General features: G+C 71.4%; 48 protein-coding genes (1 of these 48 running past the window's edge). 21 read left to right on the top strand and 27 right to left on the bottom strand.

The window, feature by feature from the left end:
* The coding region (locus ABZ887_RS06060; RefSeq protein WP_361283331.1) for an SPFH domain-containing protein at positions 1-931 on the bottom strand (931 nt) is incomplete at its 3' end.
* Between the two features lie 76 nt (positions 932-1,007).
* Positions 1,008-1,886, bottom strand: coding sequence for an AraC family transcriptional regulator (locus tag ABZ887_RS06055; RefSeq protein WP_361283330.1), 879 nt, complete (start codon positions 1,884-1,886; stop codon positions 1,008-1,010).
* 87 nt (positions 1,887-1,973) lie between these two features.
* Here ABZ887_RS06055 and ABZ887_RS06050 point away from each other — a divergent pair, with 87 nt between their 5' ends.
* The 4 genes from ABZ887_RS06050 (at position 1,974) to ABZ887_RS06035 (ending at position 6,932) form a co-directional block, all read left to right on the top strand.
* Positions 1,974-2,987 (top strand): aldo/keto reductase, encoded by a 1,014-nt coding sequence (locus tag ABZ887_RS06050; RefSeq protein WP_361283329.1) that lies wholly within the window; start codon positions 1,974-1,976, stop codon positions 2,985-2,987.
* Positions 2,988-3,081: 94 nt separating this feature from the next.
* A complete protein-coding gene (locus tag ABZ887_RS06045) occupies positions 3,082-3,783 on the top strand; it encodes a TetR/AcrR family transcriptional regulator C-terminal domain-containing protein (RefSeq protein ID WP_361283327.1) in 702 nt (233 codons plus the stop codon).
* 101 nt (positions 3,784-3,884) lie between these two features.
* On the top strand, positions 3,885-4,883 hold the full coding sequence (locus tag ABZ887_RS06040) for an NAD(P)-dependent alcohol dehydrogenase (RefSeq protein ID WP_361283325.1): 999 nt from the start codon (positions 3,885-3,887) through the stop codon (positions 4,881-4,883).
* Positions 4,884-5,084: 201 nt separating this feature from the next.
* Positions 5,085-6,932 carry a CocE/NonD family hydrolase C-terminal non-catalytic domain-containing protein gene (locus ABZ887_RS06035; protein WP_361283323.1) on the top strand — a complete coding sequence of 616 codons (1,848 nt, stop codon included), beginning with the start codon at positions 5,085-5,087 and terminating at the stop codon, positions 6,930-6,932.
* Between the two features lie 54 nt (positions 6,933-6,986).
* Here ABZ887_RS06035 and ABZ887_RS06030 read toward each other — a convergent pair whose 3' ends face one another.
* The 4 genes from ABZ887_RS06030 to ABZ887_RS06015 form a co-directional block, all read right to left on the bottom strand.
* A complete protein-coding gene (locus tag ABZ887_RS06030) occupies positions 6,987-8,126 on the bottom strand; it encodes a hypothetical protein (protein ID WP_361283321.1) in 1,140 nt (379 codons plus the stop codon).
* A gap of 38 nt (positions 8,127-8,164) precedes the next feature.
* Complete coding sequence (locus tag ABZ887_RS06025) at positions 8,165-9,100, bottom strand: N-acetylneuraminate synthase family protein (RefSeq protein WP_217554169.1); 936 nt, start codon at positions 9,098-9,100, stop codon at positions 8,165-8,167.
* A 15-nt stretch (positions 9,101-9,115) separates the two neighbouring features.
* Positions 9,116-10,366: an acylneuraminate cytidylyltransferase gene (locus tag ABZ887_RS06020; protein ID WP_361283319.1), complete on the bottom strand. Its 1,251-nt coding sequence runs from the start codon at positions 10,364-10,366 to the stop codon at positions 9,116-9,118.
* Between the two features lie 68 nt (positions 10,367-10,434).
* A complete protein-coding gene (locus ABZ887_RS06015; RefSeq protein ID WP_361283317.1) occupies positions 10,435-11,757 on the bottom strand; it encodes a DUF6716 putative glycosyltransferase in 1,323 nt (440 codons plus the stop codon).
* Positions 11,758-11,955: 198 nt separating this feature from the next.
* On the opposite strand from ABZ887_RS06015, the gene ABZ887_RS06010 reads away from it, so the two are divergent.
* A complete protein-coding gene (locus tag ABZ887_RS06010) occupies positions 11,956-12,933 on the top strand; it encodes a glycosyltransferase family 2 protein (RefSeq protein ID WP_361283315.1) in 978 nt (325 codons plus the stop codon).
* Complete coding sequence (locus ABZ887_RS06005) at positions 12,930-14,264, top strand: polysialyltransferase family glycosyltransferase (protein WP_361283313.1); 1,335 nt, start codon at positions 12,930-12,932, stop codon at positions 14,262-14,264. The genes ABZ887_RS06010 and ABZ887_RS06005 overlap by 4 nt, the downstream gene beginning before the upstream one ends.
* Positions 14,265-14,412: 148 nt before the next feature.
* Here ABZ887_RS06005 and ABZ887_RS06000 read toward each other — a convergent pair whose 3' ends face one another.
* Positions 14,413-16,731, bottom strand: a complete 2,319-nt coding sequence (locus ABZ887_RS06000; RefSeq protein WP_361283311.1) for a glycosyltransferase — start codon at positions 16,729-16,731, stop codon at positions 14,413-14,415.
* On the bottom strand, positions 16,728-18,188 hold the full coding sequence (locus tag ABZ887_RS05995) for a hypothetical protein (RefSeq protein WP_361283309.1): 1,461 nt from the start codon (positions 18,186-18,188) through the stop codon (positions 16,728-16,730). The genes ABZ887_RS06000 and ABZ887_RS05995 overlap by 4 nt, the downstream gene beginning before the upstream one ends.
* A gap of 262 nt (positions 18,189-18,450) precedes the next feature.
* On the opposite strand from ABZ887_RS05995, the gene ABZ887_RS05990 reads away from it, so the two are divergent.
* Positions 18,451-19,563: an acyltransferase gene (locus ABZ887_RS05990; protein WP_361283307.1), complete on the top strand. Its 1,113-nt coding sequence runs from the start codon at positions 18,451-18,453 to the stop codon at positions 19,561-19,563.
* 172 nt (positions 19,564-19,735) lie between these two features.
* Positions 19,736-20,653, top strand: a complete 918-nt coding sequence (locus tag ABZ887_RS05985) for a class I SAM-dependent methyltransferase (protein WP_361283305.1) — start codon at positions 19,736-19,738, stop codon at positions 20,651-20,653.
* A 96-nt stretch (positions 20,654-20,749) separates the two neighbouring features.
* On the opposite strand, the gene ABZ887_RS05980 is transcribed toward ABZ887_RS05985, so the two are convergent.
* Positions 20,750-21,400, bottom strand: a complete 651-nt coding sequence (locus ABZ887_RS05980; protein WP_361283303.1) for a TetR/AcrR family transcriptional regulator C-terminal domain-containing protein — start codon at positions 21,398-21,400, stop codon at positions 20,750-20,752.
* Positions 21,401-21,471: 71 nt separating this feature from the next.
* Between ABZ887_RS05980 and ABZ887_RS05975 the strand changes: the two genes are divergently transcribed.
* Positions 21,472-22,872: an FAD-dependent monooxygenase gene (locus tag ABZ887_RS05975; protein WP_361283301.1), complete on the top strand. Its 1,401-nt coding sequence runs from the start codon at positions 21,472-21,474 to the stop codon at positions 22,870-22,872.
* Between the two features lie 85 nt (positions 22,873-22,957).
* Here the strand turns inward: ABZ887_RS05975 and ABZ887_RS05970 are convergent, their stop codons facing one another.
* A complete protein-coding gene (locus tag ABZ887_RS05970; RefSeq protein ID WP_361283299.1) occupies positions 22,958-23,674 on the bottom strand; it encodes a TMEM175 family protein in 717 nt (238 codons plus the stop codon).
* 81 nt (positions 23,675-23,755) lie between these two features.
* The gene (locus ABZ887_RS05965) at positions 23,756-24,307 is read right to left on the bottom strand and encodes a hypothetical protein (RefSeq protein ID WP_361283297.1); all 552 of its coding nucleotides are present in this window, start codon (positions 24,305-24,307) and stop codon (positions 23,756-23,758) included.
* A 115-nt stretch (positions 24,308-24,422) separates the two neighbouring features.
* On the opposite strand from ABZ887_RS05965, the gene ABZ887_RS05960 reads away from it, so the two are divergent.
* Positions 24,423-24,944: a PadR family transcriptional regulator gene (locus ABZ887_RS05960; RefSeq protein ID WP_361283295.1), complete on the top strand. Its 522-nt coding sequence runs from the start codon at positions 24,423-24,425 to the stop codon at positions 24,942-24,944.
* A gap of 45 nt (positions 24,945-24,989) precedes the next feature.
* Here the strand turns inward: ABZ887_RS05960 and leuE are convergent, their stop codons facing one another.
* Positions 24,990-25,643: a leucine efflux protein LeuE gene (gene leuE, locus ABZ887_RS05955; protein ID WP_361283293.1), complete on the bottom strand. Its 654-nt coding sequence runs from the start codon at positions 25,641-25,643 to the stop codon at positions 24,990-24,992.
* A 45-nt stretch (positions 25,644-25,688) separates the two neighbouring features.
* Complete coding sequence (locus ABZ887_RS05950; RefSeq protein WP_361283291.1) at positions 25,689-27,269, bottom strand: methylmalonyl-CoA mutase family protein; 1,581 nt, start codon at positions 27,267-27,269, stop codon at positions 25,689-25,691.
* A 108-nt stretch (positions 27,270-27,377) separates the two neighbouring features.
* Here ABZ887_RS05950 and ABZ887_RS05945 point away from each other — a divergent pair, with 108 nt between their 5' ends.
* Positions 27,378-28,214, top strand: a complete 837-nt coding sequence (locus tag ABZ887_RS05945) for a L,D-transpeptidase family protein (RefSeq protein WP_361283289.1) — start codon at positions 27,378-27,380, stop codon at positions 28,212-28,214.
* Positions 28,215-28,439: 225 nt separating this feature from the next.
* Here the strand turns inward: ABZ887_RS05945 and ABZ887_RS05940 are convergent, their stop codons facing one another.
* From ABZ887_RS05940 to ABZ887_RS05895, 10 genes are all read right to left on the bottom strand, one after another.
* Complete coding sequence (locus ABZ887_RS05940; protein ID WP_361283287.1) at positions 28,440-29,543, bottom strand: hypothetical protein; 1,104 nt, start codon at positions 29,541-29,543, stop codon at positions 28,440-28,442.
* Entirely contained in the window at positions 29,543-30,205 is a 663-nt protein-coding gene (locus ABZ887_RS05935; protein WP_361283285.1) for an RNA polymerase sigma factor, read from the bottom strand. Before ABZ887_RS05935 ends, ABZ887_RS05940 begins: the two co-directional genes overlap by 1 nt.
* Before the next feature lie 542 nt (positions 30,206-30,747).
* Entirely contained in the window at positions 30,748-30,993 is a 246-nt protein-coding gene (locus tag ABZ887_RS05930; protein ID WP_361283283.1) for a hypothetical protein, read from the bottom strand.
* 68 nt (positions 30,994-31,061) lie between these two features.
* Positions 31,062-31,682 carry an RNA polymerase sigma factor gene (locus tag ABZ887_RS05925; protein WP_361283281.1) on the bottom strand — a complete coding sequence of 207 codons (621 nt, stop codon included), beginning with the start codon at positions 31,680-31,682 and terminating at the stop codon, positions 31,062-31,064.
* Between the two features lie 200 nt (positions 31,683-31,882).
* Entirely contained in the window at positions 31,883-33,355 is a 1,473-nt protein-coding gene (locus ABZ887_RS05920) for a DHA2 family efflux MFS transporter permease subunit (RefSeq protein WP_361283279.1), read from the bottom strand.
* Positions 33,356-33,447: 92 nt separating this feature from the next.
* Complete coding sequence (locus ABZ887_RS05915) at positions 33,448-33,843, bottom strand: hypothetical protein (RefSeq protein ID WP_361283277.1); 396 nt, start codon at positions 33,841-33,843, stop codon at positions 33,448-33,450.
* Positions 33,844-33,953: 110 nt separating this feature from the next.
* Positions 33,954-34,523, bottom strand: a complete 570-nt coding sequence (locus ABZ887_RS05910; RefSeq protein ID WP_361283275.1) for a hypothetical protein — start codon at positions 34,521-34,523, stop codon at positions 33,954-33,956.
* An 87-nt stretch (positions 34,524-34,610) separates the two neighbouring features.
* Positions 34,611-35,096, bottom strand: coding sequence for a hypothetical protein (locus tag ABZ887_RS05905; RefSeq protein ID WP_361283273.1), 486 nt, complete (start codon positions 35,094-35,096; stop codon positions 34,611-34,613).
* 124 nt (positions 35,097-35,220) lie between these two features.
* Entirely contained in the window at positions 35,221-35,988 is a 768-nt protein-coding gene (locus ABZ887_RS05900) for a DUF4328 domain-containing protein (RefSeq protein WP_361283271.1), read from the bottom strand.
* A gap of 150 nt (positions 35,989-36,138) precedes the next feature.
* Positions 36,139-37,758 (bottom strand): glycoside hydrolase family 20 protein, encoded by a 1,620-nt coding sequence (locus tag ABZ887_RS05895; RefSeq protein ID WP_361283269.1) that lies wholly within the window; start codon positions 37,756-37,758, stop codon positions 36,139-36,141.
* 209 nt (positions 37,759-37,967) lie between these two features.
* Between ABZ887_RS05895 and ABZ887_RS05890 the strand changes: the two genes are divergently transcribed.
* The 5 genes from ABZ887_RS05890 to ABZ887_RS05870 all read left to right on the top strand — a co-directional run bounded on the left by ABZ887_RS05890 (position 37,968) and on the right by ABZ887_RS05870 (position 42,120).
* The gene (locus ABZ887_RS05890; protein WP_361283267.1) at positions 37,968-38,516 is read left to right on the top strand and encodes a 2-oxo-4-hydroxy-4-carboxy-5-ureidoimidazoline decarboxylase; all 549 of its coding nucleotides are present in this window, start codon (positions 37,968-37,970) and stop codon (positions 38,514-38,516) included.
* A 192-nt stretch (positions 38,517-38,708) separates the two neighbouring features.
* Complete coding sequence (gene sdhC, locus ABZ887_RS05885) at positions 38,709-39,089, top strand: succinate dehydrogenase, cytochrome b556 subunit (protein WP_071659649.1); 381 nt, start codon at positions 38,709-38,711, stop codon at positions 39,087-39,089.
* A 5-nt stretch (positions 39,090-39,094) separates the two neighbouring features.
* Positions 39,095-39,577 carry a succinate dehydrogenase hydrophobic membrane anchor subunit gene (locus ABZ887_RS05880; RefSeq protein ID WP_217554202.1) on the top strand — a complete coding sequence of 161 codons (483 nt, stop codon included), beginning with the start codon at positions 39,095-39,097 and terminating at the stop codon, positions 39,575-39,577.
* A gap of 24 nt (positions 39,578-39,601) precedes the next feature.
* Positions 39,602-41,356: a succinate dehydrogenase flavoprotein subunit gene (gene sdhA / locus ABZ887_RS05875; RefSeq protein WP_361283264.1), complete on the top strand. Its 1,755-nt coding sequence runs from the start codon at positions 39,602-39,604 to the stop codon at positions 41,354-41,356.
* Entirely contained in the window at positions 41,356-42,120 is a 765-nt protein-coding gene (locus tag ABZ887_RS05870; RefSeq protein WP_361283262.1) for a succinate dehydrogenase iron-sulfur subunit, read from the top strand. Before sdhA ends, ABZ887_RS05870 begins: the two co-directional genes overlap by 1 nt.
* A gap of 79 nt (positions 42,121-42,199) precedes the next feature.
* Here the strand turns inward: ABZ887_RS05870 and ABZ887_RS05865 are convergent, their stop codons facing one another.
* Positions 42,200-42,853, bottom strand: coding sequence for a response regulator transcription factor (locus tag ABZ887_RS05865; RefSeq protein WP_361283260.1), 654 nt, complete (start codon positions 42,851-42,853; stop codon positions 42,200-42,202).
* Positions 42,850-44,010, bottom strand: coding sequence for a sensor histidine kinase (locus ABZ887_RS05860; RefSeq protein WP_361283258.1), 1,161 nt, complete (start codon positions 44,008-44,010; stop codon positions 42,850-42,852). Before ABZ887_RS05860 ends, ABZ887_RS05865 begins: the two co-directional genes overlap by 4 nt.
* A 238-nt stretch (positions 44,011-44,248) precedes the next feature.
* Here ABZ887_RS05860 and ABZ887_RS05855 point away from each other — a divergent pair, with 238 nt between their 5' ends.
* Positions 44,249-45,034 carry a hypothetical protein gene (locus ABZ887_RS05855; protein WP_361283256.1) on the top strand — a complete coding sequence of 262 codons (786 nt, stop codon included), beginning with the start codon at positions 44,249-44,251 and terminating at the stop codon, positions 45,032-45,034.
* A gap of 18 nt (positions 45,035-45,052) precedes the next feature.
* Here the strand turns inward: ABZ887_RS05855 and ABZ887_RS05850 are convergent, their stop codons facing one another.
* The gene (locus tag ABZ887_RS05850) at positions 45,053-45,493 is read right to left on the bottom strand and encodes a hypothetical protein (protein WP_361283254.1); all 441 of its coding nucleotides are present in this window, start codon (positions 45,491-45,493) and stop codon (positions 45,053-45,055) included.
* Between the two features lie 131 nt (positions 45,494-45,624).
* Between ABZ887_RS05850 and ABZ887_RS05845 the strand changes: the two genes are divergently transcribed.
* The 4 genes from ABZ887_RS05845 to ABZ887_RS05830 all read left to right on the top strand — a co-directional run bounded on the left by ABZ887_RS05845 (position 45,625) and on the right by ABZ887_RS05830 (position 47,784).
* Positions 45,625-46,035: a VOC family protein gene (locus ABZ887_RS05845; RefSeq protein ID WP_361283252.1), complete on the top strand. Its 411-nt coding sequence runs from the start codon at positions 45,625-45,627 to the stop codon at positions 46,033-46,035.
* A gap of 94 nt (positions 46,036-46,129) precedes the next feature.
* On the top strand, positions 46,130-46,537 hold the full coding sequence (locus ABZ887_RS05840; RefSeq protein ID WP_361283250.1) for a hypothetical protein: 408 nt from the start codon (positions 46,130-46,132) through the stop codon (positions 46,535-46,537).
* Positions 46,534-47,028 carry a DCC1-like thiol-disulfide oxidoreductase family protein gene (locus ABZ887_RS05835; protein ID WP_361283248.1) on the top strand — a complete coding sequence of 165 codons (495 nt, stop codon included), beginning with the start codon at positions 46,534-46,536 and terminating at the stop codon, positions 47,026-47,028. Before ABZ887_RS05840 ends, ABZ887_RS05835 begins: the two co-directional genes overlap by 4 nt.
* 9 nt (positions 47,029-47,037) lie before the next feature.
* A complete protein-coding gene (locus tag ABZ887_RS05830) occupies positions 47,038-47,784 on the top strand; it encodes a TetR family transcriptional regulator (protein ID WP_361283246.1) in 747 nt (248 codons plus the stop codon).
* On the opposite strand, the gene ABZ887_RS05825 is transcribed toward ABZ887_RS05830, so the two are convergent.
* Positions 47,777-50,054 carry the 3' portion of an MMPL family transporter gene (locus tag ABZ887_RS05825; RefSeq protein ID WP_361283381.1) on the bottom strand. The gene runs 131 nt beyond the window's last position, so 2,278 of the gene's 2,409 nt are visible here — the last part of the coding sequence; the start codon falls outside the window, past its right edge — the gene reads right to left on this strand; the stop codon is at positions 47,777-47,779. The two genes, ABZ887_RS05830 and ABZ887_RS05825, sit on opposite strands and share 8 nt — an antisense overlap.

The following is a 50,054-nucleotide window of genomic DNA, read 5'->3' as shown; positions in this document are numbered from 1 at the left end:
GGGCGGGGGCGGGGGCGGGGGCGGGCGCGGGGGCGGGCGCGGGCGCGGGCGCGGGCGCGGGCTGCGGCGGGACCGCGGCAGCGGCCGCACCGGACGTGCTCTGCACGATCCGCTGGCCCAGCGCCATGCCCACGCCCAGCCCGAGGGCGTCGCCGCCGGTGCCGGGGTTGGCGGCGGCGATCGGGATCGCGTCGGCCGCCTGGAGCTTGGCATAGTCGTCCAGGTTGCCGGTGATCGACATCCGGGAGCGGGCGTCGATCGCCGCCTCGACCTCCGGCGGGACGCTGATGTTCTCGATGTGGAACCGGGGGATGGCGATGCCGGTGGCGGACAGCTCCAGGGTCAGTGCCTTGGCCAGCTGCTGCCCGATGCCGTCCTGCCGGGCGGCGAGGTCAAGGAGGGGCACGCCGGCCGCGCCCAAGGCCGAGCCCAGCTTGGAGACGATCAGCTGCCGCAGGTGCTCGCCGACCTCCTCGGTGCGGAACTGCGGGTCGGTGCCGACGAGTTCGCGCAGCAGGGCGGCGGCGTCCACGACCTGGGCGGCGAAGGTGCCGAAGGCACGGACCCGGATCATGCCGAACTCGGCGTCCCGCAGGATCACCGGGTTCTGGGTGCCCCACTTGAAGTCGGTGAACTGGCGGGTGGTGACGAAGTAGACCTCGGCCTTGAAGGGCGACTCGAAGCCGTGTTTCCAGCCCTTCAGCGTGGACAGGACCGGCATGTTCTGGGTCGAGAGGGTGTACGTGCCGGGCTGGTAGACGTCGGCCAGCCGGCCCTCGTTGACGAAGACGGCCACCTGCGACTCGCGCACCACGAGCCGGGCGCCCATCTTGATCTCGTTGCCGTAGCGCGGAAAGCGCCACACGATGGTGTCCCGGCCGTCGTCGGTCCACTCGACGATGTCGATGAACTCACCGCGGATGCGGTCCATCAGCCCCACGACAACCCCCCACTCCGCACGGCGGTCAAACGAACAGCCGACAGTATGCCCAACGAGGTCAATGCGGCTACGGACCGGTCCGGGCCAGTCCCGCGCGCAGGCGGGCCGCGTCCTGGATCGGCGGGAGGCCGTAGGCGGTGCGGTACTCGCGGTTGAACTGGGTGGGGCTGACGTAGCCGACGGCCTGGGCGATCTGGGCGGCCGTGGCGTCGCCGACGGCCAGGCGGCGCCGGGCCTCCTGGAGGCGCAGGTGCTTTTGGTACCTGAGCGGGCTCATGCCGGTGGCCGCCTTGAAGTGCCGGTGCAGGCCGGCCGCGCTCATGTGTGCCACCGCGGCGATCTCGTCGATGGTGAGCGGCTCCGCGTACCGGGCACGGATCCAGCGGGCCACCTCGCGCACCCGGGTCGTGGTGGAGTCGGCCAGCGACCACTGGCGCAGGACGGGGCCGAGCGAGCTGCGCAGCAGCCGGTAGAGGATCTCGCTCTCGATGCGGCCGGCGAGGGGACGGATGTCGTCGGGGGTGTCGAGGAGCTGGACCCAGCGGGTGACCGCGTCGGCGAGTTCGGGGGGCATCGGCGCGGCGACGTGCGCGGAGGTGGGCGCCGGGGCGGGGCGGGCCGCCTCGTCCAGCTCCACCAGCAGTTCGGTGAACGCCTCGCTGTCGAGACGCAGGGACGCGGACCGGTACGGCACCTGCTCCAGGTCGGCGGTGACGGGCAGGTCGATGGTGGTGAGCAGCATCTCGCCGGGGCGGGCGACCCGGACCAGCTCGCCGGCGGTGGTGCGTTTCGTGCCGTCGGCGACGAAGCAGATCGCCGGTTCGTAGAGGAGGTGCGCGGGCTCCACGGGCTCGTCGACCGCGGCGAGGGAGAGCCGGGGAACCTCGGTGTCCGTGCCCGACGCGACACAGTGCCGGTCGATGGCGGCGACGAGTCGGTCCAGCACAGCACGCTCCGTCCCTGAGAGGATCAGGCAATTCTATGCGAGTGACGGCCCATGCTTCCCGGGCCGCTCGTCCCTAGCGTGGGCGGCATGACAGAGCACACCTCACACCTTCCCCGGCGCACCCTCGGCACCCAGGGCCTCACGGCCGGGGCGGTCGGTCTCGGCACCATGGGCATGACGATGGCGTACGGCACCCCGGACGAGCGGAGCAGCATCGCCACCCTCCACCGGGCCCATGAACTCGGGGTCACCCTCTTCGACACGGCCGAGCTGTACGGCCTCGGTACCGGCAGCAACGAGCAGCTGCTGGGGCGCGCGGTGAAGGGCTTCCGCGACGAGATCCTGATCGCGACCAAGTTCGGCTTCGACCTCTCCGATCCGGCGCGGATCGGGCACGCGCTGGACAGCCGTCCCGAGCACATCCGGGAGGTGACCGAGAACAGCCTCCGGCACCTGGGCACGGACCGCATCGACGTGCTGTACCAGCACCGCGTGGACCCCGACGTCCCCATCGAGGAGGTGGCGGGTACGGTCCGCGAGCTGATCGCCGAAGGCAAGGTCCGCTACTTCGGGCTGAGCGAGGCCGGGCCCGAGACCATCCGCCGCGCCCACGCCGTCCACCCCGTCTCGGTGCTCCAGACCGAGTACTCGGTGTTCGAACGGGCCGTGGAGGCCGAGGTGCTGCCCGTGGTCCGGGAACTGGGCATCGGTTTCGTGCCGTACTCCCCGCTCGGGCGCGGCTTCCTCACCGGCGCCGTCAAGCCGGCCGCGGAGTACGACGCCGACGACATGCGGCACACCATGGACGAGCGCTGGCGGCCCGGCAACTACGAGCAGAACGTCGCGGCGGTGCAGCGGCTGACCGCCCTGGCGGAGAGCAAGGGCTGCACGGTCACCCAGCTGGCGCTGGCCTGGCTGCTCGCACAGGGCGACGACATCGTGCCCATCCCGGGCACCCGCAGCCCGCACCGGGTCGAGGAGAACGTGGCCGCCGCGTACGTCGAGCTGACGCCCGGGGACCTCGCCCGGATCCAGGAGATCCTGCCGCGGGGAGCGGCCGGTTCCCGCTACCCGGCCGCGGTCATGCCGACCTGGCGGTGATCTGGCCGCCCCGCAAGCCGCCCCGCAGACCGCCCCGCAGGCCGTCCCGCGTCCGGCGGGCCCTGTAGATTCGGCGCAGGGCCGGTGAGAGGGGTTGGTCGAGATCGCCACGCAGGCCGGTGCCGTCGATCGGCCGCGGGTGCCCCTGAGCCGGACGCGGGTCCTGGACGCGGCCGTCGCCCTCGCCGACGACGGGGGCGTCGACGCGCTCAGCATGCGCCGGATCGCGCAGGCGCTGGGTGTCGTCCCCATGGCGCTGTACAAGCACGTGGCCAACAAGAACGAGCTGCTGGACGGGATGATCGACGTCCTGGTGGGTGAGATCGATCCGCCGACGCCCGGCATCGCCTGGAAGGAAGCCGTACGGCGCCGCGTGCTGTCGGCCCGCCGGATGCTGCTGCGCCACCCCTGGGCGCCCGAGGTGATCGAGGCGCGGATGAAGGCGCGGGCCACCCCGACCCCGGTGCTCCTGGCGTACCTGGACTCGATGGTCGGGATCTTCCGGGCCGGCGGGTTCCCGATCGGGCTGGTCCATCACGCGTTGCATGTGATGGGCAGCCGGCTGCTGGGCTTCTCGCAGGAGCTGTTCGAGGACCGGCCCGGGCAGGCGCCGGACGCGGACGCGCTGCCGGCCGAGGAGATGGCCGCGAGGTTCCCGCACCTCGCCGAGCTGGCCATGGCGGTGACCCACGACCCGGAGTCGGTCGTCGGCTCCGGCTGCGACGACCAGTTCGAGTTCGAGTTCGCCCTGGACCTGACCCTGGACGGCCTTGAGCGGCTGCTGACCGCGGCCTGAGTCCCGGTCTGCCGGAACCTTGACGGGTGTACGCCGTACACCTACCTTGCCCTCAAGGGGGTGTACGGCGTACACCACAGGGGGCCAAGGGGGAGATCCCGATGAAGGCGATCGTGCAGGAGCGGTTCGGGCCGCCGGACGTGCTGCGGCTCGCGGAGATCGAGTCGCCGGTAGCCGGGCCGGGCCAGGTGCTGGTGCGGGTGCGGGCGGCGGCCGTCAATCCGTACGACTGGCATCTGCTGCGCGGCGACCCGTACGTGGCGCGGCTGCTGGGAGGTGTCGGGCTGACCCGGCCCAAGTCCCGGGTCGCAGGGATAGACGCGGCCGGGGAGGTGGCGGCGGTCGGCGCCGGGGTGGCCGGGCTGCGGCCCGGCGACGAGGTGCTGGGCTTCTGTCCGGGCGCCTTCGCCGAGTTCGCGTGCACCACCCCCGACCTGCTGGTGCCGAAACCCGCCGGGCCCACCGGGCTCACCTTCGAGGAGGCCGCGGCCCTGCCGATGGCGGCGGTGACCGCGCTGCGCGGGATCCGGACCGTCGGCCGGGCCGAGGCCGGGCAGCGGGTGCTGGTCAACGGGGCGGGCGGCGGCATCGGCACCTTCGCCGTGCAGATCGCCGTGGACCTCGGCGCCGAGGTCACCGGCGTGTGCAGCGCGCGCAACGCCGAGCTGGTGCGCTCGCTGGGCGCGGCGCACGTCGTCGACCACACGCGGGAGGACTTCACCGGCCGGGGCGAGCGCTACGACCTGATCCTCGACAACGTGGGCGGCCGTCCGCTCCGCCGGCTGCGCCGGGCCCTCGCCCCGCGCGGGACGCTGGTGGCCAACGGCGGCGGTTCGCCCGGTCATGTCCTCGGGGCGATGGGCTCGATGCTGCGGGTCGTCGCGGCCGACCCGTTCGTCCGGCAGCGGCTGCGGCCGCTCGTCCCCTCGGTCCCGAACGGGCCGGTCCGGCGGGACCTGCTCGCCGTGACCGCCCTCGTCGAGGCCGGCCGGCTCGCCCCGGTGGTCGACCGGACCTACCCGCTGGCGGACACGGCCGCGGCCGTACGGCACGTGGAGCGGGGGCACGCGCGCGGCAAGGCCGTGATCACCGTCGCCTGAACCGGAGGGTGCGGGCAGACCGCCCGGCGGCCGGCCCGCGGAATGCGCCGTTCAGGGATCACGTGGCGCTCGAAACGCGCCCGACGCGCAAGGCCCTTGCGGCGTGCCTCCGCACGCCTGGGCACCCCCGTGCCGGTGCGGAAAAGCTCTCAGTGTGCCGGAGTCCCCGGCACACGGCATATGCGCGAGAGGAACCGCCTCGTGAGCAACCCGCAGGAACCGGACAACCACACGATCAGCGCGGTCACGGCCGCCGACTTACACCGGATCGCCGCGCACGGCATCCACACCTCGGCCACGGCGCTCGACCCCGCCGCCGCCAACGTCGGGCAGGCGCTCGTCGCCACCCTGCAGGGCGCGGCCGAGACGGCGGTGCTCACCGCCGACCTCCGGCAGCTGACGGAACAGGTGCAGCGGGTGGCCACCGTCGGCTTCCCCCGGATCACCGCCGACGACGGGGTACGGCTGTCGGCGCACTCGATCAAACTCAAGACCGACGAGCCCCGGCCCGTCGTGATCGTGCCCTCCGGCTGGACCCCGTTCGGCTGGATCCTGTTCGAGTACGCGTACCTCCGGCTGGCGCTGCGGGGCTACCACGTCCTCGCCTACACCCCGCGCGGCATCGGTCTGACCTTCCCCATGACCGGCGGCGGCTACCTCGACGCCCCGTTCACCTCGGGCGGCACCATCGACGTGGCCGGGCCCCTGGACTGGGCCGACGGCTCGACCGTCATCGACTACGCCCAGCAGCACTTCGAACCGAGCAGGATCGCGTTCCTCGGCGAGTCGTACGGCTCGGGGATCAGCCAGCTGGTCGCCGCGCACGATCCGGCGGGGCGGGTGGACACGGTCGTGGCCCTGAGCACCTGGGGCGACCTGGCCGACAGCCTCTACCTGAACGACACCCGGCACATCGCCGCCGTCACCGCCCTGATCAACTTCACCGGCGGGCCGATCGAGCGGAAGTTCGACCCGGCCACCCGGCAGATCCTGGAGGACTTCCTGGCCGGCGAGAACCTCGACGAGGTCGTCGCCTGGGGCAAGGAGCGGTCGCCGGCGTCGTACCTCGACCAGACCAACGCCCGTGGCGTCCCGACGTTCGTCTCCAACACGTGGCACGAGACGCTGTTCCCGGTCAACGAGGTCGTGGAGCTGTTCGAGCGCCTGACCGTGCCCAAGCGGCTGAACCTGTGGATCGGAGACCACGCCGCGCCCGAGGGAACCGGCCTGACCGTGCCGCTCAGCGGCCCGAACGTGCCGGTCGAGGAGGCGTTCGCCTGGCTGGACCACCATGTGCACGGGGTCGCCAACGGCGTGCCGAGCTGGTCCCCGGTGGAGAGCCAGATCATGTTCACCTACCGGACCGAGGTCGATCCCGGGACCGGTAAGCCCGTCATCGTCGAACCGGCCGTCCGCGAGCCCAGGTCGTCCTGGGCGGACGTCACCACCTCGACCGAGCGCTGGTACCTGACCCGCACCGCGTCCCACAGCGCCGACGGCGGTCTGCGGGCCGAACAGGAGAACGGCTGGCAGCGGGCGTTCATCGCCGGGGAACTGACCGAGGCCACCGCGGTGGACGCGATCATCACCACCGGCCAGGCCGAGTGGCAGGGCAACCCGAAGACGTACCTGACGGCCGAGTTCGACCGTCAGCACCTCGCCGTCTGGACCAGCGACGCGCTGACGGCGGGAAGCGACCCGGGGACGGCCGCCCGGCGCATCCGGGGTGTTCCGGAACTCGCGCTGACCGTACGGAGTTCGGCGTCCTCCACCACCCTGGTCGCCTACCTCTTCGACCTGCGCCCCGACGGCACGGCCCGCATCATCACCCACGAGCCCTGCACACTGGGCGAGTTGACGCCCCGCCAGGACCGGCACGTCGTCTGGAGGCTGCAGGCCGCCGGTTACGACGTGGCCGCCGGGCACCGGCTGATGCTGGTCGTGGGCAGCAAGGACGAGCTCTACTCGGACGCGAACGTCGACGGCAGCACGACCACCATCACCTCACCCGACGGCAACCCCTCGTATCTGACGTTGCCGCTGGGCTGACCTGACAGCGGGAAGCAGAGAGCGGACAGCGGACGGTTGGCGGCGGCCCGGGGGTCAGGCCGGGCTCGTCACCGCCGCCAGCCGGTGCACGTCCTTCGCCGTCCCCGTGACGCCCGACAGGAAGCCCTGGGCACGCGGGGAGGCGTTCTCCGTCAGCCAGGTCGGGTCGATGTCGCAGACGGCCACGCGGACGCCCGTGCCCACCAGGGCCAGGGGCAGGGTGTGGACGACGGTCGAGGGGAAGCTCAGGATCGTGCGGCCGATGGGGCCGCGGCGGGCGATCAGTTCCAGGGGGAGGTCCGGGCGGACTATCTCCAGGCCCGTCTCGGCCGCGAGGCGGTGGAGTTTCTCCGTGCTCTCCCGGCGATGGGCGAAGTAGCGGGTCGCGCCGTGCGCCTTGGCCAGGGTCCGGACGGCCTCCAGGTAGCGGTCGCCGTCCACGACACCCGTCTCCACCAGGGAGGTGCCCACCATGTCGGCGCCCTTGGTGATGCGGGGCGGGCCGAAGCGGGCGCGGGTCCAGCCGAAGTCGTTCGCGGTGACCGTCACCCCCGTCGGCGTCTCCGTCATCGGCATGGAGGAGAAGACCTCCACCCGGCGGCGGGCGCTCGGCGTGAGGCGGCGGCGGGCGGAGGAGGAGACCGGCGCGAAGAGCAGGTCCCGCGCGCCGGGGCGGCCGCCCTTGCGGTGCCAGCGGACCAGGCGTTCGCCGCGCGCCAGCTGCGCGACGAACTCCATCGTCGCCGTGCCGTCGTCGACCACGACCAGGTCACGGGCCCGGGTGATGGTCAGGAGCAGTTGTACGTAGCGGGAGAACGGGTCTCCCATCACGATGCGGTCGGCCCGGCGCAGCGAGCCCGCCAGGCCGCCGATCGTCTGGAAGGGGGCGGTGGTGCCGCCCCGTGCTTCCTCCCAGCGGACCCGGTATCCCTCGTCCCGGGCCAGGTCCGCCATGCGGCGCAGCTGGCCCCGGGTCATGGGGTCCGTCGGGGACAGGACGACGATCGTGAGTTCCGCGCCGGGTGCTGATATGCCGGATACCGAGCGCCGTACCTGACCGGGTACGGCCGGCATCGGGTCCGCCGACCCGCGCAGGGCATGGACATGCGCCCACTCCAGCACGTTCAGCAGCTGCACCGGACTCTCGACGAACGCGAGTGTGTGGGGGCCGGTGTTCCCGGCGCGGGGGCTCATCGACGTACGACCGTCCCGTCGTCGTAACAACAGAGGTGTCAGACCTGGACCGGCTCGCCGGCGGCCGCGGCGATCTCCGCCTCGGCGACGACACCGGTGACGCGGCGCAGCTTCTTCATCGGGCCGAGCTCGGAGTCGTAGACCTTCTTGACGCCGTCGCCGAGGGAGGCCGAGATGGTGCGGATGTCGCGGACCAGGCGGGTCAGGCCCTGCGGCTCGACGGAGGCGGCCTGGTCGGAGCCCCACATCGCGCGGTCCAGGGTGATGTGGCGCTCGACGAAGGTGGCGCCCAGGGCGACCGCGGCGAGGGTGGTCTGCAGGCCCGTCTCGTGGCCGGAGTAGCCGATCGGGACGTTCGGGTACTCCTTCTCCAGCGTGTTGATCACGCGGAGGTTGAGCTCCTCGGCCTTCGCCGGGTAGGTGGAGGTGGCGTGGCAGAGCAGGATGTTGTCCGAGCCGAGGACCTCGACCGCGTGGCGGATCTGCTTCGGGGTGGACATGCCGGTGGAGAGGATGACCGAGCGGCCGGTGGCGCGCAGGGCCTTGAGGAGCTCGTCGTCCGTGAGGGAGGCGGAGGCGACCTTGTGGGCGGGGACGTCGAACTTCTCCAGGAAGGCGACGGCCTCGGTGTCCCACGGGGAGGCGAACCAGGCGATGTTCCTGCTCTTGCAGTACTCGTCGATCTGGCGGTACTCGTCCTCACCGAACTCCACGCGGTGGCGGTAGTCGATGTAGGTCATGCGGCCCCAGGGGGTGTCGCGCTCGATGTCCCACTGGTCGCGCGGGGTGCAGATCTCCGGGGTGCGCTTCTGGAACTTGACGGCGTCGCAGCCGGCCTCGGCGGCCACGTCGATCAGCTTGAAGGCGTTCTCGAGCTCACCGTTGTGGTTGATGCCGATCTCGCCGCAGATGTAGACGGGCTGGCCGGGGCCGACCTCACGGGAACCGAACGTGCGCAGACGGGAGTTGCTCATGACTGTGGGGTGTCCTTACTTCGGGAGGGAATCGAGAGAGGGGCCGAGGATCCAGCTGGCGATCTCTCGGATCGCGCCGTCACCGCCCGGGACGGTGGTGACCGCGCGTGCGGCGCCGCGTACGACGTCGTGGGCGCTCGCGACCGCCACGGGCCAGCCGGCGACGGCGAAGCACGGGAGGTCATTGACGTCGTTTCCGACGTAGAGCACGCGCTCGGGAGCGATGCCCTGCTCCTCGCACCACTGCTTCAGTGCGAGGTCCTTGCGGTCGACGCCGTGCAGGACCGGAATCTGTAGCTTCCGGGCCCGGGCGGCGACGACCGGGTTCTGCTCCGAGGAGAGGATCAGCATCTTCAGCCCGCTCTTGCGCAGGGCGGCGATGCCGAGTCCGTCGCCGCGGTGCACGGAGACGAACTCCTTTCCATCGGCGTCGATCAGCACCCGGTCGTCGGTCTGGGTGCCGTCGAAGTCCAGTACGACCGCGTCGACGTCGTCGGCGGTCGGGAGGGCGCCGGGGCGGTCCGCGTCGAAGAGCGGGGCCAGGGCGCGGGCGCGCGCGAGCTCGTGGTGGTCGTCGATCTCCAGGACGCGCGCGGGGTCGGTCCGCACCAGTTCGGTGTGGCCGAAGAAGCGGTGCTGGTGCTCGCGGAAGCCGTCGGCGCGCATCGCGTAGGCGGCGCCGGTCTCCAGGAAGTCCTGGGGGCGGTCCTGGCGGCGCGGGCGGAACGACTTGTCGTGGTTGACGCCGAAGCCGCCGCTGGCGGAGGCCTCGTCGGCGCCGACCGGCACCGGGGCGTGCACCTCGTCGCGCCAGACGAAGCCGTGGAAGGGGGCGACGGTCAGGGCCGTGTCGGCGCCGTTCTCGACGATCGCGCCGACCACCCCGTCGATGTCCTCGCGGACGATGAACGGGCTGGTGCACTGCACGAGCAGGACGACGTCGACGGTGGCGCCGTGCAGCGCCTCGTGGGCGTCCATGGCGTGCAGGACGGCGGCCTCGGAGGTGGCGGTGTCGCCGGCGATGGCGGCGGGGCGCAGCACGACCTCGGCGCCGGCGGAGCGGGCGGCCGCGGCGATCGCCTGGTCGTCGGTGGAGACGACCACGTCGGTGACCAGGCGGGAGGCGACGCACTCGCGGACGGCGCGGGCGACCAGCGGGACGCCGCCGACCGGGGCGAGGTTCTTCGCGGGCACGCCCTTGGAGCCGCCCCGGGCGGGGATCACGGCGAGGACGCGGGGCACGGCGGCCCCTTCGGGGTGGGACATCGGCTCTGTTCCTTCGGCAGGCACGGGCGCAGACGGCTCTGACTGCGCCTGGTGCGGGATCCGGTCGCTCACAGCTCTCCCATTCGTCGGATCACGGGGGCCACCCGCTGGACGCCGTGGCGGTAGGCGCCGCGTGCGGCCCGGCGCACGATCTGGCGGACGGGGCCCGGGGCCTTGTCGGCGGCGGGCGCGCCCGGAAGCGGGACGCCGTCGGGGCCGAGGTGGTGGCGGGCCAGGATGCCGGGCAGGTAACCGGACGCGGTCTCGGGTGTGTAGTACGGGTTCAGGGGCGGCAGCCCGCCGGGCCGTGCGAGCAGCTTCGCGATGCGCTCGCGGCCCGCGTCGAAGGCGGTGGCGTAACTGCCGTCGGCGGCGACGCCCTGCCGCGAGACCCACTCGGCGTCGGGCACCGGGCGGTGTCCGGCGTCGAGCTGGTCCCAGGAGGCGAGGCAGCCGGAGCCGACGAAGTGGTGGTTGCCGAGCGCCTCGCGGATGCCGAGGTCGGTGAGGACCACGGTCGGGATGCGGCGGTGCAGGGACTCCAGGGCGGCCGTCGAGCTCATCGTGACAAGCAGGTCGGTGCGGTCGAGCACCTCGCCCATGTGGCCGTAGACCAGCTTGAAGTTGGCGGGCACGTCCTTGCCCTGGACCAGCTTCTGGTACGGCAGTTCCTCGATGTGGGTGGTGTGCTCGCCGGGCTTGGAGCGCAGCTTGAGCAGCACCTCCCGCTCGGGGTGCTTGCGGGCGTGCTGGATCAGCCGGTTGAGCAGGTAGGTACGGTCCTTGCGGCTGTCCGGGACCGAGGGCTGGGCGGCGAAGACCACGGTGTACGGGTCGTGTTCGCCCTCGTAGGGCGCCCCGCCGAGGAACGGCAGCGCGACCTCGGTCACCGACGAGGAGTCGGCGCCCACCCCGTCGTACACCGCCCGGAAACGGTCGGCGTCCTGGCGGGAGTTGGCGAGGACGAGGTCCGCGCCGTGCCGCAGCAGCAGGCCGTCGGCGAGCTTCTCGTAGACGACGCCGACGTAGCCGGTGACGACGACGGGCCGCTTCTCCCGGCCGGCCCAGGCGCTGCGCAGCCCGTGCAGCATGGCCTGCGTCCCGCCGCCGACGAGGGAGAGGACGAGGATGTCGTACGACTGCTGTTCCATGTCTCTCAGGAACTCGACGGCCGTCACTTCGCGGAGCGAGTCCGCGTGGACGCCGACCTCCTGGAGCTGGCGGGCGGTGGGGGTGGCACGGCCGCGCAGGAGGTAGCCGTCGAGCCGGACGTCCGAATAGTCGGTTTCGTTGGGAATCAGGCGCTTCGCGGTGAGCGCCCCCCACTTCCACCGGGTATCCGAATCCGCCAGGACCGCCACCCGCAGGGACTTCGTTGCACTTGCTGGCACGTCGAAGACGCTAGGAAGCCATTCCGAGGAACTCCCGAACCCGAATCCAACAAAAGGTTAACAACACGTCGCCGAATGGCGAACCAGCCCAGGATTGCCCATCAAAAAGCCCTGGTTCATGACTTCGCCACACGTCGTTCACCTCGTATCAAGGCGGCGGTCAAGACGCGCGACGGAGGCTCCTCTAACGTCCCCCACGTGGTCAAGCTCTCCGTCATCGTGCCGTTCTACAACGTGCAGCAATACGCGCCCGACACCCTGAGGAGCCTGCGCGCGAACGCGCGTGAGGACTTCGAATTCATTCTCGTCGACGACTGCTCGACCGACGGGACACCAGAGATTCTCGCGCGAGCCGAGCGCGAGCTCCCAGGCGCGGTCCATGTCAGACACGAGCAGAACGGGGGGCTGGCCACCGCGCGCAACACCGGCATCGACAGAGCGCGCGGCGAGTACGTGACCTTCCTGGACGGCGACGACTGGCTGGCACCGGGCTACTACCCGCAGCTCGTCGCCGCGATCGAGTCGCTGAACTGCGACTTCGTCCGCACCGACCATGTGCAGTGCACCGCCCGTGCACGGTCCGTGACCCGGGTGCCGGTCGGCCGCCGCAACGTCGTGATGAACCCGCGGGAGGCCATCCTGCCCGCCGACCGGTCCACCTCCGTCGACTACGCCTACGCCTGGGCGGGCGTCTACCACCGCCGTCTGGTGGACAAGGGGCTCGTCCATTTCACAGACGGACTGCGTACGGCCGAGGACCGGCCGTGGATCTGGAAGCTGCACCGGGAGGCCGAGTCCTTCGCGGCGGTGAACCTGCTCGGCGTCTTCTACCGGCGTGGCGTAGCCTCTTCACTCACGCAGATCGGCGACGTCCGTCAGCTCGATTTCATTCGCGCGTTCGACCAGGTGATCGAGGAAACGGCACAGGACGCCGACGCGAAGGATCTCCTGCCGAAGGCCGTCCGCACGTATTGCGCCATCATTTCCCATCACCTGGGATCCATCGAAAGGTTCGAGCCCGCGGTGGCGAAGAAGCTGAAATCCATGAGTGCGGCCGCATTGCGGCGGATGCCGCAGGACGTGCTGGACGAGGCCCTGGACTCCATGGACCTCCAGCGCGCCACCAAGCTGCGCCGGCTGCGCCGCCGTCCCGCCCCCGCGGGAGCCGCCGCGTGACCACCCAGATCTTCCAGGCGTCCACCCTCTACGGCACGGCCACCCTGGCCGCCGCCCTGGACTCCGGCGCCTTCCGCCCGGCCGACCGGCGCATCCTGCTGGTCTGCAACAACGCGGCGACCCCCGAGACCACCCCGGGCCTGGACGAGGCGCCCGGCTTCGAGCGGCTGCGCGACCGCTTCGACGACGTGATCTCGTACAACGAGACGATCTTCCCGTTCCACCCCGGCGGCTGGGCCCCGCGCCTGGAGGACTTCCCGCTGTGGGAACGCTTCCTGCGCCACGAGTGGCGGCTGGGCGACGACGACGTCGAGTTCGCCGTCGAGTCGATCCAGGTCAACCCCTCGCAGAGCCTCACCCAGATCTTCACCGGCGCTCCGGTCACGGTCTACGCCGACGGCCTGATGAGCTACGGCCCGACCCGCAACAAGATCGACCCGCTGGTCGGCACCCGCGTCGACCGGGTCCTCCACCTCGACCTGGTGCCGGGCCTGCAGCCGATGCTGCTCACCGAGTTCGGCGTCCCCGGCGAGGTCGTGCCGACCCCGGCGTTCACCAAGGTGCTCGCCGAACTCTCCCCCAGCGGCGACGAGCTGCCCGAGATCGAGGAACCGGCCCTGCTGCTCGGCCAGTACCTCTCCGCGCTCGGCATCCTCTCCGCCGAGCAGGAGGAGCACCTGCACGTCCGGATGCTCAAGGGCGCCGTCGAACTCGGCCACACCAAGGTCGTGTTCAAGCCGCACCCCTCCGCCCCGGCCCGGTTCGCCCGCACCCTGGAGCAGGAGGCCGAGAAGCTCAAGGTCGACCTCACGGTGCTGGACACCACGGTCCTCGCCGAGGTGCTCTACCAGCGGATGCGTCCGGCCCTGGTCGTCGGCTGCTTCTCCACCGCGCTGCTCACCGCGTCCGCGCTGTACGGCCTGCCGACCGCACGCATCGGCACCGACACGCTCCTCGACAAGCTCACCCCGTTCGAGAACAGCAACCGGATCCCGGTCACCGTCGTCGACGCGCTGATCCCCGAGCTCACGGACCGCAAGGCGGTCGAGGAGCAGCGTCCGCTGCTGAGCGTCGAGCAGCTCGGCGACCTGGTCCGGGCGGTGGGCTTCGCCATGCAGCCGAGGATCCATCCGCAGCTGCGCGCGGAGACCGAGCGCTATCTGACCAAGCACCTGAACGACACCACCATCCGCTACTTCAAGCGCAAGCGGCTGACCTCGCTCGGGCTGCCCGGCGGGGTGCCGGCGCAGCTGTCGTTCCCGCTGCGGAACGCGACGGTGCGCCGGATGGCGCGTAAGGCGCGGAACCTGCGGCGGGTTGTGCGGAAGTAAGTTCCGCGTCATTTCGTCTGCGGCGGCGTTGTGGCTGGTCGCGCCCACGCGGCGGAGCCGCAAGTCCAATACAGCCCCGCGCCCCCAAAACGGCGGCTGCGCCGCCGATCAGGGGCGGGTCCGGATTTCCGGGCCCGCCCCTTTCGTGTTACCGGCCCAGGATCTTCTTGATCGTGGCGCGGTTCTCCTCCGTGACCTTCCAGAGCTGTTCCTGGCGGTCGTGCACGTCGGCGACGGTGCGGCTGTGGTTGTCGAGGATGCCGATCGCGCGCTCGGTGAGGATGTCGCCGAGGTTCTTCTCGTGCACCGAGACGCCCCACTCGGGCCGCTCGATGTCGTTCAGGAAGTACGCCATCTTCGGGTGCGAGATGAGCGAGATGATGGGCGTGCCGACCCCGAACGGGATCATGCCGGCGTGCCCGCGCATGCCGATGACCAGGCGGGTCTTGGCGTACGTCTCGCGGATCTCGTCGTTGGAGAAGTCGTACATCGGGATCACCGGCAGCGAGATGCCGTGCTCGCGGCGCAGGTCGAAGGCGATCTTCTCGTCGTCGAGGGAGTGCGCGACGCACTTGACCTCGGTGTGCTCGCCGATCTTGCGGACGGCCTTGGCCATCTCGGCGAGGAAGTGCGCGTAGTCGTGGCCGAAGCGCAGCCCGGCGCGGTCGTAGGCCGCGTTGAGCATGACCGTGTCCTCGCGGTACACCGGGTCGGTCCAGCCGGCCACCAGCTGGCGCATGACCGTGGTGGGACAGGGCTGGAAGACGACCTTGTCCTGGAGCTCCGGCGGGAGCATGCCGCGGACCTTGGCGATGGAGCCGTGGTTGCGCAGGCCGAAGAAGGAGGACTTCTCGACCAGCAGCCGCAGGCTCTCGTTGAACCGCCGGGCCCGGTAGGACTGGCCGTCGAAGGCGTTGAAGCCGACCGCGTAGATCATGATCGGGACGTCGATGGCGCGCAGGTGCTCGTCCGGGACGTTCCACTGCCAGGAGCTGTTGCCGTTGGGCATGGTGTCCGGGATGAACAGGCCGCCGCCGCCGATGACCAGACCCCGGCGGGCGTTGACACGCTCCAGGGCCGCCTTGTCGAAGTAACGGTGGGCGTGCACCGAGTGCCAGCGCCGGGAGGTGGTGTCCGGGCCGAAGCCGAGCCGGACGGTCTCCGGGAGCAGCTTGTCGCCCGCGTTGCCCTGCCGGTCCATGTAGAACGCGACGTGCGCCAGCTGGTCCTCGGCGCTGCCCTGCTCCTGGGAGGGGACGGCGGCCGCGCGCTGCGCCCACAGGCGGCTGGAGCGGTGCGTGGGGTCCACGGTGAGGCCGGCGGTGGCGTACCGCAGGGCCTCGGTGTTGTCGCCGTACACCCAGGAGATCTGGGCGAGCCGGGAGAAGGCGGTCGCGGCCCGGTTCGGGGCGGCGGAGGCGAGCAGCAGCTGGGTCTTGGCCTCCTCGATGCGGGAGACGCTCATCAGGGCGTGCCCGAGCACCTCGTGCGGCCAGGCCTCGTCCAGCGGGATGCGGACGCTGGTGAGGACGTCGACGGCGTCCTGGTAGTCGCCGGACGCGATGTGCGCGGCGGCCACCTTGCGGGCGATCTCGACGTCACCCGTGCGCTTGACGTGCGGGGCACCGAAGTGGACGACCAGGTCGTGGTGGAGGCCGCCGGAGGAGGCGAAGTAGGCCGCGTGGAACTCGGCGTCGGTCAGCTCGAACTCGCGCCAGCGGTCCTCGGCCTGCGCGTAGCCGGACTCACCGCCCTGCCACGGCTTGTGACGCCCCGTGAAGTGCAGGATCTTGGTGTCCTCGGGGACCGGGAGGTCGCCGGAGAGCCGCCGCTTGACGAAGTTGTACTTGGCGTCGAGGCGGACGAAGTCGCCGTCCAGGACGGCGTTCAGGATGCCCTGGTCGTGCTTGTCCAGCTCGTAGTCGCCGCTGCGGCCGGTCTTGTCGATCTTCGCGCAGAACTCGTCGGACAGGTACTCCTTCTGGATCACCAGAAGACCGGAGTTCAGCTTGTGCTGCCCGTAGAAGAACTGGGGCACGGCTGCGAGGCCCTCGCGCAGTTCCAGGAGCTCGCCGAGACCGCCGAGGACGACCATGTCGGTGTCCAGGGTGATGACGGTGTCGTAGTCGCGCAGCCGGAAGATGTCGAGGATGAAGTACGCCTTGCGGACCAGGTAGTTGTCCTGGTCGCCCTTGACGTACGAGTCGTAGTGGGTGTCGTTGACCCGCTGCAGCACGATCCGCGGGTGCAGGGCGCGGATCTTCGCGATGGAGGCCGGGCGCAGGTCGTCGTAGAGCACGACGAAGTCCTCGCAGACGCCCGGGTTGGACAGGGCGAGGCTGCGCAGCAGGACCAGGAAGCCGGGCAGGTAGTTCTCGTCCACGTAGGACGCGAAGGCTATCCGGCGCTTCTTGGTGAGGGCGCTCGCGTCGGTGTTCGGTGCCGCCGAGGTGAAGGTGGTCGTCATCGCAGGGAGATCCTCATGTCGGTCACGCTCTGGGCCCGCTGCATGACCCAGTCCTTCTCGCTGGTGTATTCGTGCACGGAGGTGATGGCCAGCTTCATGGCCTCCTGCACGCGGTAGGCGCCGCTCTCGTAGAAGTCGAAGCCGATCAGGTCCAGGGTCGGGCTGACGTCCAGGAAGTCCAGCAGCCACAGCATGTTGAACCCGGAGGTCGGGATGCCCGACCAGGTGTCGGTGCTGATCTGCCCGATGTTCCGCATCGGCCAGCGCAGCGACTCGTCGCCGAGGAACTTCTGCGCGCCGGGCACCAGCTTGTTGCGCAGCGAGTGCTTCCAGTCGCCGGAGACGCCACCGAAGATCAGCCGGGTGGTCACCGGCTTCTCCCAGTTGAAGGCGTGCTTGTGGATGCTGACGTGGATGTCGGTGCGCTCGCCGGTGTGCTTCGGGTCGATCTTGTACGAGTTGAAGCGCACGACCAGGTCGTAGTCGTCGATCTGCTTGCCGATGCCGCCGGCGCCGACGCGGCCCGAGTTGGCGATCAGGCAGACCGACTTGCCGGCGATCTGGTTGCGGAACTCGCCGAGGCTGATCCACTGCACGCCGTCGACGGTCGGGTTGGCGACCGGGCCGCGCATCCGGATCCGGCGCTGCTCGGCGTAGAGCGCGACGGCCTCGGCGATGCCGGCGTCGTTGCCCTCGGCGAGGCGCAGGTCCAGGTACTGGCTGAGCAGCTCCTGCCGGTCGTTCACCGGTGCCTCGTCCTCGGCGAGGGCGAGCAGCGCGCCGACCAGGCGGGGCTCGGCGGCCTGCCAGTCGCCCACGGCCTGCAGGGCGAGGCCCTCGGCCCAGGTGGCGGTGGAGGGCGCCCGGACGTGGTCCGCGGCGGCGGGGACCTGGCGCTTCAGGAGGCCGAGGAGTTCGCCCTCGCGTTCGGCGGCGCGGCGCATGCCGGAGATCCGGTTGGCGACGCCGAAACCGTCGTCCTTGGTGAGCTCCAGATAGCGCTCGTAGGCCTCGATGGCCTCGCGCTCCTCGCCGAGCCCCTCCAGGATGCGGGCGCGCAGCCGCCAGCCGGCGCGGGAGTTCTTGCGCTCGGCGAGCACGGTGTCGCTGATCACCAGGGCGAGGTTCAGCTCGTCGTTGTAGCCGCACTCCAGGGCCTTGTTGGCGACCGCGAGCAGAGCGTCCAGCAGGTCGTTGTTGATCCCGCCGGAGGGGCTGGCCGCGCCCTTGACGGCGCGCTTGAGAAGCGCCGTCGCACCGCCGGCCGGGGCGGGCGCGGGTGTGGTGGTGCCTTCCGTGGCGACGACCACCAGCAGCTTGCGCAGCTGCTCCGCCAGCTCCGCGCGACGGCGGTCGAGGCTGCCGACCACTTTGCCGCTGTGCACGGCGCAGGCGTGCAGGCAGTCGTCCAGCTCCCCTCCGCGCGCAGGTGCCCGCCTGTTCTGGACCCTCGTCATAACTCTCCTGATTTTGCCAAGCAAAGCTTGTGCAACCGCTGTGTGTGGTGGGTTGACCCGCACCGGGGGGATGGATGGAGAAACTAGGAAGCCAAAACGACTATATGGTTAACGAATCCCGACGGGTAAGAGAATGGTTAGCAGGTTCACCGCACACTTTCTATGATTCCCCCAGGTGACGGTATTGGACTTCCCACGTCCCGGGGACTTCGCGAACAGATCGGATGATTAGCCGTCCAGACCCGGGTAGGGGTCCCGGACCATGTCACTCGCGACCCCCACACTGGCGCCCTCGCCTGCGAAGATCCCGGTCGTCCCGGCCCCGCCCGGACACCCCCGCACCCGCCTGCTCGCCCTCGACGGACTGCGGCTCGTCGCCGCCCTGCTGGTCTGCCTGTACCACTACGCCGGACGCGGCGGAGTCGTCTCCGCGTCCTGGCACCAGAACCCCGCCCAGGTCTTCCCGACCCTGTCCCGGCCGGCCGCCTACGGCTGTCTCGGCGTCGAGCTCTTCTTCGTCATCAGCGGCTTCGTCATCTGCATGAGCAGCTGGGGCCGCCCCCTCGGCGACTTCTTCCGCTCCCGCGTCGCCCGCCTCTACCCCGCGTACTGGGTCGCCGTGGTGCTGGTCACCGGCGCGTCCCTGATCCTGCCGGTCGTCGTCCGCGCCGTGCGCCCCGACGAGTTCCTGGTCAACCTGACGATGCTGCAACAGCCGATGGGCGCACCCCGCGTCCTCGGCGTCTGCTGGACGCTCTGGGTCGAGGTCCGCTTCTACGCCCTGTTCGCGCTGACGGTGGTCCTGCCGGGCGTCACGTACCGCAGGGTGGTGCTGTTCTGCTCGGTGTGGACCCTGGCCGCCGTCCTGTCCACTGCAGCGGGCGACGGGTCATGGGCCGAGCTGGTCGTGATGCCCCGGTACGCCCCGTACTTCGTCGGCGGCCTGGCCCTCTACCTCGTCCACCGCTGCGGCGGCCGGCTCCTCCCCTGGGGCATCGTGGCGCTCTCCTGGATCCTCGGGCTGCGCACCGCCACCGAGGAGCTGTGGCACCCCGGCGCCCCCCGGAACCCGTACGTCGTGATGCTCGTCGTCACCCTCGCGTTCGCCGCGGTCGCGGCGGTGGCGGCGGGCTGGACGCACCGCGCGGCCTGGCCCTGGCTGACCACGGCCGGGGCGCTGACCTACCCCTTCTACCTGGTCCACGAACACATCGGATGGTTCGTGATCCGGGTACTGCACCGGGGGTGGGGAATTCCGCCATGGCCGACGCTATTGATCACGGTGTGCGGGATGCTCGGGCTGGCCTGGCTGATCCACCGGTTCGTGGAGACACCGTGGGGACCCAGGCTGAAAAGGGCCCTGAAGACGTCGTGATTCGACTCTGATTCACCTCTCGTTCACTTGGGGAAGTTTTGTCCGTCGTTCACCGCACCGTTGGTTTCGAAGGTGTACGGCGGGCAGGCACCGTAGAGCCCTGCCGCACACAGGCGGCCCGCAGGGTTCTCACAGGCTTCCGTACCGCGTATCGAGGGAGTGCCCCTTCCGTATGGCCACCATCCAGGAAACGACCCGCCCGCCCCACCGTCTCGACGACGTCCCGGGCTGGTTCCCCGTGCTCGACCAGGTGCTGTTCGACTGGTTCCTGAGCCGCCAGGAGGCCTCCGGAACACGGGGCGACCTGCTGGAGGTCGGGGTCTACATGGGCAAGAGCGCCATCTTCACCGGCCGGCACCTGCGGCCCGGCGAGTCGTTCACGGTCTGCGACCTCTTCGAGGGCGACGCGCCCGACTCCGCGAACCGCGCGGAGTCGACGAAGTCCTACGGCAGGCTGACCCGGCGGATCTTCGAGGAGAACTACCTCGCCTTCCACGACGTGCTGCCCCGGGTGCTCCAGGGGCCCAGCTCGGTCGTACCGGCCGAAGTCGCGCCGCAGTCCTGCCGGTTCGTGCATGTCGACGCGTCGCACCTGTACGAGCACGTGCACGGCGACATAAGGGCGGCCCGCGAGCTGCTCCTCCCCGACGGGATCGTGGTCCTCGACGACTTCCGCTCCGAGCACACGCCGGGTGTCTCCATCGCCACGTGGGAGGCGGTCCTCAACGGGGAGCTGCGGCCGATATGCATCAGCACCCAGAAGCTGTACGGGACGTGGGGTGACCCCGGGCCGGTGCAGGAGGAGCTGATCGCGATGGTGCGGGGGCGGAGCGACTGCCACCTGAGCATGCAGGAGGCGGCGGGGCACCGGATCATACGGCTGAAGTCGAAGGGGATGCGGGCACCGGAGTTTCCGTTGTCGCGCTATGGGGATGCGCCGGAGGCGCCTGGGCCGACTTCAGCGCCTGCGGCGCCGGTGGAGTCGCCGTCGGCCGCCTCGGTGCCGCGTCGGCGGAGCCGGGTGCGGAGGGTTGCGGTGGATCTGCTGCCGCCTGTGCTGACGCGGGTTCTTCGGAGGGCTATGCGGTAGCGCGGTAGCCGCCCGGGGGGCGCGGCTGTGGGGCCAGTGCGGGTGCGTCGTGGCTGGTCGCGCAGTTCCCCGCGCCCCTTACGGGGCGCGCTGCCCTCAAGGGATTTTGTAGCGCGTGCCGATTCCCGTGATGACCAGTTCCAGGCCCTCCTCGAACTGGAGGTCGTAGTCGGTGAAGAGTTCTCGGCCCGCTGCTGCCGACAAGGGGAAGTCGGCCAGGATGCGGGCTCGTTCGTCCACGTCGTAGCCCTCTCGGCGTTGGCCCGGGAGGGGTTCGACGCCCTGTTCCTCGGTCACGAAGCCGATCGTGTAGGCGTTCACCGTCCGGCCCGCTGCCGCCGCCTGGGTGAGGGTGAAGCCGGCCTCCGTCGCGAGGCGCAGGTACGCCTCCTGCTGCGGGGCGTGGTCGATGCCGGTGAAGCGTGAGCCGCTGTAGACCTTGGCGCCGTCGCGGTAGCCGAGCAGGGCCGTGCGCAGCCCCCGGCTCGTCGTGCGCAGTCCGTCCTGCCAGGTGCCGGCGGGGTCGAGCCGGGTGTCCGCGGCCATGCGGCGGTAGATCTCCGTCGCCATCTCGTCGAGCAGCGCCTGCTTGTCCTTGAAGTGCCAGTAGAGGGCCGGCGCCTTGACGTCCAGCTCCTTGGCGATGGCCCGGAGGGTCAGGCCCTCCAGTCCGGCCTCGTTGAGCAGGCGCAGGGCCGTGTCGGCGACCCGGCGGCGGTCGAGGGGGGCGCGTCGTTCCGTACTCACGCTTGACAGCTTAACAGCGTTAAGGGCAGCCTTGTCGTCGACGACACTTAACAACGTTAAGGAGAAATGTGATGGATGCGGTGGATGCGGTGGGCGTACTGGTCGTGGGCGCCGGGCCCACCGGGCTCGCCCTCGGGATCGACCTCGCCCGGCGCGGGGTGGACGCGCTGGTCGTGGAGGCGGGCGAGACGCTGTCCCCGGGCTCGCGCGGCAAGGGGATCCAGCCCCGCACCCAGGAGGTCTACTACGACCTCGGCGTGCTCGACGCGATGCGCGCGGCCGGCGGCCCCTACCCGCCCCGGCTGCTGTGGAAGAACGGCGAGCCGCTCGACACGAAGCCGATGTTCGACGCGGTGGCGGCGGACGAGGGGGCGCCGTACACCGAACCGCTGATGGTCGCGCAGTGGCGCACGCAGGAGGTGCTGTACGCGCGGCTGCGGGAGCTGGGCGGCCGGGTCGGGTTCGGGCGCGGGCTGACGGGTCTGGAGCAGGACGCGGAGGGAGTGACGGCCGGCCTCGCCGACGGTACGACGGTTCGCGCGCGGTACGTGGTGGCGGCGGACGGCGGCCGTTCGACCGTACGGCGCGCGGTGGGTGTCGGGATGACCGGCGAGTCGGTCGACCCGAGCCCGTTCCTGGTGGCCGACCTGCGGGTGCGGGGCCTCGACCGGGACCACTGGCACACCTTCGTCGGTGACGACGGCTGCGGTGTGGCGCTGTGCCCGCTGGCCGGGACCGACGACTTCCAGCTGGGCGCCCGGCTGCCCGAGGGCACGCGGATCGACCTGTCCCTGGAGGGCCTGCGCCGGCTGGTGACGACGTACAGCCACCTCGACGCGGCGGACATCACCGAGGTGCGCTGGGCCTCCGACTTCCGTCCCCGCGCCGCACTGGCCGACCGGTTCCGGGTGGGCCGGGTCTTCCTCGCCGGAGACGCGGCCCATGTCCACTCCCCGGCCGGCGGCCAGGGCCTGAACACCAGCGTCCAGGACGCCTACAACCTGGGCTGGAAGCTGGCCGCGGTCCTCGCCGGCCGGGCCCCGGACGCCCTCCTCGACACCTACGAGGAGGAGCGCCGCCCGAACGCCGCGGCCATGCTGGGCCTCTCGACGAGCGTCCACCACGGTGAGGTACGGCGGGGCGAGGCGACGGTCCAGCTGGCGCTCGGCTACCGGGAGTCCTCGCTGACGGCGGAGACCCGGGCGCACCCGGGGCCGGTACGGGCGGGCGACCGCGCGCCGGACGGGCGGAACGCGGACGGGGTGCGGATGTTCGACGCGTTCCGGGGCCCGCACTGGACCCTGCTGACCCCGGAACCCGTGGCCGGCGTCGACGGCCTGCGGGCCCCGGAGTCGTACGGCCCGGGCGTGTTCCTGGTCCGCCCGGACGGCTATGTGGGCTGGGCGGGCGAGACGGCCGCGGAGGGACTGCGGGCCTACGCGGAGCGCACCGGAGCCTTCGCCGCAGCCTGAGCGCTCCGCCGGGAGCGCCGCGTCGGGTCGTCAGGCGGCCGCGGCACCGTCGTGGCTGGTCGCGCCCACGCGGCGGAGCCGCATATCAGTACAGCCCCGCGCCCCTTGCGGGGCGCTGGAGACCGCGCAGACCGACCCGTATCGCCGGGAACAGGGCCCAGCACAGGGACGCCCAGTGGGTGACCAGGGCGACCGGTATGGAGATGAGGAAGGCCAGCATCATCGCGGTCAGCCAGCCCAGCGTGCCGGAGACGGCCTCCGACGAATCGGAGGTGTCGAGCGCGCCCGACCTGCGCAGGTCCGCGAAGGCCAGCCGGAAGAACAGGCAGGCCAGGACCTGGTCGGCCGCGTACACGATGAACTGGACCTGGTAGGCGTCGGCCTCGCTGGTCAGCAGCTTCGTCGTGAACGGCATGAGGACGATCGCGAGCAGCCACAGCAGGTTCCAGCGGATGGCACCGCCCGAGAGTCCGGTCGCGTACCGGAACAGGCGCTGATGGATCATCCAGTGGATGGCGACGGCCCAGAAGCTGACCAGGAACGCGACGTACTCCGTCAGGTGTTCACGCAGGAAGTGCAGGACACCGCTGTTGCCGTGGACCTCCCCGGTGGGGACCGGCAGTTCCAGGGCGAGCAGGGTAATGGCGATGGCCACCACCGCGTCCGAGAAGTAGATCAGCCGCTCCGGACTCACCGGCCGGCCGCCGTGGGCCGCCCCGGCCTGCTGCGCCTCCCCCGCCTGCTCGGTCTTCGCGGTCTCCTCCTGCGGCCCGGCGATGTGCTGCGCGCGGGTGTCGGGCATCTTCTGCTGCTTTCTCGTAGAGCTGTGGACGGTCATGAGGTGTGGACGTTCGGAGCTGTGGACGTTCGGACCTGTGGGCGGTCACGCCAGGGCCTGCGCGGCGCGGGCCCTGGCCCGTGCCGCGTACCGGCCGCCGACGGCGAAGGGGAGGACGAAGGCCAGGACCTGGGCGGTGACGAGCGGAACCGTCGCGGAGTGGTCGTAGTCGACGACGGCGGCGCAGGCGAGCGCGCCGAGGGTGAACCCGGCCGCCCAGATGGCGGTCAGCACCATGTTGACCCCGAGGAACCGGGGGGAGTCCCAGAACTCCCGGGGCACCTCGGCCCGGGCGAAGGTGAGGGTGAACGGGCGGCGGACGGCGAGGGAGGCCAGGGCCGTGGCCGCCAGGGTGGCGTTGGCCAGGGCACAGATCCAGTGCTGGAGGCCGGAGCCGGGATCGGCCAGCGCGACACCGGCCGTGACCACGAAGAACCCGCAGGTGGCAGTGGTCAGCAGGTCGACCGTGCGGGTACGGAGCTGCCCGGCTAACAGAATCAGAGCGGCCAGGGCGGCGGCGCTCGTGCCCAGTCGCCAGTCGACCGGGCTCAGGGCCGCGTAACACAGCCAGGGCGCGAAACCGCGGACGTAGTTCACCGGGTGTCTCCTTCGGGACAGACCGAGAGTCCAATGTTGGACGGTCCAAGAATGGCCGGTCGATCTTGCTCTGTCCAGCCGTGACGGGTGAATTCCGGAAAGGTAGGGTGAGGCCATGAGCTTGCCCCACGCCCTCCTCGGCCTCCTGGCCGAGCAGCCAGCCAGTGGATACGACCTGCTCAAGCGGTTCGAGTCGGGCCTGGCCGTCGTGTGGCCCGCCCAGAAGAGCCAGGTCTACGGCGAGTTGGCGAAGCTCAGTGAGAAGGGTCTGATCGAGGTCACCGGGACCGGCGCGCGCCAGCGCCGCGAGTACGGCATCACCGACGCGGGGCGCGCGGAACTGCGCGGCTGGCTCACCGAACCCGGCACCGACCTCGCCTTCCGCAGCGCCGCCCTGCTGCGGGTGTTCTTCCTCTGGACGCTCAGCCGCGAGGAGGGCGCCGAGTACCTGGAGAACTTCGCCCGCATCAACCGCGAGCGCCTCGCCGCGCTGGAATCCGTGCTGGACAACGCCGAATGGGTCGGCGACCCGGTGCAGGTCTGCGGCTGGCTCATCCTCGAATACGGCCTGCGCGGCTCGAAGACGTCCGCGGAATGGGCCGACTGGGCCGCGGAACGGCTGACCGAGCACCTGTGACCCCGGCGCCCGGGGCCGCCCGGTGGCTCAGGCGCCGGGGGTGGCTCAGGCGCTGGCCAGTGTCAGCTTCACCGCGAACCCGAGGAACAGCACCCCGGCGGCCGAAGTGGCCGTCGCCGACATCCGCCTGCGGCGGCGGAACGCGTCGGCCAGCCGGGTGCCGCTGAATATCAGGGCGCTGAGGTAGAGGAAGCTGGCCAGCTGGGCGAAGGCGCCGAGGACGACGAAGGACACGGCCGGGTAGGCGTACCCCGGGTCGACGAACTGCACGAAGAAGGCGATGAAGAACAGGATCGCCTTCGGGTTGAAGAGGCTGATCACGAAGGCGCGGCGGTACGGGCGCTCGTGCGCCGGCGCGGCGACCGCCGCCTCCTGCCCCGCCGCCTGCTCCTTCCGCGACCGCCACATCGACCAGGCCGCCCGCAGCATCCCTATCGCCAGCCAGGTGAGATAGCCGGCGCCCGCGTACTTCACGATCCCGAACAGCACGGCGTTGGCCTTGAGCAGCGAGGCGACCCCGGCCGCGGACAGCGTCATCAGCACGGTGTCCCCGCACCACACGCCCGCCGCGGCGGTGTATCCGGCCCGGATCCCCTGGCGGGCGGCGACGGACAGCACGTACAGGGAGTTGGGGCCGGGCAGCAGGACGATCAGGACGAGTCCTGCCAGATAGGTGGGGAGGTCGATGACGCCGAACATGCGAAGAAGTCTCGCACGGACGTCTGACAACGCCCCCGCCGCGGGTCAGAAGGCGTCCGTCGGGACGTACCCGCCCCACACCTCCCGCAGCGCGTCGCACACCTCCCCCACCGTGGCCCGCGCCCGCAGCGCCTCCTTCATCGGGTGGAGGACGTTGTCGTCGCCCTCCGCGGTCTTCTTCAGGGCGGCGAGGGCCGAGCGGACGGCCGGTCCGTCCCGGTCGGCGCGCAGCCGCGCGAGGCGTTCGGTCTGGCGGGCCTCGATGGCCGGGTCGACGCGGAGCGGCTCGTACGGTTCCTCCTCGTCGAGCCGGAAGCGGTTGACGCCGACCACCACCCGGTCGCCGGCGTCGGTCTCCTGGGCGATGCGGTAGGCATTGCGTTCGATCTCGGCCTTCTGGAAGCCGTGCTCGATCGCCGCCACCGCGCCGCCCAGGTCCTCGACCCTCCGCATCAGGCCGACGGCCGCCGCCTCCACGTCGTCCGTCATCCGCTCCACGGCGTACGAACCCGCGAACGGGTCCACGGTCGCCGTCACGTCGGTCTCGTACGCCAGGACCTGCTGGGTGCGCAGCGCCAGCCGCGCGCTCCTGTCCGTCGGCAGCGCGATCGCCTCGTCGAAGGAGTTGGTGTGCAGGGACTGGGTGCCGCCGAGGACCGCGGCCAGCGCCTGCACGGCCACCCGGACCAGGTTCACCTCCGGCTGCTGGGCCGTCAGCTGGACTCCGGCGGTCTGGGTGTGGAAGCGGAGCATCAGCGACCTGGGGTCCCGCGCGCCGAACTCCTCGCGCATCACCCGTGCCCAGATCCGGCGCGCCGCACGGAACTTGGCGACCTCCTCCAGGAGCGTCGTACGGGCCACGAAGAAGAAGGACAGGCGCGGTGCGAAGTCGTCGACGTCCATGCCGGCCGCGACCGCCGTGCGCACGTACTCGACACCGTCCGCGAGCGTGAAGGCGATCTCCTGCACCGGAGAGGCCCCTGCCTCGGCCATGTGGTAGCCGGAGATGGAGATGGTGTTCCACCTCGGGATCCCGGCCCTGCAGTACTTGAAGATGTCCGCGGTCAGCCGCAGGGAGGGCTTCGGCGGGAAGATGTACGTGCCGCGCGCGATGTACTCCTTGAGGACGTCGTTCTGGATCGTGCCGGTCAGCCGGTCCGCGCCGACGCCCTGTTCCTCCGCCACCAGTTGGTACAGCAGCAACAGCACGGCCGCCGGGGCGTTGATCGTCATCGAGGTGGAGACCTTGTCCAGCGGGATCCCGTCGAACAGCACCCGCATGTCGTCGACCGAGTCGATCGCCACCCCCACCTTGCCGACCTCGCCGTGCGCGAGGGGCGCGTCGGAGTCGTGGCCCATCTGGGTGGGCAGGTCGAAGGCGACGGAGAGGCCGGTGGTGCCGTGCGCGATGAGCTGCCGGTAGCGGGCGTTGGACTCCGCTGCCGTACCGAAGCCCGCGTACTGGCGCATGGTCCAGGGGCGGCCGGTGTACATCGTGGGGTAGACGCCCCGGGTGAAGGGGTACGCCCCCGGCTCGCCGAGCTTCCCGGCCGGGTCCCACCCTGCCAGGTCCCCCGGGCCGTAGACCGGCTCGACGGGCAGTCCGGACTCCGACTCACGGACCATGGTGGGGGACCTCCGCAGTGTGCCGTTGTACCGAACACGCCGGTACGTCTGTCGGTTCCCACGATGCCCCCTTGTTCGGCGGCGGTCACGCGGGGAAGCATCCTCGGCATGAAGGTCTCGGGGTACTCAGGGATCCTGGCCGCCGTACTGGCCGTGCTGTGCGGGTGCACGGTGCAGCCGCCGGACGGCGGGGACGCCAAGGGGCACTCGCCCGTCCACATCGACCTGCCGCACAGCCGGACGCCCGCCGGCGCCGCTCCCACCACTCCCACCGCTTCCGCGCCCTCCCCGTCCGCCGTCGTGACCGTCCCGCCGCACATCGTCTTCACCCGTGGCGACACCGGCACCGGCGTCCGCGAGCTCCAGGCCCGGCTGCGCCAGGTCGCCTGGCTGTTCGACGGGCCGACGGGGACCTACGACGACCTCACGGCCCGGGCCGTCAAGGGCTTCCAGGGCAAGCGCGGGCTGCCGCGGACGGGTGAGACCGACGCCGTGACCTGGCGGCGGCTGGTGCGGATGACGCACAAGCCGGGCAAGTGGGAGCTGTACCTGATGGGCGGTCAGCCGGCCGCCGCGCCCGATCCGCGGTGCCTGACCGGGCGGGTGCTGTGCATCAGCAAGACCAGCCGGACGCTGCGCTGGATGATCGACGGGCGCACGGTGTCGACGATGTCGGTGCGGTTCGGGGCGCAGTACACCCCCACCCGTGAGGGTGTGTTCCACGTCTACTGGAAGTCCCGCCACCACGTGTCGACGCTCTACCACTCCTCGATGCCGTACGCGATGTTCTTCAGCGGCGGCCAGGCGGTGCACTACTCCTACGACTTCGCGGCCCGGGGCTACGCGGGCGGCTCGCACGGGTGCGTCAACGTGCGGGACGAGGCGGCGATCGCGGATCTGTTCGCGCAGGTGCGCAGCGGCGACAAGGTCGTCGTCTACTGGTGAGCGGGTGACGTGCGAAGAACGTGCGGGGCGCGGGCGGGACCGGGGGAACGTGTCCCGCCCGCGCCGATGCACGAGCCACGGGTACGGGGGGAACCCCGGCTCTGTGCGACGGCCGATGACCAGTCGGCTCACTCAGTACTGCGCCGTCGCCGCCGAAAACGTCACACCCCGCGGGAAAAAAGTTCAGCGAGTTTCAAAATCGCAGGTCACAGCGGTGCGTAAAGGTCAAAGCGCGCTGTAGGTGGGGCTGGGCGAGGTGACGGGCCGGTTCGGCAGCAGGGGTACGAAGGAGGTCGGGGCGGGGGTGGCCACGCCGTTCTCGCGGGGGTCGTTGCCCTTGCCGCCGCCCGAGCCGCTGCCACTTCCACTGCCGGTGCCTCTGCCGGGCCGGCCGTCGTCGCCCTGGCCGCTGTTGTCACCCTGGCCGCCCTGGCCGCCCTGACCGCTGCCGTCGCCCTTGCCGTCGTCCTTGCCGTCGCCGGAGGCGTCGCCCTTGCCGTTCAGGCCGGTGCCGAGGACGGCCTTGCAGAACTTGTCGACCCGGCCGGCGCCGCCCGCCAGGCCCTCCAGGGCCCGCTTGCGGTCGGCGCCCAGGGTCTTGCCGTTCTGGATCGCGCGGCAGGACGTCAGCGCACCGCTCCAGCCGCCGACCTGGAGGCCGGGCGAGCCGGTGTCCCTGGTCCTCGGCTTGCCGGACGGGGTGGGCGAGGTCTGCCCGGAGCCGCCGGACGTGGCGCCGGAGGTGGGTGTGCCGGTCTCGCCGCCGAGCAGGGACTCGGGCGAGGACGTGCCGCCCGGGCGTGCCGGGGTGCCGGCGGCCGAGACGGAGGCGGCAGGTCCGGGAGGGTTGTCGTCGAACGGCGTCGGCAGCACTCCGGTGCCGGCGGCCACCGCCACCCCGCCGAGCATGCCGACGGTCAGCGCGGCGGCGAGGCCGAGCCGTGCGGGGCGGGCCCAGCCCGCGCCCCGGGCCGGCCGGGCACCGGCACCGGCACCGGCACCGGCACCGGCACCGGCACCGATACGGAAGAGGCCCGCGTCGGCTTGCCGTCCGCCCCTCGCCGGCCGGGCGGCCGCGCCGCTCGCCATGGCGGCGGCGGTCCGTGCGTCCTCGGCGGATTCGCGCGCTTTGCGGAAGGCAGCCAGCGCGGCTTCCTCACCGGGAAGTTCGACGGTGTCCGGCGTGGCTCGCGCGGAGAGCGCGCCAAGCGTCGTGGCGAGGCGTTCTGCCTGGTCACGGGAGGAGGCGTCGACGGCTTCGAGCGACTCACCGCGCAGCAGACGTTCCGCCGTCACCCGGTTCAGCCACTTGTACTGCTCGTCGGCCATCACATGTCCTTCTGCGTCCGCGAACGCGTATGCGTCACACTCGCGGACGTCACCGCACGTTCATTCGGTTCTCGCTGGGGCGGCAGTGCGTCCAGGACGCCCGCCTTCTCCGGGTCGGCGCCGAGCATCTCGGCGAGTTTCCTCAGGCCGCGGTGGGCGGCCGTGCGGACGGCTCCGGCGCGTTTGCCGAGGGTCTCGGCGGCGGTCTTGGCGTCGAGGCCCATGACGACCCTGAGGACGACCGCCTCGGCCTGGTCCTGCGGCAGCCGGGCGATGAGGGAGAGGGTGGAGTCGGTGGTCAGCGCCTCGATGGCCTCGCCTGCGGTGTCGGAGTCGGCGGCCCGGCCGGCCAGTTCCGTCTCGTCGCCGCCGATCGCGGGGCGGCGGCCGCGCATCCGTACGTGGTCGAGGGCGCGGTTGCGGGCGATCCGGGCGGCCCAGCCGCGGAACCGGTCCGCGTCACCGCTGAACCGGTCGAGGTCGCGGGCTATCTGGAGCCAGGCCTCGGAGGCGACGTCCTCGGCGTCCGGGTCACCGACCAGCGTTCGGACGTATCCGAGCAGGCGTGGCTGGACCGCGCGATAGACGATGCGGAACGCGGTCTCGTCCCCGTCCTGTGCCGCACGCACCGCGGCAGTCAGCTCCGCGTCGTCCCCCAGCACCCGATACCTACTCTGCGCCTAAACCGGCGCCGCTCTCGCGGACGTGGTTCTCGCCGTCGTGGTTCCTCAATTGATGGTTGCGGTGTTCGGGACCGCGGATCGTTGCGGTGGTCATGCGTCGTCCGCGCCCCGGCGCGAACTGCACGTTACGACCTGAAACCGCTCGCCGTCCACGTCCGTACAAAGTGCAACTAACTCGTGACGCCCCGGGGTGTGACAGAAAACGCAGTCATGGCGCTGAACAGAGTACGGGCCGCCGCGCGGTCCGTGCCGCGCGACGGCCGGGGCCTCTCCTGTGGGGGGTGGCGGCCCCGGCCGTTGCCTCGGTTCACCCCTCTGACCTGCGGCGATGCACAGATTCGAGGGCCGGCGCGACCATCCCGCCGCCCGCCTCAGGTGATCCTTCCCGGCACGATGCGCCGAGCCGTCCCGGACGCCGGCTCGGGTGCCCCCGCGACGCGCGCTTGCTGTCCCGGCCTTGATGAAGCGCGATGTGCGGTGCCTCACATCGGCCGGACGCCCACGGCCCGGGAATGCCCGGCTCAGCCGGTCGTCGGCCGGGCGGGCCGCCAGTCGTCGCGGCGGCGCGGGCGCGAGCGGTGTGCGCCGGTGTCGCGGGCGGTGCGGAAGGCGGCGACCGCCCGGCGCTCGCCCTCGGTGTCGACGTCGTCCACGCGGATGGCGGCGGCGAGCAGGGCCTCCAGCAGCGGGCCGGAGGGTCCGGACCCGGGTCCGCGCACCGGGTGCCGCCGACCGCGGCCGGTGTCGTGGCCGTGCCGTTCGCCCATGTCCCGGTCCCTCCCTCTGCGGCGGCCCGCCGTCGTGGCGGCCCTGACGTCCATGACGCCGTCGGCGTTCAGTCCGGCTCCCCCGGCGGTGTCCGGGGGTCCTCCCGTGTCCCGTCCCCGACACCCAGCCGCCGGGCCAGGGCCCTGAGCCCGCGGTGGGCGGCGGTGCGCACCGCGCCCGGGCGCTTGCCGAGAACCCGGGCGGCGGCCGGGCCGTCGAGGCCGACCACGACGCGCAGCAGCACGGCCTCGGCCTGGTCGCGCGGCAGCGAGCGGACCAGCTCCAGGGCGCGCTCGGTGGAGAGCGCCTCCAGTGCCTGGTCGTGGGTGCTGTGGCGGGCGGGCAGGTCCAGCAGGTCGTGCTCCGGTGCCGACGGCCGGGGCCGTACCCGCTGCCGGCGCAGGTGGTCCAGGGCCCGGTGCCGGGCGACGGTCGCCGTCCAGCTGCGGAAACCGGCCCCGTCGCCCTGGAACCGCCCCAGGTCCCGGGCGATCTCCAGCCAGGCGTCCACGGCCACGTCCTCGGCGTCGTCCCCGACGATCCCGCGGAGGTAACCGAGCAGGCCGGGCTGGACCAGCCGGTAGGCGACCGCGAAGGCGGCCTCGTCGCCCTCCTGGGCGCGTGCCACGGCCGCGCCGAGCTCGCCGTCGTACGCCTGTACGCGGCGGGCTTCCCCTCCCTCGCCCAACGCGATCCTCGTCCGTGCCGAGTGCGAATCGGGCTCTGCCGAACCCGAACCCGTGCCGTTGCCTGCTGTTGCGTGCCGTTGCCTGCCGTGCGGCACCCGCGGTGGCGCGCGCGGGCTCCCACGAGCACCTGCGCCGCACGGGACGGAAACGTCACACAGGGAGTTCACAGCTGCCGGAGGGGGGGTCCCGCCGCCCGGGCTCAGGTGGCCGAGTCCACCGGTTCCGGGGTCCGCTCCGGCGCGGCCTGCGGGGTGGGGGCCCGGTCCGCGTTCACGACCACGCCGGCGATCAGGGCGCCCAGCAGCAGCGCGGCCATCGCCCACCAGGTGGCCACGTTGAAGCCGTGCACCGCGGCCTTCGCCGCCAGCAGCGTCCTGTCCGGGATGCTCGCGGCGTGTGCGGTGGCGTACCGGGTGGTGACGCTCGCGGCGATGGTGTTGAGGAGTGCCGTGCCGATCGAACCGCCCACCTGCTGGGCGGTGTTGAAGGTGGCCGAGGCCGCGCCCGAGTCGCGCGGGGCGACGTTGCCGGTGGCCAGGGAGACGGAGGTCATCATCGCCGTGCCCATGCCGAGGCCGAGCATCAGCATGCCGGGCAGGATGTGCGAGGCGTAGGCCGGTTCGACGCCGACCTGGGCGATCAGCGCCAGCGCCCCGGCCGCGAGCAGCAGCCCGGGCACCATCAGCACGCGGGGCGGGACCCGGTGCAGCAGCCGGGCGGCGACCTGGGTGGAGCCGGTGACCATGCCGACGGTGATGGGGAGGTAGGCGACGCCGGTCTTCACGGGCGAGTAGCCGAGGACGCGTTGCATGTAGTACGTCAGGAAGAGGAAGACGCCGAACATGCCGACGGTCACCAGCAGCACGGTGAGGAACGCGCCGACGCGCTGCCGGTCCCGTACGACGGTCATCGGGAGCAGCGGCACCCGGGCGCGGGTCTGCCAGTACCCGAAGAGGCCGAGCAGCGCGACCCCGCCGATCAGCAGCGTCAGGACCAGGCCGTCGGTCCAGCCGCGGGACTCCGCCTCGGAGAAGCCGTAGACCAGGGCGAGCATGCCGGCCGAGCCGAGCAGGGCGCCGGGGACGTCGAGGCGGGCGTCGGGATGGCGGCCCCCGCCGGGCAGCAGGACCCAGGCGCCGGCGAAGGCGGCCAGGGCGATCGGCACGTTGACGTACAGGCACCAGCGCCAGTCCAGGTACTGGGTGAGGAAGCCGCCCGCGAGCAGCCCCACCGCGGCGCCCGCGCCGATGATGGCGCCGAAGATGCCGAACGCCTTCCCGCGCTCCTTCGGGTCGGTGAACGTCGTCGCGAGCAGCGACAGCGCAGCCGGCGCGAGCAGCGCGGCGAACACGCCCTGCAGGGCCCGTGCCCCGAACAGCATCCCCTGGTTGACCGCGGCCCCGCCGAGCGCGGAGGCGGCCGCGAAGCCGACCAGGCCGGTCATGAACGCGATCCTGCGTCCGGCCAGGTCGGCGATCCGGCCGCCGAGCAGCAGCAGTCCGCCGAAGGCGAGGGTGTAGGAGGTGATCACCCATTGCCGGTTGCCGTCGGACATGTGCAGGGCGACCTGGGCGGAGGGGAGCGCGATGTTGACGATGGTCATGTCGAGCACGACCATCAGCTGGGCCAGTGCGATGACGACGAGGGCCCACCAGCGTCGGTTGTCGGCCATGGGGCAATCGTGCTCCCGCGCCGACCACTTGGGAACGCCCGCGTCTCTTATTACGGTCTTTTTGCCGACGGCGGCTTGGCATCCCGGCGCCGCTACCCCAGGGCGTCCCGGCACAGCAGCCGCAGCGAGCCGTGGCCGCCGTAGCACCGCCGGGCCTCTTCGATCGGGTCCCACAGCCGGCCGTCGGGGGTGCGGACCCAGTGGTCGCCGCCGGACGCCCACCACTCGGCGCCGGCCTGACGGACGATCACCTCGCCGGCGTAGGCCCCGAGACCGCGCAGGGTCTCCCGCACGGCGTCGTACGGCGGGCCCTCCCGGCGTATCTCCTCGATCACCCGGTCGACCCGCCACAGGCTCTGCGCCGAGTAGTCGAGCCGGACCCGAGCGCCTTCGCGCATCATCGCCACGGCGTCCGCCGCCCACCGGGCCGGTCGGGCGGCGGCGTGCGGCCTGGTCTGCTGCGGCGCGGTCCCCTGGCGGGGTGTCACGTAGTGGGCTGTCACACAAGGAAGAGCGAGGTGGGCGGCGGTTTCGTCACCCGGATCCGGGAGTGTTCCCGCAACCGGCGCAGGACCCCCGCACCGCCCTCACGAATGGTTCACCCGCGCCCGCGGGCCCGCCGCGACACCACCGCGCGCAGCACCCGGCGGCCCTCGGTGGAGATGTCCAGCGCGCGGCGCAGCCCGGCCGCGCCGTGCCCGGCGAGCAGTTCGAGGACCGTGACCTGGCGGCGGAGTTCGGCGGCGACCAGCGGCGACATGCCCTCGGTGCCGCCCTCCCGGCGGCTGTCCACCGAGGGTGCCCGGTCCTCGGCGGGGTCCAGGAGCCGGTGGATCTGCAGCGCGGCGACGGAACAGGCGTCGGCCCACAGGCGGATGCCGGCGTCCTCCTGCGACGCGGGCGCGGCGTCGAGCATCCGCCGGGCGAGTGTCTCGGCCTCGTCGGCCTGCCCTCCGGTCCCCTCGCCGGTCTCCTCACCCGCGCCGAGCGAGCCGCGCGCCTTCTCCAGGCCCTCGCTCCAGCCGGAGCCGTCGGCGAGGCTCGTCCACAGCGGCCGCAGCACCAGGTCGTCCCCGCCCAGCAGGGGCACGCACCGATCCAAACAGGCCAACCCGCTGGCAGCCAGTCCGCGTTCATCGGCCTGAGCGATCAGCTCCACCAGGCTCATCCCACGCCTCCCAGAAACGGTACATACCAAGGCCCGACATGCACAGAGCCCGTACTTTCCCTAACTGCGTGCGACGGTACGGCAGTGTCACACGGGCAGGACACCCAGGACCCGGAGGAGTCCGAAGAATGGGTTTTGAGCCAATGGTGCCTCCGGGTCGGGGTCGGCGGTCAGTACGGCGAGGAGCGCGTCGGCGCCGACGGTGTGCCCGGCCTCGGCGGCCCAGGCGACGGCGCGGTCGGCGGCGTCGCGGGGTTCGAGGAAGTAGTCGTCGAGGGACAGTCCCTGCTCGTCGACCGCCAGCAGGCGGGCCGCGGCCGCCCGGCCCAGGCAGGTGGTCCAGCCGCCGCTCTCCGGCGCCGCCGCCTCGACGACCACGCAGGCGCCGTCCATGACGTAGCCGAAGAGCGCCGGCGCACCGGTGCGCGCGGCGAGGGCGTTCATGCTGCCGACGTCGGCGTCGGGGCTGTCGTACTGCCAGACGCGCCAGCCGCCGGGGGCCGAGGTCCGCAGGACGCCCCCGTCGGGCGCCGGTTCGCCCCGGCCGACGACGAAATACCCCCAGTGGCCCATGTCCGTCCCCCTGTGTCCCCGACTCGTCCCGCGCCGAATACACCACAGGGGTACGGGAGTCCGCCAGACGTGTGCGGTCGTGCGGTCGCGCGGTCGCGCGGTCGCGCGGTCGTACGACCCTGCGTCAGAGCGCGGCCGGGGCGGTGCCCGCCATCGCCTTCTCGTGCTGCATCCGGGTCAGCCTCAGCACGACGAGGATCGCGAGAACCGCGGCGGCGATGTCCAGGGAGTCCGAGACCATCAGCCGCAGGGCGCCGTCATGCACCTGGGCGGCGCCCTCGGCCTCGTCGCCGTAGTCGGTCGTCGCGACACGGTCGGCGAACAGCGAGGCCAGCCACAGCGTCCACCAAGCGTTGACCAGCGCGTGCGAACGGGTCGTGCCCCAGGGACTGCTGGCGTCCCAGATGTCGAGGGTGATCCGGCGCGGGTACCAGCAGTTCACAATGGGCACGAACCAGCCGCCGATCGCCCAGCCCGGCGACTTGCTCTGCCGGAGCGGGTCGAACACCTGGGCGTTGGCCCGCACCCGCTGGAACCAGCACAGGTACACGACCACGCAGGCGACCAGCGAGACGGCCTGGGCTCCGGCGGCGACACCCAGCACCTGGTCGGCGCGGTCGGCCCGGCGGAACGCGGCGGCGCCGGTCTCGCCGTCGGCCAGCGCGCCCGTGGCGTCGTACTGGAGGAAGTCCGCCCAGACGGCGAACAGGTCCGCGGTTATCACCACCCCGAGCAGGACGACGGCGGCCCAGCCGAGTCCCACGGGCGAGCGCAGCCACAGGCCCGGCGTGCTGCCGAAGGCCGGGACCGGCTCCGTCGAGTCGCCGAGGCAGCGATGGCAGAGGGTGGCGCCGGGCGCGGCGGCGAAGTGATGGCAGCGGGCGCAGATCAAGACGGGTCCCCCGGAACGCGGCAGTGCACGGAACCCTCCCCAGGCCCGCGCGCGGAATGCGGAACATACGGCCCGTCACCGCCGTACGTCCACCCTTGTCGCCGCCCTTGTTGTCGCCCTCCTTGCCGCTGCGACCTCGTCCCTGCCGTGTCAGCCCAGTCTGTTCGCGAGGTTCCTGAAGTCCGTCCAGGACATCGTCGGGGTGGTGCCCGGGTCCCACAGTTTCTGGATCGTGGCCCGCAGCGGCATCCGGATGCCGGCCGCGACCTGGTCCTGGGTCTGGGAGCCCGCGAGGTCGCACCAGACGGCGAAGGAGCCGCCGAGGACCTGGGGTTCGTACCGCGCGGCCACGGCGGTGGTGCCGCGCAGCATGCGCGGGATCCACTGTTCGTAGATCCGCTGTCCGGTCGGGTAGACGAAGGTGTTGGGCTCGCCGAGGACGTAGTAGAGGTACTCGTCGTTGTAGTTGAGCACCTTGCGGCCCGCCCTCAGGTACTCCACGGGCTGCCGGGCGCCGTTCTCCTTGCCGGTCCAGTAGCCGACCTGGAGGTCCTGGTCGGGCTGTACGGAGGTGCCCCGCAGGAAGCCGTCGTTCCAGGCCCGCACGGTCCGCTCGTGGGCGCGGACGGTGGCGGCGCGGGCGTTCAGCCAGCCGGTGGTGAGGTCGGCGACGGTGCCCGAGGCGCCGTACGCCTGCCGGGCGGCGGCCGCGAGCTGCGGGTAGGAGGTCTGCGGGTTCGCGACGGTCAGGGCCTGGTACTCGTCGCCGCCGAGGTTCCAGTAGGAGCCGGGGAACACGTCGGCGTACTCGTTGAGCAGGTCGTCGACGAGCTTCGCCGAGGCGTCCTTGGAGATGTCGACGGCGCCCCTGGTGGCCACGCCCTGCGTGTTGCGCAGCTGCAGCTCCGGGTGGGCGGCGAGGACGGCGCCGAGGTGGCCCGGCGAGTCGATCTCCGGCACGACCTGGATGTGCCGGCTCGCGGCGACCGCGACGATCTCCTCGACCTGCGCCTTGGTCAGGTGGTCCCGGGAGACGATCTCGGGGTGCGTGTCGGACTCGATCCGGAAGCCCTGGTCGTCGGAGAAGTGCAGCCCGAACTGGTTGAACTTCAGGTCGCCGAGTTCTCGTATCCGGGACTCTATCCAGTCCGCGGTGAACGGCTTTCGCGCGATGTCCAGCATGAACCCGCGCTGCGGCTTGGCCGGCTGGTCCCGTACGACCCCCTCCGGGGCCGTGCCGCCGCCGTGCACCTCCTGCTTCAGCGTCCGGGTGCCGTAGAAGACGCCCGCGTCACCGGGCCCGCTGATCCGCACCGACCCGCCGCGCACGGTCATCGTGTACGACTCCGGGTCCCCCGTGCCGCCGAGGTCGAGCCGCAGGTCACCCGGCCTGACGTCCTCGTCCGCGCCCTTCTGCCCGGCGTACGACAGCCCCAGCTCGCCCGCGGTCAGCCGCCCCTCGTCGGCCAGCGCCGCGTTGCTCACCACGACCCGGCCGCCCTGCTGCGGGCGCCAGCCGGGGCCGCGGGCGGCGGTGTGGGAGCGGACGGCGGGGATGGTGCGGGGGGCCTGGGAGAGCGGGTAGCTGCGGGTGGGCGTGGGAGCGGGGGTCGCGGCCCCGGAGCTCGCCGCGGAGGAGACCGCCGCCGCGCTGCCGGAGGGCTGCCGGGCCGCTCCGGCGCCGCTGCCGCCGTCGTCGCCCGAGGAGGCCCATACACCGATGCCGGTACCGAGCGCGACGGTCCCCACGAAGGCCGCGGCGACCACCACCGCCCGCCTCCGCACGCCCCGTCGTGCCGACGGCCTCCGCCTGTGCTGGCTCACAGCTACAACTTACGACGCATCAGCCGCGCAGCCGTCACCGACCCAATCCGAAACTCTCCCGTTCGGGTGAAATTCAGGCAACCGACGGACACCCCGTGAACGTCCTCGATAACGTCGACGACACTTCTCTCACCACACCCCCTGCCACATCGCCCGTGACGCGAGGACCCACGCTGCCCGCCCACCGCCTGCCCCACCTCCCCACCCCGCTGGACGCCTTCAACGCCGCCCCCGACGACGAGGCCGGCGCGCTGCTCCTGCACTGCCTGCACAGCCTGCGCTGGTCCCGCCGCATCGCCGACCACCGCCCCTACCCCGACGCGGAGTCCCTCCTGGCAGCGGCGGACGAGGCGACGTACGACCTGTCGCCGGGGGACCTCGCCGAGGCGCTGGCGGGCGAGTGCCTGCCGGAGCTGCCCGAGGACACGTACTCGGCGGCCCACACGGCGCTGACGGCGGCACACGCGGCCTACGAGGCCAAATTCGGCCACGTCTTCGTCATCTACCTGGGCGACACACCGCCCGCCGAGTCCCTGGACCGCATCCTGGAGGGCATCCGGTCACGTTTGACAAACGATCCGGAAGAGGAACGGGTCGTGGCAGCCGAGGAGCTCCGGCGCCTTGCCAGGGAACGGCTGCAGTCCCTCCTAAGGGGCGCGGGGAACTGCGCGACCAGCCCCAACGGCGCCGCACCCGGCAGATAACCGCACAGACCACCCCCGGTCCCGTCGGCGCTCACCCATCCGCGTGCCACTTTGATCACACCGGTAGGCCCGGCGTAAGCCCAGCGCTGACGCCTCGCTACGATGCTGGGGGCCGGTGGACCGTACCCGGCCGGGCCCGACCGACAGCACAAGCCGGCGCGGCCCCGATACCCCGCTCCCGGAGGGACTTCCGTGCCGGCTGGAACGCTGTACCGCGGCCGGGAAGGAATGTGGTCCTGGGTGGCTCACCGAGTCACCGGCGTCCTCATTTTCTTCTTCCTGTTCGTTCACGTGCTGGACACCGCTCTCGTCCGCGTCTCCCCCGAGGACTACGACAAGGTCGTAGCCACGTACAAGACGCCGATCGTCGCACTGCTGGAGTACGGCCTCGTGGCCGCCATCCTCTTCCACGCCCTCAACGGCCTGCGCGTCATCGCCGTCGACTTCTGGTCGAAGGGGCCGCGCTACCAGAAGCAGATGCTCTGGACGGTCGTCGGTGTCTGGGTCGTCCTGATGGCCGGGGCCGTTTACCCCGTTCTCGGCCACGCCGCTCGTGTCCTGTTCGGGAGCTGACGCAGATGTCGACCACTGAAACCACCGCATCGGGCGTCGGCCCCGTCGAGGGCGCCCCCCTCTTCAACGTCGACAACCCGGCCCCCCTCATCGAGGCCCCGCGCAAGCGCACCAAGAAGACCCCGCGGTCCACCCGCGGCAACTTCGAGATGGCCGCCTGGCTGTTCATGCGCCTGTCGGGTGTCGTGCTGGTCGTCCTGGTCCTCGGCCACCTGCTGATCCAGCTGGTGCTCGACGGCGGCGTGTCGAAGATCGGCTTCGCGTTCGTGGCCGGCCGCTGGGCGAGCCCCTTCTGGCAGGTCTGGGACCTGCTGATGCTCTGGCTCGCGATGCTGCACGGCGCGAACGGCCTGCGCACGATCATCAACGACTACGCGGAGCGCGCGAACACCCGGCTGTGGCTGAAGGGCCTGCTCTACACGGCCACGGTGTTCACCATCCTGCTGGGCTCGCTGGTGATCTTCACCTTCGACCCGAACATCCGCTAGGCACGGGGCTGAGGTACTCACGACATGAAGATCCACAAGTACGACACCGTCATCGTCGGCGCCGGCGGCGCGGGCATGCGCGCGGCCATCGAGTCGACGAAGCGCAGCCGCACCGCCGTGCTGACCAAGCTCTACCCCACCCGCTCCCACACGGGCGCCGCGCAGGGCGGCATGGCCGCCGCGCTGGCCAACGTGGAGGAGGACAACTGGGAGTGGCACACCTTCGACACGGTCAAGGGCGGTGACTACCTGGTCGACCAGGACGCCGCCGAGATCCTGGCGAAGGAGGCCATCGACGCCGTCCTCGACCTGGAGAAGATGGGCCTGCCGTTCAACCGGACGCCGGGCGGCACGATCGACCAGCGCCGGTTCGGCGGTCACTCCCGCAACCACGGCGAGGCCCCGGTCCGCCGGTCCTGCTACGCGGCCGACCGCACCGGCCACATGATCCTCCAGACGCTGTACCAGAACTGCGTCAAGGAGGGCGTGGAGTTCTTCAACGAGTTCTACGTCCTCGACCAGCTGATGACCGAGGAAGACGGCGTCAGGAAGTCGGCCGGCGTCGTCGCGTACGAGCTGGCGACCGGTGAGATCCACATCTTCCAGGCGAAGGCCGTCATCTACGCCTCCGGCGGCACCGGCAAGTTCTTCAAGGTGACGTCGAACGCGCACACGCTGACGGGCGACGGCCAGGCGGCCGTCTACCGCCGCGGCCTGCCGCTGGAGGACATGGAGTTCTTCCAGTTCCACCCGACCGGCATCTGGCGGATGGGCATCCTGCTGACGGAGGGCGCCCGTGGTGAGGGCGGCATCCTCCGCAACAAGGACGGCGAGCGCTTCATGGAGAAGTACGCGCCGGTCATGAAGGACCTCGCGTCCCGTGACGTCGTGTCCCGCTCCATCTACACGGAGATCCGTGAGGGCCGCGGCTGCGGTCCCGAGGGCGACCACGTCTACCTCGACCTCACGCACCTCCCGCCGGAGCAGCTGGACGCGAAGCTCCCGGACATCACCGAGTTCGCGCGCACCTACCTCGGCATCGAGCCGTACACGGACCCGATCCCGATCCAGCCCACCGCGCACTACGCGATGGGCGGCATCCCGACGAACGTCGAGGGTGAGGTCCTCATCGACAACACCACCGTCGTCCCGGGCCTGTACGCGGCCGGCGAGGTCGCCTGCGTCTCGGTGCACGGCGCCAACCGCCTCGGCACCAACTCGCTCCTCGACATCAACGTGTTCGGCCGCCGGGCGGGCATCGCGGCCGCCGAGTACGCGCACACCGTCGACTACGTCGAACTCCCGGAGAACCCGGCCGAGTTCGTCGTCTCCCAGATCGAGCAGCTGCGCACCTCGACGGGCAACGAGCGGGTCGCCACGCTCCGCAAGGAGCTGCAGGAGACCATGGACGCCAACGTCATGGTGTTCCGCACCGAGCAGACGATCAAGACGGCGGTCGAGAAGATCGCGGAGCTGCGCGAGCGCTACAAGAACGTCTCGATCCAGGACAAGGGGCGTCGCTTCAACACGGACCTCCTTGAGGCCATCGAGCTCGGCAACCTCCTGGACCTCGCCGAGGTCATGGCGGTCTCCGCCCTGGCCCGCAAGGAGTCCCGCGGCGGTCACTACCGCGAGGACTACCCCAACCGCGACGACGTCAACTTCATGCGCCACACCATGGCGTACCGCGAGGTGGGCGACGACGGCGCCGAGTCCATCCGTCTCGATTACAAGCCGGTCGTCCAGACCCGCTACCAGCCGATGGAGCGTAAGTACTGATGGCAACCCCCGTTCTGGACAAGGTGGAGGCGGAGGCCGCGGCCTCGGACCACCTCATCACGGTCACCTTCCGGGTCCGCCGGTTCAACCCGGAGGTCTCCGCGGACGCCGTCTGGGAAGACTTCCAGCTGGAGATCGACCCGAAGGAGCGCGTCCTCGACGGCCTCCACAAGATCAAGTGGGACGTCGACGGCACGCTGACCTTCCGCCGCTCCTGCGCGCACGGCATCTGCGGTTCGGACGCGATGCGCATCAACGGCAAGAACCGACTCGCGTGCAAGACGTTGATCAAGGACATCAACCCCGAGAAGCCGATCACGGTCGAGCCCATCAAGGGCCTCACGGTCCTGAAGGACCTGGTCGTGGACATGGACCCGTTCTTCCAGGCGTACCGCGACGTCATGCCCTTCCTCATCACGAAGGACACGAACGAGCCCACGCGTGAGCGGCTCCAGTCGGCCGAGGACCGCGAGCGCTTCGACGACACGACGAAGTGCATCCTCTGCGCCGCGTGCACGTCGTCCTGCCCGGTCTTCTGGAACGACGGCCAGTACTTCGGCCCGGCCGCCATCGTCAACGCGCACCGCTTCATCTTCGACTCGCGTGACGAGGCCGGCGAGCAGCGCCTGGAGATCCTGAACGACCGCGACGGCGTCTGGCGCTGCCGCACGACCTTCAACTGCACGGACGCCTGCCCGCGCGGCATCGAGGTCACCAAGGCGATCCAGGAGGTGAAGCGAGCGCTGATCACGCGCCGCTTCTGACGTTCCCGAAGCACCACGGCAACCGAGGGCCTCGCTCCTCCTCCGGAGCGGGGCCCTCGGCCTGTCCGCGACGCCTGGTTCAGGGCCTGAGCCGATGCTCGTAGGAGAAGATCACGACCTGGACCCGGTCCCTCAGCTGGAGCTTGGCGAGGATCCGGGTGATGTGCGTCTTCACCGTGGCCTCGGTGAGGCACAGCCGGTCGGCGATCTCGGCGTTGGTCAGCCCGGACGCGATGAGGTGGAACACCTCCTGCTCGCGCTGGGTGAGCTGGACGAACCGCCGGCCGGCGTCCTCGTCGTGCGGCCAGGGCGCGATCTGCGCGAACCTGTCGACCAGCCCCCGGGTGATACGCGGGGTGAGGACCGCGTCGCCGCGGGCCACGTCCCGGATCGCGGCACCGAGCACCGCGGGCAGGACGTCCTTGAGGAGGAACCCGGCGGCGCCGGCGCGCAGCCCCTCGAAGGCGTAGTCGTCCATGTCGAACGTGGTCAGGATGAGGACCCGGGAGGAGGTCTCGCCCCGGATGAACCGGGTGGCCTCGATCCCGTCCATGACGGGCATGCGCACGTCCATGAGGACCACGTCGGGGCGGTGCCTTCGGGCGGCCTCGACCGCCTCACGGCCGTCGGCGGCCTCGGCCACGACCGTGATGCCCGGCATGGTGTTCAGCAGGCTCCGGAAGGCCATGCGGACCAGTGCCTGGTCGTCGGCGAGCAGCACGGAGACATTCACCCGGCTGCCTCCGGCCGCACCCGGTGGTCGGGGACCGGCGTCCGGCCGCCCGAGTCGGGCAGACGCAGTCGCCCCGCCACGGACCAGCCCGCCGGGCCGGGCCCCACCCGCAGATCGCCGTCGAACATCGCGACCCGTTCCCGCATTCCGGTCAGGCCGTTGCCGGTCGGCGCGGAGGGCGCGGATGTGCCGTCGTCGGTGACGCGGAAGCCCACCTCGTCAGCCGCGTAGCACAGCTCCACGTCGACGCGGGAGGCGTCGCGGGCGTGCTTGACGGCATTGGTCAGCGACTCCTGCACCACCCGGTAGAGGGTGGTCTGCACGGCCGGTCCGAGGTTCTGCCGGACCTCCGGCGGTCCGGTCTCGGTCAGGCGGACCTCCAGTCCGGCGCGGCGGGTGTCAGCCAGCAACGCCTCCAGTGCACGGAGGTCGGGCTGCGGAACCAGGGCGGTCCTCTCCTCGGTGCGGAGCATGCCCAGCAGACGCCGCATCTGCGCCAGGGACTCCCGGCCGGCCGCGGCGCCCCGCAGCATCTGGTCGCGGGCGTCCTCCGGGTCGGTGGCGGCAGTGGCCGCCGCCGCCTCCGACAGAGCGATCACCACCACCAGTCCGTGGGCGACGATGTCGTGCATCTCGCGGGCGATCCGGGTGCGCTCGGCAACCGCGGCGAGCTGCTCGCGCTGTGCGCGCTCCTGCTGAAGCCGCTGCGCCCGGTCCTCCAGGGAGGCGAGGTAGCGGCGCTGTGCGCGCAGGGTCGTGCCCAGGAAGAAGACGGCCGCGGCCAGGCCGGTGAGGATGATGATCCCGTCGTTGACGCTGCCGCGTGGCGCCACATCCACCGCCACGAGGACCACTCCGATCTCGGTGGCCGCGGCGGACGGCAGGGAGTAGCGGAGGCCGCGCGCGGAGGCGACGGTGTAGAGGGCCACCAGCACCGCGAAGTCCGGTCCGGGTCCGACTCCGAGCGCCCAGCCCGTCATGGCACCCGTCCAGCCCGCCCAGAAAACGGTGACCGGCGCGCGGCGCCGCAGCAGCAGGATCCAGACCGTTGTCATCGCGAGCAGCCAGTGGCCCCCGGGTGCCCGGTCGTACAGGAGCTGATGGACCGCGACCACGCTGCACGCGGCCGGCGGCAGGACGGTCGAGAGTGCTTCCATCGCCGCCCGGGTGCGCGGAGTGCGCGCTACCCGGCGCGGCACGCCGGGGCGTCCGGGCTGGGCGTGCGCTGTCACAACCCCGACGATACGGCTGCCGCGACCGGCCGACATCAATCGAAGGTCGTACACATTCCCGGAAATGAAGACGATCGTCCGATCCGTTCACGGCCCCGGGCTTCCTACGGTGGCGCGCACAGCGCCGGGCGAAATCCGCCGAGCGAAGCAAAGGGAGCATCACGTGACGACTACCCGTCCACCCGAGTCCCGACGGCACAGCGCCGTCAAGGTCCCGGAGGTCACCCTGGTCTTCTGGGGGGCGAAACTGGCGACCACCGCGTTCGGCGAGGCATTCTCCGATTACGTGTTCTTCAACGATTACATCGGCAGAAATAAGGCGATACTGGGCGGCCTGATCCTGTTGGCCGGCTGCCTCGCGGTACAACTGTCCAGGCGGACGTACTCACCGCTCGCCTACTGGACGACCGTCGTGGCCGTCAGTGTCTTCGGCACCATGTCGGCGGACTTCCTGAACCAGGATCTCGGTATGCCGCTGTGGGGCTCGACGGTACTGCTGCTGGTTCTCCAGGCCGGCGTCTTCGCCGCCTGGTGGCGGACCCAGGGGACACTGGACACGCACTCGGTCGACAACCGGCCGCGCGAGATCTTCTACTGGCTCACGGTGATCTTCACCTTCGCGCTCGGTACGGCGGCGGGCGACCTCGCCGCCGGACCGCTGGGGCTGGGCACACTGGCGGCCACGTTCGTCTTCCTGGGGCTCATCCTGGTTCCCGCGCTGGCCCACCGCCGGTTCGCGCTGAACGAGGTCGCCGCGTTCTGGCTGGCCTACACCCTCACCCGTCCGCTGGGCGCCTCCTTCGCCGACTGGCTCGGCGTTCCCGCGCCCTACGGAGACGGTCTGCAACTGGGCACCGGCCCCATGAGCCTGGCCACCGGGGCAGTGCTGCTCGCCGTGCTCGGCGTGGTGGTGAGCAGGCACACGGCGGCCACGCGGCAGAGCCGATGACCATGAGAGCCCCCACTCTCACCCCTCGGGGGGCCTGCGCCACTCCCGGGCGCCCGCCGCGCGCATCAGTGACAGGGCCGTGTCCGGGTCGCCGGAGACCAGGGGGTGCACGAGTTCGACGTAACGGACCTGGCCGGCCAGGGACCTGCGGAGCTGGCGGAGGGTGCGGGCGCCGAAGGAGACCCCGCCGGGGCGGTCCACGACGCCCGCCGTGACGGCCAGCCCCTCGATGCCGACCTTGCACTCGGTCAGCGGGGTCGTGCGGCAGACGTGGATCTCGACGTCGCCCTGCCACAGGCCGAGGACCGCCTTGTAGGTCACTCCCGATCCGGCGTAGGTCGCGACCGCGAGATGCCGGTCCTCCTCGGCGCCGCCCGGCCCGTCCAGGCCCAGCCGCTGCGCGACCTCGGCGAAAGCCGCCCGCGCCTCGCCCTGGAAGGCCTCTGCTCCCGGAGCCATCCCCGCCCCCTCGCTCGCCCGGCACCGACGAGCGCTCAGCGTACCGACGCGGCGGCCCCCTTCTCGGCCCATTGAGTGACCCGACGGTCAGCCCGCCCGGCAACCGTCATCTCTACTCCTAATCTGATTGCATGTCAGATGACGAGTCGTACGAACTGCTCGGGTTCGACAACGTCGTGATGCCTGTCGGGAGGCTCGCGGATGCCGTCGCCTTCTACGAGCGGGCCGGGTTCACGGTCGGGTTCCGGTTCGACGAGGGCGGGATCGCCCTGCTGAAGGTCGGGGGCGAGACGCCCGGGATCCTGTTGCGCGCCGAGGAGGGGCTGGGGCACCGGCCGGCGGTGTGGGCCTCGCCGCGCGTGTGGCTGGAGGTGCCGGACGCGCGGGCCGCGGCCGCGCGTTTCAAGGAGGCCGGGATCGCCGTCCTCGACGAGCCGTTCTCGGTGGCCACCGGCTGGACCGTCGAGGTCGCCGACCCCTGGGGGAACATCCTCGGCTTCACGGACTACGGCAAGCGGCCGGAGCTCGCCCGGCGGGGGTGAAGGGGGTCACTCCGCGATTGAGTTGAACATGTTCAAAAGCGGGTCTAGAGTCATCCCTGTCAGCGTTTTGAACGCGTTCAAGAAGGGGTGGGACATGGACCGCACGGTCATCGCCTACGTCATCTACCTGCTCGTCAGCATCGGCCTGACCATCTGGGTGGCCCGCACGCTCAGCCGCAACGGGCGGATCTTCCTCTCCGACGTCCTGCACGGCAACGAGCAGCTCGCCGACGCCGTCAACCACCTGCTGGTGGTCGGCTTCTACCTCGTCAACCTCGGCTTCGTCGCGCTCTACCTGCACACCAGCGACACGATCGACAACGCCCGGGGCATCTTCGAGGCGCTGTCCGCCAAGCTCGGGGTGGTGCTGCTGGTGCTCGGCGTGATGCACCTCGGCAACGTCTACGTGCTCAACCGGATACGGCGCCGCGGGATCATGGAGAAGGAGCAGTTCCCGCCGGTCCCGCCGCAGGGGTGGACCGCTCCGGCGGCCGGGGCGTGACCGCCGTGACCGCGACCGACGACCGGGGCGCCGTGGGCGTCCCGGTCCACGGGCTCACCGTCCTCTACGACGCGGAGTGCACCCTCTGCACCCACCTGCGCGACTGGCTCGGGCGCCAGCCGCAGCTGGTGCCGCTCACCCTCGTGCCCGCCGGGTCGGACGAGGCCCGCGCCCGGTTCCCCGGCCTCGACCACTCGGCCACCCTCGACGAGGTCACCGTCGTCGGCGACGGCGGGCAGGTGTACCGGGACACCGCCGCGTGGATCGTGGTGCTGTGGGCGCTGCGGGAACAGCGGCCGCTGGCCCACCGGCTGAGCACGCCGGCCGGGGCCCGGCTGGCGCGCGGCGCGGTGCTCGCCGCCTCCTGGTGGCGGGGCGGGCAGGGAACCGGGCAGCCGTTCCGGCGGGAGGACGGGTGGCTCTACGAACCCGCCGTCGGGTGGCTCTACGACCCTCCGGGCTGTGACAGCGGCGTCTGCGCCACTCGTTAGGCTCTGTCCGTGTCCGCGAAGAACGACGGTCCCGTCGAGGCCGCTGCCCAGAGCAAGTCCGAGCAGACCCGTGCGCTGATCCTGGAGACGGCGATGCGGCTGTTCCGGGAGCGGGGCTACGAGAAGACCACGATGCGGGCGATCGCCACGGAGGCCGGGGTCTCCGTCGGCAACGCGTACTACTACTTCGCCGGCAAGGAGCACCTGATCCAGGGCTTCTACGACCAGCTCGCCGCCGAGCACCGGGTGGCGGTCCGCGAGGTCCTGGACAAGGAGACCGACCTGGAGGCGCGGCTCGCGGGCGTGCTGAAGGTGTGGCTGGACATCGCCCGGCCGTACCACGAGTTCGCGGTCCACTTCTTCAAGAACGCCGCCGACCCCGACAGCCCGCTCAGCCCCTTCTCCCCGGAGAGCGAGCACGCGCGCGACGAGGCGATCAGCGTGCACCGCGAGGTGCTGGCCGGGGCGAAGACCAAGGTCGCCCCCGAACTGCGGGACGTACTGCCCGAGTTGATGTGGCTCTCGCAGATGGGGCTGGTCCTGTACTGGATCTTCGACCGGACCGAGGGGCGGGAGAGGAGCTACCGGCTGGCCGAGCGGGGGGCCCGGCTGACCGCGCGAGGGGTGTCCCTCGCGCGGTTCCGGGTACTGCGGCCGCTGGTCCTGGAGGTCCACGAGCTGTTCACGGACTTCCTGCCGGGGATGACCCGGGTACTGCCGGATCCGGGCGGCAGGGCCAAGAGCCCGGCTAGTTGACCGCGTCCACCTCGTCCCCGGTCAGCTCCACGTCGTACACCAGCGGCCCCTCCGCCACCGTCACGTGCCGGGCCTTCGAGCCGTACGACGAGGACGTCACCGCCAGCAGATACGCGCCCGGCGCCGGTACCGACACGATGTAGGAGCCGTCCGCCAGGGACGTGACGTGGTCCAGTTGGCGGCCGCCCTTGGACATCAGGGTGACCGAGGCCTCCTCCACCGGGTCGCCGTCCGCCGTGCGGACGAAGCCGTGGATCGCCGTGGCCGGGCCGCCCGGCTCCGTGGGTTCGGGCGCCGCCGTCTCCTGCGGTTCCACCGCGAGGTGCGGGAGCCGCTTGTCCAGCCAGGTCGGCAGCCACCAGTTGGACCTGCCCAGCAGGTGCATCATCGCCGGGACCAGGGCCGTACGGAGGATGAAGGCGTCCAGGGCGACCGCCGCCGCGAGGCCCACGCCCGCCGTCGCCGCACCCGAGTCGCCGCTGAGGACGAAGGCCAGGAAGACGCAGACCATGATCAGGGCCGCGCTGTTGATGACGCGGCTGGTCTCCGCGAGGCCGACCCGGACCGCCCGCGCGTTGTCCTTCGTGTGCACCCACTCCTCGTGCATCCGGCTCACCAGGAACACCTGGTAGTCCATGGAGAGGCCGAAGAGGAGGGAGAGCATGATGACCGGGAGGAACGCGTTGATCGGGCCCTCCTTGCCGAGGCCCAGCAGGTCCAGGCCCCAGCCCCACTGGAAGATCGCCACGAGCACGCCGAAGGAGGCCGCCGCCGCGATCAGGTTCATCAGGGCGGCCGTCAGCGGGACGACCAGGGAGCGGAAGGCGACCAGGAGCAGCAGGAAGCCCAGGGCGATGATCGTCCCGATGAAGAGGGGCAGCCGGTCGCCGGTGACGGAGGCGAAGTCCTTGGACACCGCCGTCACACCGCCCACGTGCGCCTCCGCGCCCGCCTGCGGGATCACCTTGTCGCGCAGGGTGTCGATCAGGTCGTCCGTCTCCTTGGACTGCGGGGAGGTGGTCGGGACGACCTGGATGACCGTGACGCCCTGGGACGGGGGCAGCTCGGCCACCTGGGCGACGCCCGGCGTCGACTTCAGGCCCTGGACCAGCTTCGCCGTGTCGCCGCCGACGCTGACCACCTGGAGGGGGCCGTTGAAGCCGGGGCCGAAGCCCTCGGCGAGCAGGTCGTAGGCCTTCCTGGTGGTCGTGGACGCGTCGTCGTTGCCCTGGTCGGTGGCGCCGAGGCGCAGCGAGAGGACCGGGATGGCCAGGACGGCCATGACGACCACCGCGAGCGCCGCGATGCGGCGCGGGCGCTTCTCCACGCTCGCCGACCAGCGGGCCGCGAGACCGCTCGCCTTCTCCGGCTCCGGGCCCTCGGCGGCCAGCCGGCGGCGCTGGCGGCGGCTGAGGACGCGCGGGCCGAGGAAGCCGAGCAGGGCCGGGAGGAGGGTGGTGGCCGCGAGGACGCTGAGCACCACCGTCAGGGACGTGCCGATGACCACGCCGTCCAGGAAGTGCAGCCTCGTGACCAGCATGCCGGCCAGCGCGATGCAGACCGTGCCGCCCGCGAACAGCACCGCCCGGCCCGAGGTGTTGAGGGCGGTGACCGCCGACTCCTCGGGGTCCATGCCGCGCAGGATGCCGCGCCGGTGCCGGGTGACGATGAACAGGGCGTAGTCGATGCCGACGCCGAGGCCGATCAGGGAGGCCAGCAGCGGGGCGATGTCGGGGATGTCGACGGCGTGGCTGAGCAGCTGAGTGGAGAACAGGCCCATGCCGACGCCGAAGACGGCGATCGCGATGGGCAGGGTCATCGCGAAGAACGAACCGAAGGCGAGGAACAGCACGACGGCCGCCGCGATGATGCCGACCATCTCGGAGAGACCCTGCGGCGGCTCCTGGACGCGCTGGATGGCCTGGCCGCCCAGCTCCACCTGGAGACCGTCCCGTTCCGCGGCCTGCGCGGTGTCGAGGACCTTCTGCACCTGCTCCTTGGGTATCTCGTTCGCCCGCTTGGTGAAGGTCAGCTGGGCGTACGCGATCGTGCCGTCCTTGCTGATCTGCGCCGACCCCCGGGCGCCGGCGTAGGGGCTGGTGACCGCGCCCACGCCGGGCAGCTTCGCGATCCTGTCCAGGGTCGGCTGGACCCGGTCCTGGACCGCCCTGTCCGTCACCGAGCCGCTGTCGACCTTCCACACCACGGTGTCCGTGTCACCGGAGGTGTCCGGGAAGGCCTTCTCCATCAGGTCGTACGCGCTCTTGGAG

Source organism: Streptomyces sp. NPDC047061 (genome assembly GCF_040643955.1).
Lineage (GTDB): Bacteria > Actinomycetota > Actinomycetes > Streptomycetales > Streptomycetaceae > Streptomyces.
Note: the sequence above shows the minus strand (reverse complement) of the source record. Positions and strands in the feature narration are given on the sequence as shown.

Bases quoted from the DNA above. Each gene is read 5' to 3' on its own strand.
- ABZ887_RS06050 (WP_361283329.1), top strand. From the start codon at position 1,974: ATGACAGAGCACACCTCACACCTTCCCCGGCGCACCCTCGGCACCCAG.
- ABZ887_RS06040 (WP_361283325.1), top strand. From the start codon at position 3,885: ATGAAGGCGATCGTGCAGGAGCGGTTCGGGCCGCCGGACGTGCTGCGG.
- ABZ887_RS06030 (WP_361283321.1), bottom strand. From the start codon at position 8,126: ATGAGCCCCCGCGCCGGGAACACCGGCCCCCACACACTCGCGTTCGTC.
- ABZ887_RS06025 (WP_217554169.1), bottom strand. From the start codon at position 9,100: ATGAGCAACTCCCGTCTGCGCACGTTCGGTTCCCGTGAGGTCGGCCCC.
- ABZ887_RS06020 (WP_361283319.1), bottom strand. From the start codon at position 10,366: ATGTCCCACCCCGAAGGGGCCGCCGTGCCCCGCGTCCTCGCCGTGATC.
- ABZ887_RS06000 (WP_361283311.1), bottom strand. From the start codon at position 16,731: ATGACGACCACCTTCACCTCGGCGGCACCGAACACCGACGCGAGCGCC.
- ABZ887_RS05995 (WP_361283309.1), bottom strand. From the start codon at position 18,188: ATGACGAGGGTCCAGAACAGGCGGGCACCTGCGCGCGGAGGGGAGCTG.
- ABZ887_RS05990 (WP_361283307.1), top strand. From the start codon at position 18,451: ATGTCACTCGCGACCCCCACACTGGCGCCCTCGCCTGCGAAGATCCCG.
- ABZ887_RS05985 (WP_361283305.1), top strand. From the start codon at position 19,736: ATGGCCACCATCCAGGAAACGACCCGCCCGCCCCACCGTCTCGACGAC.
- ABZ887_RS05975 (WP_361283301.1), top strand. From the start codon at position 21,472: ATGGATGCGGTGGATGCGGTGGGCGTACTGGTCGTGGGCGCCGGGCCC.
- ABZ887_RS05970 (WP_361283299.1), bottom strand. From the start codon at position 23,674: ATGCCCGACACCCGCGCGCAGCACATCGCCGGGCCGCAGGAGGAGACC.
- ABZ887_RS05960 (WP_361283295.1), top strand. From the start codon at position 24,423: ATGAGCTTGCCCCACGCCCTCCTCGGCCTCCTGGCCGAGCAGCCAGCC.
- leuE (WP_361283293.1), bottom strand. From the start codon at position 25,643: ATGTTCGGCGTCATCGACCTCCCCACCTATCTGGCAGGACTCGTCCTG.
- ABZ887_RS05950 (WP_361283291.1), bottom strand. From the start codon at position 27,269: ATGGTCCGTGAGTCGGAGTCCGGACTGCCCGTCGAGCCGGTCTACGGC.
- ABZ887_RS05945 (WP_361283289.1), top strand. From the start codon at position 27,378: ATGAAGGTCTCGGGGTACTCAGGGATCCTGGCCGCCGTACTGGCCGTG.
- ABZ887_RS05940 (WP_361283287.1), bottom strand. From the start codon at position 29,543: ATGGCCGACGAGCAGTACAAGTGGCTGAACCGGGTGACGGCGGAACGT.
- ABZ887_RS05930 (WP_361283283.1), bottom strand. From the start codon at position 30,993: ATGGGCGAACGGCACGGCCACGACACCGGCCGCGGTCGGCGGCACCCG.
- ABZ887_RS05920 (WP_361283279.1), bottom strand. From the start codon at position 33,355: ATGGCCGACAACCGACGCTGGTGGGCCCTCGTCGTCATCGCACTGGCC.
- ABZ887_RS05910 (WP_361283275.1), bottom strand. From the start codon at position 34,523: ATGAGCCTGGTGGAGCTGATCGCTCAGGCCGATGAACGCGGACTGGCT.
- ABZ887_RS05905 (WP_361283273.1), bottom strand. From the start codon at position 35,096: ATGGGCCACTGGGGGTATTTCGTCGTCGGCCGGGGCGAACCGGCGCCC.
- ABZ887_RS05880 (WP_217554202.1), top strand. From the start codon at position 39,095: ATGTCGACCACTGAAACCACCGCATCGGGCGTCGGCCCCGTCGAGGGC.
- sdhA (WP_361283264.1), top strand. From the start codon at position 39,602: ATGAAGATCCACAAGTACGACACCGTCATCGTCGGCGCCGGCGGCGCG.
- ABZ887_RS05870 (WP_361283262.1), top strand. From the start codon at position 41,356: ATGGCAACCCCCGTTCTGGACAAGGTGGAGGCGGAGGCCGCGGCCTCG.
- ABZ887_RS05860 (WP_361283258.1), bottom strand. From the start codon at position 44,010: ATGGAAGCACTCTCGACCGTCCTGCCGCCGGCCGCGTGCAGCGTGGTC.
- ABZ887_RS05850 (WP_361283254.1), bottom strand. From the start codon at position 45,493: ATGGCTCCGGGAGCAGAGGCCTTCCAGGGCGAGGCGCGGGCGGCTTTC.
- ABZ887_RS05845 (WP_361283252.1), top strand. From the start codon at position 45,625: ATGTCAGATGACGAGTCGTACGAACTGCTCGGGTTCGACAACGTCGTG.
- ABZ887_RS05840 (WP_361283250.1), top strand. From the start codon at position 46,130: ATGGACCGCACGGTCATCGCCTACGTCATCTACCTGCTCGTCAGCATC.